Raw genomic sequence first — 44,118 nt, 5'->3', positions numbered from 1 at the left:
TGACCGGCGGGGGGCCGGGCCAAGGGGGAAATAGCCCGGGTAACCAAACTAGGGGCCGGTCGTCGGTTACCGGACGACGGGCCCCTCGTCGTTGCGGGCTAAGCGCGGGAGAGGGCGTCGGTGAGCAGGTCGCGGGTGAGCCCGACCTGCCACTCGCGGGCGCCGCCGGCGCGCAGGGCCGCGGCCACCGTCCCGGCGTCGCGCGGCTCGGGCGGGGTCCACATCAGCCGGCGCACCAGGTCGGGGGAGAGGACGTTCTCCACCGGCACGCTGAGCTCCTCGGACAGGGCCGCGAGGGCCTTGCGCGCGGTCTGCAGCCGGGTGGCCGCCGCGGGGTCGCGGTCGGCCCAGCGGTTGACCGGCGGCGGCCCGTCACCGGGGCGGCTGTGGGGCGGGAGCTCCGCCTCCGGCAGCGCCCGGCCGCGGGCCAGCGCGCCGAACCAGGTGCCCACCAGCCGCCGGTTGGCCCGGCCGCGGAAGACCGGCAGCTCCAGCAGCGCGCCCTCGGTCTGCGGATCGGCCTGGACGGCGGCGACCATCGCGGCGTCGGGCAGCACCCGGCCGGGGGCGACGTCGCGGCGGCGGGCCAGGTCGTCACGCGCCTGCCACAGCGAGCGGAGCATGCCGAGCTGGCGGCGGTTGCGCAGCCCGTGCACGCCGGACGTGCGCCGCCACGGGTCCTGGCGGGGCGCCGGCGGGCCGGCGGCGAGGATGGCGGCGAACTCCTGCCGCGCCCACTCCGTCTTGCCCTGCTCCTCGAGCAGCGCGGCGAGCGCGTCGCGGAGGTCGACGAGCACCTCGACGTCGAGGGCGGCGTAGACCAGCCACTCCTGGGGCAGCGGGCGGGTGCTCCAGTCGGCCGCCGAGTGCCCCTTGACCAGCGAGTACCCGAGCAGCGACTCGACGACGGCGGCCAGCCCCACCCGCGGCAGCCCGGCGAGGCGGGCGGCCAGCTCGGTGTCGAAGACCCGGCCCGGGACCATGCCGATCTCGGCCAGGCACGGCAGGTCCTGGTTGGCGGCGTGCAGCACCCACTCGGCGTCGGCGATCGCGTCCTGCACGACCGACAGGTCCCCGAGCGGGACGGGGTCGACCAGCCCGGTGCCCGCGCCGGCACGGCGCAGCTGCACCAGGTAGGCGCGCTGGCCGTACCGGTAGCCGGAGGCGCGCTCGGCGTCGACGGCGACCGGGCCGGTGCCCGCCCGCAGGGCGTCGGCGTAGCGCGCGAGCGCGTCGGGGGTGTCGATGACCGGCGGCAGCCCGTCGCGCGGGGCGAGCAGGGGCACCGGGGCGGGCGCCTCCGGAGCGGGCTCCGGGGCGGGCTCCAGGCCGTCGAGGGGGAGGGGCTCGGTGCTCAGTTGCCGTCCACCTACCCGCCGTCCCGTCCGTACGCGCCACCGGTCCCGCCGGCTCCCGGGGTGTGCAGGCCGAGCGGCGCGGACCCGGGGGAGTGCGTCCCGTCACCCCCGATGGTAGAGACCGCGGCGCGCCGGCCGGTCAGGGGGCGGCGGTCAGGGCGTGCCGGGGACCGGACCGGACGGGCCCAGCAGCGCGACGCCCGGCGGTGGCAGCCCGGCCGCGTTGGCGAGCACCTGCAGCCAGGCGTCGAGGTGGCGGCCGAGCGCGGTGTCCTCGGCGGTCCAGGAGGCGCGGAGCTCGACGTCGACGGTGTGCTCGGGACCGGCGAGGTCGCCGAAGCGGGTCGAGGCGGTTCGGGTGACCGTGCCGCCGAGCGCGTGCGAGGCCGCGCCGGACTCCTGCAGGGCGTCGGTGAGCCAACTCCAGGCGACCTCGGAGAACATCGCGTCGTCGACCATGTGCTCGTCGGTGCTCGCCGACAGGTACCCGACGCAGCGGGTGGTGCCGTCCCAGGCCTCGTGGCCGTCGGGGTCGTGCAGCACGATGAACCGGGCGACGGCGACCTCGACCTCGTCGTCGCCCTCTCCCTCGACGACCCGCGCGGCCAGCGCGTGCGCGTGCGGCGCCAGGCGCTGCGGCGGCGGGATCGTCTCGAGGACGACCTCGGGGCGCACCCGCACCGCGGCCAGGGACTCCAGGCCCGCGACGAAGGCGGCCGGACGGTCGTCGGAGCCCGCACGCGCACCGGACCCGTCCCGGGACCCGGCCAGGCTGTGTGGCTCCACGCTCGCAGGGTAGGGGCCGCGGGCCCGGTCTGTCTCGGACGCGCCGCCGCTGCGGGGTCTGGGAGGATCGGGCGTCGTGAGCACCGCACCCGCCGTCCCGCCGTCCCCCGCCGACTCGGACCTCGTGCGGGCCGCCCGCGGCCTCCCCGTCGGCCGGACGCCGGTGTGGTTCATGCGGCAGGCCGGCCGGTCGCTGCCGGAGTACCGGGCGCTGCGCGCGGGAACGGCGATGCTCGAGGCCTGCCAGAACCCCGACCTGGTCACCGAGATCACCCTGCAGCCGGTCCGCCGGCACGGCGTGGACGCCGCGATCCTCTTCTCCGACATCGTGCTGCCGCTGGTGGTGGCCGGGGTCGACATCGAGATCAAGCCCGGCGTCGGCCCGGTGGTGGCGAGCCCGGTGCGCACCGTCGCCGACGTCGACGCGCTGCCCGACCTCGAGCCCGACCGGCTGGAGTTCCTCGCGACGGCGGTGCGCCGGCTGGTCGCCGAGCTCGGCCCGACGCCGCTCATCGGCTTCGCCGGGGCGCCGTTCACGCTGGCGACCTACCTCATCGAGGGCGGCCCGTCCAAGGAGCACGCCCGCACCAAGGCCTTCATGTACGCCGAGCCGGAGGCGTGGACCCGGCTGCTGGACCGCCTCGCCGTCTCCGCCGCGACCTTCCTGCGCACGCAGATCGACAACGGCGCCGCGGCGGTGCAGCTGTTCGACTCCTGGGCCGGCGTGCTGTCCGCCGCCGACTACGGCACCCGCGTGCTGCCGCACTCGCGCGCGGTGTTCGACGGGCTCGGCGACCGGGACGTGCCGCGCATCCACTTCGGCGTCGGCACCGGCGAGCTGCTCGCGCTGATCGGCGACGCGGGGGCCGACGTCGTCGGCGTCGACTGGCGGGTGCCGCTGGACGAGGCCGCCCGCCGGGTGGGGCCGCAGCGCTCCCTGCAGGGCAACCTGGACCCGGCCGTGCTGCTGGCCGACCGGGAGACCGTCGACCGCGAGGTCCGCCGCGTCGTCGAGCAGGGCCGCGCCGCCCGCGGGCACGTGTTCAACCTCGGCCACGGCGTCCTGCCCGAGACCGACCCCGGCGTGCTCACCCACGTCGTCGAGCTGGTGCACGAGCTGTCCGCGCGATGACCCGGGTCGTCGTCGTCGGTGCCGGCGTCGCCGGGCTCACCGCGGCGTTCGAGTGGCGCCGGCGGCGGCCCGCCGACGAGGTCGTCGTGGTGGAGGCCGGCAGGCGGATCGGCGGCAAGCTCGACCGGGTCGAGCTCGCCGGCGTCTGGTACGACACCGGCCCCGAGGCGGTGCTGGCCCGGGTGCCGGAGGCGGTCGAGCTGGTGGAGGAGCTGGGCCTGGCCGACCGGCTGGTCGCGCCGCGCACCACACAGGCGTCGATCGTGCTCCCCGACGGCCGCCACCCCCTGCCGCCGGGCACCGTGCAGGGCGTGCCGACGTCGGCCGACGGGCTGGCCGGCGTGCTCACCCCCGACGGCGTCGCGCGGGTGCGCGCGGAGGCCGACCTGCCGCCGCTGCGCCTGGAGGGCGACGTCTCCGTCGGCGGGCTGCTGCGCGCGCGGCTGGGCGACGAGGTGGTCGACCGGCTGGTCGAGCCGCTGCTCGGCGGCGTCTACGCCGGCCGCCCCGACGACCTCTCGCTGGCCGCGACCATGCCGGCGCTGGCCGCCCAGCTCGCCCGCGCCGACTCGGTGCTCGCCGCGGCGCTCGCCGCCCGGGACGCCGGTGCCCGCAGCCGCGGCGACGCCGACGGGCCGGTGTTCGTCACCGTCGCCGACGGGATCGGCGCGCTGCCCGCCGCGCTGGTGGCGGCGTCGGGCGCGCAGGTGCGGCTGCGCACGCCGGCGCACGCGATCCGCCGCGCGGGCGGGCGGCTGGAGGTGGCGGTCGGGCCCACCGCCGCGCCGGAGGTGCTGGCGGCCGACGCGGTCGTCGTCACCGCGCCGGCCGGGAAGTCCGCGCGGCTGCTGGCGGGGGTGGCGCCGGACGCCGTCGAGCCGCTGCGCGGCATCCCGTACGCCTCGATGGCCGTCGTCGCGATGGCGTTCCCCGCCCAGCCGGTCGACGCCGGGTCGGGGCTGCTCGTCCCGCCGGTGACCGGGCGGCTGGTCAAGGGCGTGACGGTGTCGTCGTCGAAGTGGCCGCACCTGTCCGGCGACGGCCTGCTGCGGGTGCGGGCGTCGGTGGGCCGCTACGGCGACGAGGTGCAGCTGCAGCGCGACGACGACGAGCTGACCGCCGCGGTGGTCGCCGACGTCGCCGACCTGCTCGGCCTCGAGCGCCGCGAGCCGGTGGAGGCGCGCCTGGTGCGCTGGGGCGGCGGGCTGCCGCAGTACCTGGTCGGGCACCCGCAGCGGGTGGTGGCGGTGCGCGACGCCGTCGCCGCGGTGCCGGGGCTGGCGGTCGCGGGCGCGGCCTACGACGGCGTCGGCGTCCCGGCGTGCATCCGCGGCGCGCGCCGCGCCGTGGAGGCCCTGGCCTGACCGGGGCTGACAGGCTGTGCCGGTGACCTCCTCCCTCGTCCTGCGGGCCGCCCTGCTCGGGACCGCCGCCGGCGGCCGCAGCTCCCTGGGCCTGGCGGTCCCCGCGCTCGTCGCCTCCCGGCGCCGGCCGGTGCGGCTGGCCGCGCTCGCCGCCGTCGCGGGGGAGCTGGTCGCCGACAAGCTGCCGGCCACGCCGTCCCGGACGATCCCGCCGAGCGTCGCCGTCCGGCTCGCGGCGGGCGCCGCCGGTGGCGCGCTGCTGGCCCGCCGGCGGGGCGGCCGGCTGCTGCCGGCGCTCGCGGGCGCGGCCGGCGCCGCGGCGGGGACCCTCGGCGGCGCGCGGTGGCGGCGGCTCGCCGGGCGGCGGGGGCCGGACCTGGCGGCGGCGCTCGCCGAGGACGTCGTCGTCGTGACGATCGCCTCGCTGGCCGGCCGGGGGAGCGGCGCCCGGCGCTGACCGGCCGCGCGACAATGGGGGCATGAGCGAGCAGACGGAGACCAAGAGCGTCGGCAAGCGGGCCAACGAGCTCAACGCCCTCATCCGCTACACGATGTGGTCGGTGTTCCGGCTCGCCCGGCCGCTGGCCGACGACCGGCGCACCGCCGCCGCCGACGAGGTCACCGGGCTGTTCGAGGAGCTGGCCGGCAAGGGCGTCGTCGTCCGCGGCACCTACGACCTCGCGGGGCTGCGCGCCGACGCAGACCTGATGGTCTGGTGGCACGCCGAGACCCCGGAGGCGCTGCAGGAGGCCTACACCCGGCTGCGCCGCACCGAGCTCGGCCGCGCGCTGGAGCCGGTGTGGTCGCAGATGGCGCTGCACCGCCCGGCCGAGTTCAACCGCAGCCACATCCCGGCGTTCCTCGCCGACGAGGAGCCGCGGCGCTACGTCTGCGTCTACCCGTTCGTGCGGTCCTACGAGTGGTACCTGCTGCCCGACGAGGATCGGCGGGACATGCTCAAGGAGCACGGCATGCAGGCCCGGCCCTACCCGGACGTGCGGGCCAACACCGTCGCCTCGTTCGGCCTCGGCGACTACGAGTGGATGCTCGCCTTCGAGGCCGACGAGCTGCACCGCATCGTCGACCTCATGCGCGACCTGCGCGCCAGCCGCGCCCGCCGGCACGTGCGCGAGGAGGTGCCGTTCTACACCGGCATGCGCAAGCCGGTCGCCGAGCTGGTCCGCGACCTGGCCTGAGGCCGGCCCGCGGATGATCAGCTGACCTGATCATGCTGCGTCCTGGCTCACCGTGGGAGGTGAGCCAGGACGCGTCAGCGTGAGCCAGGACGGCGTCCGGAGCCGGTCAGCCCTCGGCGGGGACCAGCCGGATGGACACGGAGTTGATGCAGTAGCGGTCGCCGGTCGGCGTCTGCGGGGCGTCGTCGAAGACGTGGCCGAGGTGGCTGTGGCAGGTGCCGCAGAGGACCTCGGTGCGGACCATCCCGTGGGTGCGGTCCTCGCGGAGCACCACGTTGTCCGCCGACGACGGCTCGTAGAACGACGGCCAGCCGCAGTGCGAGTCGAACTTGGTCTGCGAGCGGAACAGCTCGGCGCCGCAGGCGCGGCAGGTGTAGACGCCGACGGTCGTCGTGTCGACGTACTCCCCGGTCCACGGCCGCTCGGTGCCGGCCTGGCGCAGCACCGCGTACTCCTGCGGGGACAGCTGGGCGCGCCACTCCTCCTCGCTCTTGGTCACCTTCGGCTGCGAAGCGGACGTCGTCATGCCCGGGAGAACGACCCGGGCCACGGCCGGATTCCCCGCCGGGTTCCCCGCCTCACCGGCCCAGGCCCGCCTCCCGCGCCCGCACGATCGCCTGCGCGCGGTCGGTGACCTGCAGCTTGGTCAGCACGTTGGAGACGACGTTGCGCACCGTCTTCGGCGACAGGTACAGCGCCGCGGCGATCTGCGCGTTCGACCGCCCCGCGGCCACCAGCTCCAGCACCTCGCGCTCGCGGGCGGTCAGCTGCGGGAACGCCGTCTCCGGCCCGGCCGGGCCGGCGGTGAAGAACTCGGCGATCCGCCGGGCCAGCGCCGCGCCGAACACCGCCCCGCCCGAGGCGACGGTGGTGATCGCGCGGACCACCTCCTCCTGGTCGGCGCCCTTGAGCAGGTAGCCGCGGGCACCGGCGCGGACGGCGGCGAACACCGTCCCGTCGTCCTCGCTCATGGTCAGCACCACCACGCCCACCGACGGCGCCTCTCCCGCGATCCGCCGGGTGGCCTCGATGCCGTCGAGCACCGGCATCTGCACGTCCATCACCACGACGTCGGGCAGCTGCTCGCGCACCACCTCGACCGCCGCGGCGCCGTCGGCCGCGGTGCCGACCACCTCCAGCCCCGGTACCGAGCCGAGCAGCAGCGCCAGCCCGTCCCGGTAGACCGGGTGGTCGTCGGCGACGACGATCCGCAACGCCTCATCGGGCTCGGTCACCCGTTGCTCCTCCCTCGACGGGCAGCACCGCCCGCACCTCCGTCCCGCCGTCGGGCGGGCAGCTCACCGTGCACCGGCCGCCGAGCTCGGCGGCCCGCTCCCGCAGCGACACCAGCCCGACGCCGGCCGCGCGGTCGGGCGCAATCCCGACGCCGTCGTCGGCCACCGCGACGACGAGGTCGCCGCCCGTGCGGGCCAGCGTGACTCGCACGCGGGAGGCGGCGGCGTGCCGCGCCGCGTTGGCCAGCGCCTCCGACGCGATCCGGTAGGCGGCCACCTCGACGGCGGCGGGCAGGTCGGCCAGGCCGTCGGCGTCCACGGTCACCGCGACCGGCGGGGGGAGCAGCCGCTCGGCCTGCTGGCGCACCGCCCCGGCCAGGCCGAGGTCGTCGAGCGCGGGCGGGCGCAGGTCGTGCACGAGCCGGCGGACGTCGGCCAGCGCGGCGGAGACGTCGTCGCGGGCCTGGCGCAGCAGCCGGTCGGCGTCCTCGGGGCGGGCGGCGGTGAGGTTGCGGGCGGTGTCGATGCGCAGCACCACGGCGCCCAGCGACGGACCGAGGCCGTCGTGCAGGTCGCGGCGCAGCCGGCGGCGCTCCTCCTCCCGCGCGGTGACCAACTGCTCGCGGCTGGCCTGCAGTTGCGCGGCCAGCGAGCTCGCGCGGGCGGCCGCGGCGGCCTGCCGGACGACGTCGGCGAGCAGCCGCTCGTCGCGGGTGACCAGCTGCGCGCGGACGCCGTCGCGGGGGAGCAGCAGCCGGCCGACCTGCTCGCCGCGGTAGGCGATCGGCAGCGACTGCACCGCGGCCGGGCGGGTGCCGTGCTCGGCGACCAGCCGACCCCCGTCGGCGGAGTCCACCTCGACGCCGACGTAGGGCGTGCGGAACGCCTCGGCGATCCCGGCGGCGACCGCCACGAGCTGCTCCTCGGCGCCGTCGGAGCGCTCCAGCCGCTCGGCCAGCCCGGACACGACGCGGTAGGGGTCCTCCCGCTCGCCGAGCACCCAGCGGCGGACCAGCCGCCACAGCGGCGCGCGCAGCGGTATGTAGACGCCGGCGACGAGCAGCAGGGTGAGCAGCGTGGCGTCGCGCTGGCCGAGGCCGTCGCCGAGCAGGGCGCCGGCGGCGGCGAGCACCAGCAGGTCGAGCAGCACCACGCCGACGGTGAGGCCGCCGTGGACCAGGGTGCCGCCGAGCAGCCGGTCGACGTCGACCGCGCGCGGCCGCAGCACGCCGACCGCCACCGCCGACCCGGTCAGCGCCACGGCGACGGCCAGCGCCAGGGTGCTCGGGTCGGCCGGCAGCAGCAGCGTGGCGAGCATGACGAGGACGTCGACGACCGCGGCCCACAGCAGCCAGCGCATCCGGGTGCGGTCCTCGCCGTCCGCCCGCCGGTACCGGGCGACCACCGACGCGGCCGGGACCGCGATGCCCAGCACCGCGAGTGGGAAGCCGATCCGCAGCAGCGGCAGTGCGACGGCGGCGGGCAGCGGCAGCGAGGTGAGGTCCAGGTCGAGGGCGCCGTAGGCGGGCGCGATCGCCGTCCCCTCGTCGGCGGTGAAGGCGACGTCCGCGGGGACGACGAGCAGCAGTGCCGGCAGCAGCGCCGTCGAGGCGAGGCTGGCCACGCTCAGCGGGCGCCACCGGCCGCCGGGCAGCCGGCCGTCGGGGTAGAGCAGGAGCAGCAGCGGCAGCCCGAGCAGCAGGGCCGAGCCGAGCCGCTCGACGGTCCAGAACGCCAGGCTGCCGCCGGCCCGCGGGGTGCCGTCCTGCAGCGACCACGACACCCACGACTCGGCGAGCCCGTCGACGGCCCAGAACGCAGCCGTGCCCGCGACCACCCACGAGACGGCGTTGCGCGGCGCGCGCAGCAGCAGGAGCGCTGCGGGGACGGCGAGCGCGAGGCCGGGCAGGGTGGCCGGCCAGCCCGGCTCCCGGCCGAGTGCCGCCCGCACCGCCGACGGCGTGGTGGCGTCGAGGACCGCGGCGGTGACCGCCGAGCCGACGACCACGGCGAGGACTCCCGCGGCCGCCGTCGTCCGCGCCCACCGCCGCCTGCCGGCACCGGGCCGGGGGAGGGGCTCCGGTGCCGGATCGGTCCGCCCGTCCACCGGGGCCTGCGCCTGCACGCGCGCATCCTCGCCTGCCGGTGTCCCGATGGGCACGAGGCGGCCGTCCCGTGTCACCCGGGACACGGGACGGGACCGGATCCGTGGCGGCGGGCCCTGGGTGCCCGGGACGCGTCCCCGCGACGGTTCTCCCCGAACGGCGCACACGGCGCCGCACGACGACGGAGGACCCCGATGTCCCTCACCACCACCCCCGCCCCCGCCCGCACCGACCTCGCCGCAGCCGCCGGCACCCGGCCCGCCGCCTCGATCCGCTCGGTGCGCACGGCCGGGATCGCGGTGACCGCCGGCTCCGCCTCCTGGGCGGCTGCCTGCGCCCTGCTGGGGACGACGCCGCCGGCGGGCACCTGGCAGGCCGCGGTGATCAACCTGACGGCGTTCGCCTTCCAGCTCGGCCTCGTGTTCCTGGTGTCGGCGCAGATGCGCACCGGGGCGATCGGCACCGGCCGGCTGGCGCGGACCCTGCTGCACGTCGAGCACGCGCTGCTCGCGGTGGCGATGGTGTCGTCCCTGATGTGGGCCCTGACGCCCTCGCTCTACGACACCGGCTTCTTCTTCGCGATCGACCTGTTCTGGCCGCTGTCGATGCTCGGCATGGCCGCCATCGGCGTCCGCATCGCGATCGCCGGGCGGTGGACGGGCGTAGCCCGCTTCTGGCCGATGGTCGCCGAGAGCTGGGCGCCGGTCACCGTGCCCACGGCGTTCCTGCTGCCCTCGGTCACCCAGTACGTCGGCGCCGCCCACCTGCTCGTCGGCTACGTGGTCCTCGGGATCGTCCTGGCCACCCGCCCGCACCTGACCGGCGCGCGCTGATCCCCGACCGCGGCGCCCCGCCCTCCCGTGACCCGGGTGGCGGGGCGCCGTCGCGTGCGGCGGAGACTTCCCGGGTGACACCTCCTGGCCAGCCGCCGCTCGACCGGCCCCTGCCCGACACCTGGTTCCGCCGCGACCTGCCCGTGCTGCGGGCCATCGCCCGGCTGGTCGACGAGCCGAAGCACGGCGGCGCGCCGTACCTGCTCGGCTCCGTCGTCCCCGGCAGCGGTCTGCCGAAGGCCGACGTCATCGCCGCGGCCAAGGCGCTCGCCGCCGCCGGCTACATCGAGCCGCTGACCAACCACGCCGGCGACATCGTCCGCATCACCGGCATCTCCGCCGAGGCCCGCCGGCTCGCGGGGCTGTGGCCGACCCCGCAGGGGGAGTGGGAGCGGCTGCTCGAGCAGGCGGCCACCCGAGCGGAGAAGGCGCCGACCGACGTCGAGCGGCAGCGCTGGCGGGCCTTCGCCGACGCGGCGCAGGCGGTGGGGCCGGACGCGGGGGCGCTGTTCATGCAGGCGCTCGTCGGCGGCTACGTGCCCCGGGCCCGCTGAACCGGTCCCCGGACGCGACAGCGCCCCCGCCCGGGGACCGGACGGGGGCGCTGGCGGAGGCTCAGGCGATCAGAGCGGGGTGACGTTCGCCGCCTGCGGGCCCTTCTGACCCTGCTCGACGTCGAACGAGATGCGCTGCCCCTCGTCGAGCGTGCGGTAACCGCTGGTCTGGATGGCCGAGTAGTGGACGAAGACGTCCGGTCCGCCACCGTCAGGGGTGGCGAAGCCGAACCCCTTCTCCGCGTTGAACCACTTGACAGTTCCTTCGGGCATTGCGCTCGCTCCTAGCTGCGATGGTGCATCGGGGTCCTGCCAGTGCGCAGGGCCTTCCCGACGGGCAGACCATAGCCGTCTCGACCCCCTCCGGTCGCCCCGGGGCCGCGCGCGTCGGCTCCCGGACCTGCCGGGACCGGTCTTGCGGGAATCGTGCGGTTCCGCGGAGAGAGGCCTGCGGGGGGCCGGTCAGGGTGGGCGGTGCCGGGACGGACCCCGGCCCGCCGACCCGAGGAGCCCGTCATGGAGACCACCGCGCGTCCCACCGAGCCGCTGGTGCTCGTCGAGCTCGCCGACCTCGACCCGGCCGACCTCGACGCCCTGCTGGCCGCGGAGCTGGAGGAGCGCCCGGTCGAGTTCGCCGAGCTGCTCGCCGACGTCCTGCGCTCCACCGGCACCGCCGCGGCCCTGGCGCACCGCCTGGGCGCGCACGCCGCCCTGCTCGCCGACTGAGCACCCCTCGATCTCGCCGGCCCGACCCGCGCCACGGGGGTGGGGGTCGGGCCGGCGGTCACGACTCGCAGCCGACGCCGTCGTGGTCGCGGTCGAACTTCTCGTCCCAGCCGGGGTCCCCGGGGTGGATGGGAGCCGCCCCGGCGGCGCGGACGGCGTCGCAGTTGGCGTAGCTGACCGAGGTGCCGGGCACGGGCACGGGCACGGGTGCGGGCACCGGCGCGGGCGCAGGGGCCGGCGCCGGCGCAGGGGCCGGTGCAGGAGCGGGCGCCGGGGCCGGCGTGCTGGGCCGGGTGGTCGTGGGCGCCGGGGTGGTCGGCGCCGCCGTCCGCGGCACGGCGGCGACCACGCCGCCGGGCAGCGGCTCGGCGGGGCAGGTGCTCAGCACGGTGGCGATGGCGTTGCGCTCGGCCTGGGTCATCCAGAGTCCGTAGCTGACCTTCACCGCCACCTGACGGGTCACGTACGCGCAGCGGTAGGAGCGGTCCGGCGGCAGCCACGTCGCGGCGTCGCCGTCGCCCTTCTGCATGTTGAGCGGCCCGTCGACGGCGAGCAGGTTGAGCGGGTCGTTGGCGAACTGGGCGCGGCGGCCGCCGTCCCACTGCTGGGCGCCCTTCTGCCACGCGTCCGAGAGCGCGACGACGTGGTCGATCTGGACGTCGTCGCTGGTCGTCTGCCCGCGCTGGAAGGCGATGGTCCGGCCGGAGTAGGGGTCGTCGAGGGTCCCGGTCAGGACGACGCAGTCCCGGGTGCCCGGCTTGAACGTCTCGCCGGTCAGGTCGCGGGCGAGGACGTCGTTGCGGGTGTCGCAGCCGTTGCGGTCGGTGTCCACCCAGCCGTTGCCGAACAGGTCGCGGTCGTAGCCGGTGCGCGGCGCCCGGCCCTGCACCGGGACGGCGGCGAGGGCGGCCAGCGCGGTGGTGGGGGCGGCGGACCCGACGGCGTCGTCGGTGGCGTCGTCGGAGAGCAGCCCGGTGGCGGAGTCGACCGCGGGGACGGCGGTCTCGGCGGTCTCCGACTGCGCCAGCGCCTCCTCGGCGGCCTCGGTCGCGGCCTCCGCGGCGGCGTTCCCCCCGGCCGCGGAGGTGGTGGGCGCGGCCGCGGAGGTGGGTGCGGGCGCCGAGGCGGCGGTCGGCTCGGCGCGCGGCGCCGTCACCCCGCCGACGACGACGGCCGCGAGGCCCGCCGCGACCACGGCGCCCCCGACCCGGCGGGAGGCGATGAACGCCCACCGCGCCCGGCCGGTGACGACCGCGCCGAGGCCGACGAGCAGCGCCACCAGGCCCACCGCGAGCAGCCCACCGGGCAGCCCCGACCCGGCGATCCCCGCGACGACGACCAGCAGGGCGACCGCGGCCGCGACGCCGAGGACCGCCCGCTGCCGCCGGTCCGCTGTGGGGATCGGCGGAAGGACCGGCGGCAGGAACGGCGCCCGCGCGCGGTCCGCCTCGGCGGAGAAGGCCACCAGGACGTCGAACGGGTCGCTGCCGGCGAAGGGGAACCGGACGTCCACCCGGGTCGCGTCGGCGCCGGGCAGCGCGGCGGCGAAGGCGCGCTCGGCGGGGGAGGGCGATGTGAGCTGCCGGCCGTCGACCAGGAGCGTGACGCTGCGCCCCGACGGCGCCCGCCGCACCAGGCGCAGCGTGGGCTCGTCCCCCCACGGCTCGGGCGCGACGTCGTAGCCGAGGGCCGCGGCCTCGGACACCACCGCGCGCATCGGCGTCCCCGGCGACCGACCGGTGTGGTGCCGCAGGACGGCCTGGACGGCAGGGTCGGACAACGACGCCATGTGTGCTCTCCCCGTGGTGTGCTCCGGTGCACCGGCCCGCCATCGTCCGACGTGCGGACCCGCCGGTACGGGAACCGCAGCGGCCCCGGGGCGCGTGGGGTCAGAGTGGCGAGCCGTGACCTGCCCGCGGCGTGCGGGCGACGTACACGGAGTCGAGCGGGTCGTCGGGGACCTCGTGCACCTCGACGTCGACGAAGCCCGCGGCGGCGAGCATCTGCCGGGCGCGCTGCTCGCCCCACACGGTGCCGAGGCCCGCGCCGCCCTGGGCCAGCGAGACGGTCAGGCAGTGCAGGGTGCTGACGCCGTACAGCCAGGGGGCGAACGGGTTGCCGAGGTTGTCCTCCAGCGCGCTCGCGGCCCGGATGTCCATCATGAGGAAGACGCCGCCGGGCTCGAGGGCGCGGCGGATCCGGGCCAGCACGCCGGCCGGGTCGGCCTGGTCGTGGATCGCGTCGAACGCGAGGACGGCGCCGAACGGCGGGTCGACCGGCACCTCGGTCGCGTCGCACACCTCGAACGCGGCGTTGGCCAGGGCCTGGTCGGCCGCCTCGGCGCGGGCGCGGGCGATCGCGTCGGCGGAGAAGTCGTAGCCCACGAACCGCGAGCGGGGGTACGCCCGCGCCAGCAGGTTGATCGCGTGCCCGGTGCCGCAGCCGACGTCGGCCACGCGGGTGCCCTCGGCCAGCCGCTGGGGGAGCCCGCCGGCGAGGGGCACGACGTCGTCCAGGAGGTGGCCGTCGAACAGGCCGCGGTTGCCCTGGTCCATGACGTCGGTGAACTCCGGCCGGAACGCGCTGTAGGGGACGCCGCCGCCGGTCCGGAAGGCCTCGGCGACCTCGCCCACGTGGCGGCCGAGCAGCCCGGTGATCCGGCTCAGCGGCGCGAGGTCCAGCGGGCCGCCGCCGGTCAGGCACGCGGCGTGCTCGGCGGGCAGCGCGTAGCGGCCGGTGGCGGGGGAGTACTCGACGATGCCCGCGGTCACCAGCCCGCCCAGGCACTCGCGGACGTAGCGCTCGGCCAGCCCGGCCCGCGCGGCGATCTCGGCGCTGGTGCCGTCGCCCGCGGCGAGGGCCTCCAGCAGGCCGGTGCGGTACCCGAGGTCGACGAGCAGGGTGACCAGGCTGTCGGTGTAGGCGGCCATCAGCCGGCCGGCGAAGGCCTCCACCCGGGCCGGGTCGAGGGCGCGCGGCGGGGTGTGCGTGTCGGCGGTCATCGGGGCTCCGCTCGGTGCGTCCCCCGTGCGACGGCCCCCGTGCGACGCCCGGACGCTAGACCCGCCGGCGGACCGGGAGAAGGGCCCGTGGTCCACCGGGCGCGGACCCATCGACCCCGGTGCCGCCCGGTCGTAGCGTTCGTGGTCCCACGGGGGCCGGACAGACGCCGTCGGCGGGAGGCTCGCCATGTTCGCTCAGGTCATCCAGGGCAGGACGACGGACACCGAGGCCGTGTTCTCGGCCGTGGAGGACTGGGTGGCGCACCTGTCGCCCGGCGCGGAGGGGTGGCTCGGCAGCACCACCGGCGTCACCGACGACGGCTGGTTCGTGACGGTCGTCCGCTTCGAGTCGGCCGACGCCGCCCGCCGCAACTCCGACCGCCCCGAGCAGGGCCGGTGGTGGGAGGGGGTCCGGCACCTGTTCGAGGGCGAGCCCACGTTCCTCGACAGCGAGGACGTCACCGCGGACGTGTACGGCGACCCGGACCGGGCCGGCTTCGTCCAGGTCGTGCAGGGCCAGGTCACCGACGTCGCGCGCGCGAGGGAGCTCCTGGGCCAGGCGTCGCGGGAGCTGATGGCGGAGTTCCGGCCCGACGTCCTGGGCTCCCTGCTGATCGCCCACGAGGACGGGCGCTGGGTCCAGGTCGGCTACTACACCTCCGAGGCCGAGGCCCGCGAGGGCGAGCGCAGGGAGCCCCCGGCGGAGTGGCGGGAGGTCATGGAGGAACTGACGCGGCTGGCCAAGGAGCCGCCCACCTACCTCGACCTCCGCGGGCCCCTCCTGCACTCGCCGGGCTGAGCCGCCGGCCCGGGTGCCGCGCCCGCACCGGGTCCTGGTGCCCTGTCCCCGCCCCCGGGAGCGGTCTACCTTCGCGGGTGCCGGCTCTCCCGTCGGGGCGGTGCGACATGACCGAGCGCCCGTACGACGTCATCGTCGTCGGAGCCCGCTGTGCGGGCTCCACCACCGCGATGCTGCTGGCCCGCCAGGGCCACCGGGTCCTGGTCGTCGACCGGGCCACCTTCCCCAGCGACACGGTCTCGACCCACCTGGTCCATCCCCCGGGGGTGGCGGCGCTGCGGCGCTGGGGTCTCCTCGACCGGGTCGTCGCCTCGGGGTGCCCGGCGATCGACACCTACGCGTTCGACTTCGGGCCCTTCACCCTCGCCGGGGCGCCGGGCACCCCGGAGAGCCCGGTCGCGTACGCCCCGCGGCGGACGGTGCTCGACGAGCTGCTGGTCGAGGCGGCGGCCGGGGCGGGCGCCGAGGTCCGGCAGGGCTTCCCGGTCGACGAGCTGCTCGTCGAGGACGGGGTGGTGGTCGGGGTCCGCGGCCACGGCCGGGACGGGCGCCGCGCGGTCGACGAGCACGCCCGGGTGGTCGTCGGCGCGGACGGCCTGCACTCGCTCGTGGCCCGGGTGGTCCGCCCGGAGCAGTACCGGGAGCACCCGCCGCTGCTGTGCGGCTACTACGCCTACTGGAGCGGCCTGCCGATGCACGGCCGGTGGGAGGCCTACGACCGGCCGGAGCGGGCCTTCGCCGCGTGGGCCACGAACGACGACCTCACGCTGGTCATCGCGGGGTGGCCGTACCGGGAGTTCCAGGCCAGGAAGCGGGACCTCGAGGGCACCTACCTGCAGACGCTCGACCTGGCTCCGCCGTTCGCCGAGCGGCTCCGTGCGGCCACCCGGGAAACCCGCCTCGTCGGTGCGGTCGTGCCGAACTACCTCCGCACGCCCCACGGGCCCGGCTGGGTCCTGGTGGGCGACGCCGGCTACAACAAGGACTTCGTCACGGCGCAGGGCATCCAGGACGCCTTCCTGGACGCGGAGCTGTGCGCCGGCGCGCTGCACGAGACCCTCACCGGCGGGCGCCCGTTCGACGTCACGCTGGGCGAGTACCACTCCCGCCGGGACGCCCGCGTCCTGCCGATGTACGAGTTCACCCTCCAGTTCGCGTCCCTGGATCCGGCGCCGCCGGAGCTGCAGCAGCTGCTCGCCGCCGCCTCCGGCAACCGGGAGGCGATGGACCGGTTCGCGCGGGTCAACGCCGGGGTCGAGTCACCGGCGGGCTTCTTCGCGCCGGACAACGTCGAACGGATCCTGGCCGCGGCGCGGCGGCCGCCGGGTCCCCGTGCGCCGGACGGCCCGGTCGCGGTCGGCTGACCCCGCACCCGCCGGGCCCCACCCGGTCCGGTCAGGGCCGGTCGAACAGCAGGGTGTCGAGGCCGCGGCGCACCCCGGGTGCCTCGGCCACCCTCCGGATGGCCAGCAGGGTGCCGGCGACGGACCCGAAGACCCTGCCCTCGCTGCGCGACGCCGTCGCCTCCGACAGCGCCCGGCCGGCGGCGGACCGGGACACCCCCGCGGTGAGCGTCAGGTCCTCCGCGGCGTCGACGGCGGCCAGGATGGGCGGCGCGGTCCAGCCGGTCACGCCGGCGAAGCAGACCCGGATCACGGACCGACCCCAGGGTCGGCACCTCGCGGAGGAGCCCGGCATGAGCACGGTCCAGTACGAGCAGCGGGACGGCGTCGCGCGGATCCGGCTGGCCGACGCGGAGCGGGGCAACCCCCTCACGCCGGCGACGGTCGCTGAGCTGGGCCGCGCCGTGCGCCGGGCCCGCGCCGACGACGTGCACGTCGTGGTGCTCTCCGCCGCCGGCCGGGCCTTCAGCGTCGGCGGGGACGTGTCCGCCTTCGCCGCCGCCGAGGACGTCGAGCAGATGGTCGACGACCTGGCCGAGGCGCTGCACCGCGTCGTCAGCGACCTGCACCGGATGGACGCGGTGGTGGTCTCGGTCGTGCAGGGCACCGCGGCCGGCGCCGGGGTGCCGCTGGCCGCCGCGGCCGACCTCGTGCTCGCCGCCGAGTCGGCGCGGTTCACCCTCGCCTACACGCGAATCGGCTTCTCCCCGGACGGCGGCAGCACGCTGCTGACGGCCTCGGTCGGACTGCACCGGGCGCTGCACCTGGCGCTGCTCAACCCCGTCCTGTCGGCGGAGGAGATGCGGGCCGCGGGGCTGGTGACCCAGGTCCACCCGGACGCGGAGCTCGACGCGGCCGTCGAGGACGTGGTCGCGGCGCTGCGGTCCGGCTCGCGGACGGCGCAGGTGGCGGCCAAGCGCCTCCTGCGGGAGACCGCCACACCCGCCGCGGAGGCGGCCCTGCGCCGCGAGACCCTGTCGATCCGGGCGCGGGCCGCGGGTCCCGACGGTCGGGAGGGCGTGGCGGCGTTCCTCGGCAAGCGCCCGCCACGCTTCCCCAGCAGCACCCCCTGATCCCGGCGCCGGGGCCTCCGACCGGCACTTCCGCCGACACCCCGATCGGGGTCGGGGACGGCTCTCGGCGGCCCCGTCACGGCCGGGTGGCGCGGCGCGGCCGGGGTGCGAGGCTGTGGTGTGCGTCACGTCCGACCCTTGTCCCTCCGGCGGAGCTCTGGTTCCCTCTTCCGAAGTGGGTCTCGAATGACGCAACAGTGATTGGGGGACGTCATGGTGGAACCACGCGAACCCATCCCGCCGTCGCGCCGGTCGGACCGGTCCGAGGCGGTGGAGGCCGGTCCGGCGGAGGCCGGCGGCGCCGCAGCCCGGGAGGACCGCCCCGTCGTCCACGCCACGGACGTCACGGTGACCGGGACCCACCCGGCGATCGCCGAGCCGCCTCCCTGCGTCGCCGACCGGTACTGGGCGGTCGACCGGGTCCTGTTCGCCGTCGCCGCGGCGATGGCACTGGGCTTCGTCGCCTGGGGGTTCGCGACCCCCACGGGCCTCGGCACCGCCAGCAGCTCGGTCCTCGGCTGGATCACCGGCAACCTCGGCTGGCTGTTCGTCCTGCTGGCCTCGGCCTTCGTCGTGTACGTGATCTGGCTGGCGGCCGGCAGGTACGGGCGCATCCCGCTCGGGCGCGACGACGAGCGGCCGCAGTTCCGCACCGTCTCGTGGATCGCCATGATGTTCAGCGCGGGCATGGGCATCGGGCTGATGTTCTTCGGGGTCGCCGAGCCGGTGTCACACTTCGTCGCCCCGCCGCCGCTGACGACCGGGGCCGAGACCTCCGAGGCGATCCAGACGGCGATGGCGACCACGCTGTTCCACTGGACGCTGCACCCGTGGGCGATGTACGCCGTCGTCGGCCTGGCGATCGCCTACGGCACCTTCCGGCGCGGCCGCCGGCAGCTGATCAGCTCGGCCTTCATCCCCCTGCTCGGTGAGCGGCGGGCCACCGGTCCGGCCGGCCGGGTCATCGACGTCCTGGCGATCTTCGCGACGCTGTTCGGGTCGGCGGCCTCCCTCGGTCTCGGCGCCCTGCAGATCGGCAGCGGGGTCGAGATCCTCGGCTGGGCCGGGGACGTCGGCAACGGCGTCCTGGTCGCGATCATCGCGATCCTGACCGCCGCCTTCGTCGCCTCGGCCGTCTCCGGCATCGAGCGCGGGATCCAGTGGCTGTCCAACACCAACATGGTGCTGGCCCTGCTGCTCGCGGTGTTCGTCTTCGTCGTCGGCCCGACGATCTTCATCCTGAACCTGCTGCCCGACGCGGTCGGCAGCTACTTCTCCGACCTCGGCGAGATGGCCGCGCGCACCGAGGCCACCGGCGGCGACCCGATGGCCACCTGGCTGCGCGGCTGGACGGTCTTCTACTGGGCCTGGTGGATCAGCTGGACGCCGTTCGTCGGGCTGTTCATCGCGCGCATCAGCCGCGGCCGGACCATCCGGCAGTTCGTCACCGGCGTGCTCCTCGTGCCCAGCCTGGTCAGCCTGGTGTGGTTCGCAGTGTTCGGCGGGGCCGGGATCGCCGCCCAGCGCAGCGGCGTCGACGTGGCCGGCCAGGCCACCACGGAGGGCCAGCTGTTCGCCGTCCTGGAGCAGTACCCGCTGGCCACCGCCGCGACCGTGCTCGTGATGGTCCTGGTGGCGATCTTCTTCGTGTCCGGTGCGGACGCCGCCTCCATCGTCATGGGGTCGCTCTCCCAGCGGGGCACGCTGGAACCGAGCCGCTGGGTCGTCGTCTTCTGGGGCGTGGTGATGGGCTCCGTCGCGGCGATCATGCTGCTCCTGGGGGAGGACGGCGCCGCCCTGACGGGGCTGCAGAACCTGACGATCATCGCGGCGCTGCCGTTCGCGCTGGTGATGGCGGCGATGGCGGTGAGCCTGGTCAAGGACCTCCGGCGCGACCCCGTCGTGCTGCGGGGCAGCTACGCCACCCTGGCGATCGAGCAGGCCGTGGTCGACGGCATCAAGCGCCACGGCGACGACTTCGTCCTGGTCGTGGAACCCGCCCCGAGCGCTCCGGGTGCGGCCGGGGTGCCGGCGCCGTCGTCCCCGGCCGACGCCGAGCCGGAGAGCCGGCGGCCGGTCACCGCGACGGGCAACTTCGTGGTGCCGCCGGGGGGCACGGCCGTCCCCGCCCGGGAGCCGGGCCAGTCCGAGGCGGAGTCGATCGGCCGGCCGCTCGGCCCGCGCGACTGACGGGCCCCGCCGCCCGCCCGCTCCCGGCCGCACCGCCGGGGGCGGTCGGGCGGCCGGTCCCGGGCCGGCCGGCTCGGCACGTGCTCCGGGCCGGAGGGACCGGCCCGGACTCAGGAGGCGGTCGGCACGGCAGCGCGCAGCTGCCGGCGCCACCGGGTGAACAGGCGCGGCTGGTCCATCCCGAGGACGGCCACGGGGTGTCCCTCGCGCTCGTAGACCACCAGGAAGCAGCGGTCGGCGCAGCTGCCCTCCAGCACGCGGGCGACGTCGCCCTCGCGGCGCGAGCCCGCGAACTGGATGCGGGTGCCGTACTGGTCGGACCAGAAGTACGGCACCGGCGCCGGCGCGGGCGTCGCGGTGCCCAGGAGCGTGGCGACCGCGGTGGCCGGCTGCTCGAGGGCGCTGGTCCAGTGCTCGGTCCGGACGTGCCGCGCCGCGGCGGGCGACCACGCCGCGGCGCAGTCGCCGACCGCGACCACGCCCGGGGTGTCCGTCGCGCCGCGGGGGTCGGTGAGGACGCCGTCGCCGAGGGCCACGCCCGACCCGGCGAGCCACTCGGTGTTCGGGACGGCCCCGATCCCCACGACCACCACGTCGGCGGGCAGCCGCGTGCCGTCGGTGAGCTCGACGGCCTCGACCCGGCCGCTGCCGACGAGCCCGGCGACGCCGGTGCCGGCCAGCAGGCGGGTCCCGTGGTCGGCGTGCAACCCGGCGCAGACCGCGCCCATCTCGGCGCCCAGCGGGCCGGCGAGCGGAACGGGCAGGGCCTCGACGACGGTGACCTCCAGCCCCAGCGTGCGGGCCGTGGAGGCGACCTCCGCCCCGATGAAGCCGGCGCCGATCACCACGAGGCGGCCGCCGGCGGCCAGGTCCTCGCGCAGGGCGATCGCGTCGTCCAGGGAGCGCAGCACGTGCACGCCGGCGAGCCGCTCGCTGCCGCGCAGGCGCCGGGCGCGGGCGCCGGTGGCGAGGACGACGCCGTCCGCGCGGACCTCGCCGCCGTCGTCCAGCAGCACCGAGCGGCCGGCCCGGTCCAGGCCGACCGCCCGGGTGCCCAGCCGCCACTCGAGGTCGAGGCCCTCGTCGTCGGGCGTGCCCAGGGCGACGTCCTCCAGCGACGCCGCGCCGGCCAGGAACTCCTTGGACAGCGGCGGGCGGTCGTAGGGGGCGTGCGGCTCGTCGCCGACGACCACGACCCGGCCCTCGTAGCCCTGGTCCCGCAGGGCGCGGGCCGCGGAGAGGCCGGCCAGTGAGGCCCCCACGACGGCGACCGTGGAGGTCACGCAGCCCCCTCCTCCCCGACGTCTGCGGGCTCGACGTACAGGAGGCCGTCCTCGACCACGACCCGGTGCGTGCGGACCGGCGTCCTGGCCGGCGGGCCGGACACCTTCCCGGTGCGCAGGTCGAAGCAGGAGGCGTGCAGGGGGCACTCCACGGCGCAGCCCTCCAGCCACCCGTCGGCCAGCGAGGCGTCCTGGTGGGTGCACGTGTCGTCGATCGCGTAGAACTCGCCGTCGACGTTGAAGACCGCGATGGGCTCGTCGGCCTCGACGCGGATCGCCTCGCCGGGCGGCAACGCGGTCGTGGGGCAGACCGGGATCATGGGCGCTCCAGGCTCACTGTTGCGGATGTTGCAACGATGCGCTGATAGCGCAACAGCATGGAGGTGTGGCGTCGCCCCGTCAAGGGACAGGCCGGCCCCCGCCGCCCGCCACCTACGCTGAGGTCATGAGCGGGCCGCAGGAGGAGAACGGGGAGCGGGGCTCGGTCGCCGTCGTCCAGTCCGTGGACCGGGCCCTGAGCGTCCTGGAGATCCTCGCAGCCCAGGGGGAGGCCGGGGTCACCGAGATCGCCGCCGAGCTCGGGGTGCACAAGTCCACCGCCTTCCGACTCGTGGCCGCGCTCGAGAACCGGGGCTTCGTCGAGCAGCTGGCCGACCGCGGCAAGTACCGGCTGGGCTTCGGCGTCGTGCGCCTGGCCGGCGCGGCCGCCGCGCAGCTGGACATCGCCCGGGAGGGGCGGCCGATCTGCCAGGCGCTGGCCGCCGACCTCGAGGAGACCGTCAACATCGCCATCCTGGACGGCGACCGCGCCGTGAACGTCAGCCAGGCCCGCGGGCCGGCGGCGCTCAGCACGCACAACTGGGTGGGACAGGGCACCCCGCTGCACGCGACGTCGAGCGGCAAGGTGCTCCTGGCCCACGCTCCCGACACCGTCCGCAAGGGTGTGCTCTCCCGCGAGCTGCAGCGCTTCACCGCCGCCACGGTCACCGATCCCGAGGTGCTGCGGCAGGAGCTGGACCGGGTCGTCGAGCGGGGCTGGGGTTCCACGGTCGAGGAGTACGAGGTCGGGCTCAACGCCGTCGCCGCGCCGGTCCGGGGTGCGGACGGGGACGTGGTCGCCGCCCTCAGCGTCTCCGGGCCGTCCTTCCGGATGGGCCCCGAGGACTACCCGGCGATCGCCCGGCGGGTGGTCTCCGGCGCCGACGAGCTGAGCCGGAGGCTGGGCTTCTTCCGCCAGCCCCGCTGACCCGGCGGGGTGCGCCCCGGGGACCGGCGGGCCGCCGGACTGTTGCGTCTGGCGCGATGCACTGATTAATGTGCAACACGCCGGTCGTCTGGACCCGCTGCGGACGGCGACCGCGGTTCGTCGCAGGCGATGCGTCGTGCGACGTCGAGCGTGTCCTCCACACCGCACCGCCCGACGGAACCCCGAGGTGCCGTATGACCACCACCGACCGGCCCGCGAGCCTCATCCCCACGCTGCCGGGTCACTACTACACCGACCCCGCCGTCTTCGCGCTGGAGCAGTCCCGCGTCTTCGAGGACATGTGGTTCGGCGCCGTGCGCTCGAGCGACCTCCCGACGCCAGGGTCCTTCAAGAAGGTCCAGGTGGGGCGGGAGAGCGTGCTCGTGGTCCGCAGCCGGGACGGGCGCCTGCGGGCGTTCCTCAACGTCTGCCGGCACCGGGGCGCGCAGATCTGCACGGAGGAGTCGGGAACGGTCAGGCGGGCCTTCCAGTGCCCCTACCACGCCTGGACGTACGACCTCGAGGGCAAGCTGGTCGCGGCCCCCAACCTGACGAAGATGCCCGACGTCGACCGCGTGGCGTACGGCCTCGTGCCGGTGGCCCTGCGCGAGTGGCTGGGCTACGCGTGGGTGTGCCTGGCGGCGGAGCCCCCGTCCTTCGAGGACGAGGTGGTGGGTGCCGTCGCCGAGCGGCTCGGGGACGCGCGGGTGATCGAGCGCTACGAGCTCGACTCGCTGTTGGTCGGTCGCCGCATCACCTACGACGTCCGGGCCAACTGGAAGCTCGTCATCGAGAACTTCATGGAGTGCTACCACTGCGCGACGATCCACCCGGAGCTCACCGAGGTGCTCCCCGAGTTCGCCGACGGGTACGCCGCGCAGTTCTTCGTCGGCCACGGCGCCGAGTTCGGGGACGACGTCCAGGGCTTCACCGTCGACGGCGGCGAGGGCTTCGACCGGCTCCCGGGCGTCGAGGAGGACCAGGACCGGCGCTACTACGCCATCACGGTCAAGCCGACCGTCTTCGTCAACCTGGTGCCCGACCACGTCGTCTTCCACCGGATGTTCCCGGTGGCGGTCGACCGCACGATCGTCGAGTGCGACTGGCTGTACTCGCGCGAGGTGGTCGAGTCGGGCCGGGACGTGAGCCGGTCGGTGGAGCTGTTCCACCGGGTGAACGAACAGGACTTCGCCGCCTGCGAGCGGACCCAGCCGGCCATGTCCTCCCGCGCCTACGCCGACGGCGGGGTGCTGGTGCCCTCCGAGCACCACATCGGACTGTTCCACGAGTGGCTGACGCAGCGACTGTCGGGCTGATCCGGCACGTTGCGCCGGGGGCCGGGAGGGCGACGTCCTCCCGGCCCCACCGTCGTCCCGCCGGCGCGGGGCCCGTCGAACGTCCGCGGGCCTGAGGGCGAGCTCGACCGGCCCGGGCCGCGTGCTCGTCCCCTTGACCCTGGCAGACTGCTGGCCTACGGTGTTGCACGACTGATATACCAGTCATCGAACGACCCCCTGACAGGGAGGACCCGTCATGGCCGTCCAGGTCGACACCGCTCCGTCCGTGGCGGCCGGCGTGCTCGACCGGCCGCTGGCGGACACCGACCCGGAGGTCGCCGCCGCGATCTCCGCCGAGCTGGCCCGGCAGCAGACCACGCTGGAGATGATCGCCAGCGAGAACTGCGCCCCGGTGGCGGTCATGCAGGCCCAGGGCTCGGTGCTGACCAACAAGTACGCCGAGGGCTACCCGGGCCGGCGCTACTACGGCGGCTGCGAGCACGTCGACGTCGTCGAGCAGCTGGCGATCGACCGGCTGACGTCCCTGTTCGGGGCCGAGTACGCCAACGTGCAGCCGCACTCCGGTGCCCAGGCCAACGCCGCGGCGATGTCCGCCCTGCTGGAGCCCGGCGACACCGTCCTGGGGCTGGACCTCGCCCACGGCGGCCACCTGACCCACGGCATGCGGCTCAACTTCTCCGGGAAGCTCTACGACGTCGCCGCCTACCACGTGCGCCGCGAGGACCACCGGGTCGACATGGCCGAGGTGGCCGAGCTGGCGCGGGAGCGGCGGCCCAGGCTGATCATCGCCGGCTGGTCGGCGTACCCCCGCCACCTGGACTTCGCCGCGTTCCGCCGGATCGCCGACGAGGTCGGCGCCTACCTGATGGTGGACATGGCGCACTTCGCCGGGCTCGTCGCCGCCGGGCTGCACCCCTCCCCGGTGCCGCACGCGCACGTGGTCACCTCGACCACCCACAAGACCCTCGGCGGCCCGCGCGGCGGGTTCGTCCTCGCCACGGCCGACCTGGCGAAGAGGTTCAACTCCGCGGTCTTCCCCGGCCAGCAGGGCGGCCCGCTGGAGCACGTGATCGCCGCCAAGGCCGTCGCCTTCAGGCTGGCCGCGCAGCCGGCGTTCCGGGAGCGCCAGGAGCGCACCCTCGCCGGCGCCCGGATCCTGGCCGAGCGGCTGCTGGCCCCCGACTCCCGCGCGGCGGGCATCGGCGTGGTCAGCGGCGGCACCGACGTCCACCTCGTGCTCGTGGACCTGCGGGAGTCGGAGCTCGACGGCCGGCAGGCCGAGGACCGGCTGCACTCCGTCGGCATCACCGTCAACCGCAACGCCGTGCCCTTCGACCCCCGCCCGCCGATGGTCAGCTCGGGCGTGCGCATCGGCACCCCGGCGCTGGCCGCCCGCGGCTTCGACGTCGACGACTTCGCGGAGGTGGCCGACGTGGTCGCCACCGCGCTGCGGCCCTCGGTGGACGGGGAGGTGCTCGCCGGCCTCCGCGCGCGGGTGACCCGGCTGGCCGGCCGCCACCCGCTCTACCCCGACCTGACGGAGGTCCCGTGAGCCCCCGCACCCCCGGCGCCGACCTGCCCGAGCACCCGGACTCCCTCTGGCGCGACGCGGAGCCGAAGCGCTCCTACGACGTCGTCGTCGTCGGCGGCGGCGGGCACGGCCTGGCCACCGCCCACTACCTGGCGCAGAACCACGGCATCACCGACGTCGCGGTGCTGGAGAAGGGCTGGCTGGCCGGCGGCAACATGGCCCGCAACACCACGATCATCCGGTCCAACTACCTGTGGGACGAGAGCTCGGCGATCTACGAGCACTCGCTGAAGCTGTGGGAGGGGCTCGAGGAGGACCTCGGCTACCCGATCCTGTTCAGCCAGCGCGGCGTGCTCAACCTCGCCCACACCCTGCAGGACGTCCGCGACAGCGTGCGTCGGGTCGAGGCCAACAAGCTCAACGGCATCGACGCGGAGTGGGTCGAGCCGGACGAGGTCCGCAAGCTCTGCCCGGTCGTCAACACGTCGGCCGACATCCGCTACCCGGTCCTGGGCGCGACGTACCAGCCGCGCGCCGGCATCGCCAAGCACGACTACGTGGCCTGGGGCTTCGCCCGCCGGGCACACCAGGCCGGCGTCGACCTCGTCCAGGACTGCGAGGTCACCGGCTTCGCCACCGACGGCGACCGGGTCACCGGGGTGCACACCACCCGCGGCACCATCGCCGCCGGCAGGGTCGTCCTCTGCGCGGCCGGTCACACCTCCGTGCTCACCGACATGCTCGGCATCCGCGTGCCGCTGCAGAGCCACCCGCTGCAGGCGCTGGTCTCCGAGCTGCTCGAGCCGGTGCACCCCACGGTCGTCATGTCGAACGCGGTGCACGTGTACGTCTCCCAGGCGCACAAGGGCGAGCTGGTCATGGGCGCCGGGATCGACTCCTACAACGGCTACGGCCAGCGCGGCGCCTTCCACGTCATCGAGCGGCAGATGGCCGCCGCCGTCGAGCTGTTCCCGGTGTTCGCGCGGGCGCACCTGCTGCGCAGCTGGGCCGGCATCGTCGACGTCAGCCCCGACGCCTCACCCGTCGTCGGCCGCGCCGGCTACGACAACCTCTACCTCAACTGCGGCTGGGGCACCGGCGGGTTCAAGGCCACCCCCGGCATCGGCTGGGCCCTGGCGCACACCGTCGCCCACGACGAGCCCCACCCCTTCGTCGCGCCGTTCGGTCTCGACCGCTTCGTCACCGGCGCGCTCGTCGACGAGCACGGCGCGGCCGCCGTCGCCCACTGAGCCGTCGCCCACTGAGCCGTCGCCCACTGATCGAGGAGTCCTCCGTGCAACTCATCGCGTGCCCGTGGTGCGGCCCCCGCGAGGAGGTCGAGTTCGCCTACGGCGGGCAGGCCCACGTCCCGTACCCGGACGACCCCGCCGCGCTCTCGGACGAGCAGTGGGCGCACTACGTCTTCTTCCGCGACAACACCAAGGGCCGCTTCGCCGAGCGCTGGCACCACAGCGCCGGCTGCCGCCGCTGGTTCACCGCGATCCGCGACACCGCCACCTACCGCTTCGAGCGCGTCTCCCGCCCCGACGACCCGAGGCCGGTGACCCCGTGACCAGCCCGTTCCGCACCGCCGAGGGCGGCCGCATCGACCGCGGCACCACCGTCGAGTTCACCTTCGACGGGCAGACCCTCCCCGGCCACCCCGGCGACACCCTGGCCTCCGCACTGCTCGCGAACGGCCGGCACCGGGTCGCCACCAGCGTCAAGCTCGGCCGGCCCCGGGGCATCGCCGCGGCCTGGGCCGAGGACCCGGGCGGGCTGGTGCAGATCGAGGAGCCCTTCCCCGAGCCGATGCTGCTGGCCACCACCGTCGAGCTCTCCGACGGGCTGGCCGCCTCCGGCCTGCCGGGGCGGGGCCGCCTGGCCGACGTCCCCGACTCCGCCCGCTACGACGCGGTCCACCACCACGTCGACGTGCTGGTCGTCGGCGCCGGACCCGCGGGGCTGGCCGCCGCGCTCACCGCCGCCCGGGCCGGGGCCCGCGTCGCGCTGGTGGACGAGCAGTCCGAGGCCGGCGGGTCGCTGCTGTCGGGCACCGACCGGCTCGACGACGCCCCGGCGCCGGACTGGGTGGCGGAGGCGGTCGCGGAGCTGGCCGCGCGCCCGGAGGTGCGGCACCTGCAGCGCACCACCGCGTTCGGCAGCTACGACGACGGCTTCGTCCTGGCGCTCGAGCGGCGGACCGACCACCTCGGGACGGCCGCGCCCCGCCACCTGTCCCGGCAGCGGGTGTGGCGGTTGCGGGCCCGCACGGTGGTCGTCGCGACCGGGGCGCACGAGCGCCCGGTCGTCTTCGCCGACAACGACCGCCCCGGGACCATGCTCGCCGGCGCCGCCCGCACGTTCCTGCACCGCTACGGCGTGCTGCCCGGCCGCGAGGCCGTCGTCTTCACGACCAACGACAGCGCCTACGACGCGGCCCTCGACCTCTCCCGCGCCGGGGTGCGGGTGCAGGCGGTGGTCGACGCCCGGCCGGCGGGCTCGCCGCGCCGGTCCGAGGAGTGCGAGCAGGCCGGGATCCGGGTCCTGCCCGGCGCCGTCGTGACCGGCACGCGGGGCGTCGAGCGGGTGACGCACGCCCTCGTCGCCCCGTACGCCGACGGCGAGGTCGGCGTGAGCAGCGCGATCCCCTGCGACCTGCTGCTGGTCAGCGGGGGCTGGAACCCCGCGGTGCACCTGTTCAGCCAGGCCCGCGGCCGGCTCCGCTACGACGAGACCCTCGGCGCCTTCCTCCCCGGGGAGGAGCTCGACGGGCTGGCAGTCGCCGGCTCGGCCGCCGGCGTGACCGACCTGGCCGGTTGCCTGGCCGACGGGCAGCGGGTGGCCCGCGCGGCCCTGACCTCGCTGGGGATCGCGCCGGCGGGGGAGGACCGGCTGCCCACCGCCCCGGAGCCCGTCCCGCCGGCCGCGCCGCTGGTGCTGTGGCGGGTGCCGGACACCTCCGGCGCCGACGGCAGCACGCAGTTCGTCGACCTGCAGCGCGACGCGACGGTCGCCGACGTCGTCCGCGCGGTCGGCGCCGGCCTGCGCTCCATCGAGCACGTCAAGCGCTACACGACCATCGGCACCGCGCACGACCAGGGTAAGACCTCCGGCGTCCTCACCTCCGGGATCGTCGCCGAGCTGCTCGGGGTCCCGGTGCAGGACACCGGCACGACCACGTTCCGGCCGCCGTACACCCCCGTGGCCTTCGCCGCGCTGGCCGGCCGCGACCGCGGCCGGTTGTTCGACCCCGAGCGGGTCACCGCCCTGCACGGGTGGCACGTGGCGGCCGGGGCGGTCTTCGAGGACGTCGGGCAGTGGAAGCGGCCCCGCTACTACCCGCGTCCCGGGGAGGACATGGCGGCCGCCGTCCTCCGCGAGTGCGCCGCCGCCCGCACCGGCGTCGGCATCCTGGACGGCTCCACCCTCGGCAAGATCGACGTCCAGGGCCCCGACGCCACCGTCCTGCTGGACCGGCTCTACACGAACCTGATGAGCAGCCTCAAGGTCGGCTCGGTCCGGTACGGCGTCATGTGCGGCGTCGACGGCATGGTCGTCGACGACGGCACGGTGCTGCGCCTGGCGGAGGACCGCTTCCTCGTCCTCACCACCACCGGCGGCGCGGCGAAGGTCCTCGACTGGATGGAGGAGTGGCTGCAGACCGAGTGGCCGGACCTGCGGGTCCACTGCACCTCGGTCACCGAGCAGTGGGCCACCCTCCCCGTCGTCGGCCCCCGCTCCCGCGACGTCGTCGGCGCCGTCTTCCCCGAGGTGGACGTCTCCGCCGAGGCCTTCCCGTTCATGACCTGGCGGGACACCGGCCTCGAGGGCGTGCCGGTCCGGCTGGCCCGGATCAGCTTCTCCGGCGAACTCGCGTTCGAGGTCTACGTCAACCCCTGGTACGCGGTCGCGGTGTGGGAGCGGCTGCTCGAGGCCGGCCGCCCGCACGGCATCACCCCCTACGGCACCGAGACGATGCACGTCCTCCGCGCGGAGAAGGGCTACCCGATCATCGGGCAGGACACCGACGGCACCGTCACCCCGCACGACCTCGGCATGGCCTGGGCGGTGTCGAAGAAGAAGCCCGACTTCGTCGGCAAGCGCTCGTTCGCCCGGCCGGCCAACCAGGACCCGTCGCGCAAGCAGCTGGTCGGGCTGCTGCCGGTGGACCGGGAGACCGTGCTGCCGGAGGGCTCGCAGATCGTCGAGTTCGCCGCCGACGGCGAGCTGCCGCCCCCGCCGGTCCCGATGCTGGGCCACGTCACCTCCAGCTACCGCAGCGCCGAGCTCGCCCGCCCCTTCGCGCTGGCCCTGCTGAAGGGCGGCCGGGACCGCATCGGCGACACCGTCCACGTCCCCGTCGACGGCACCCTCGTCCCGGTCGAGGTCACCGGCTCGGTGCTGGTCGACCCGGAAGGAGCTCGCCGCGATGGCTGAGCTGACCCGCACCCACCCCCTCGAGGCGTGGACCGGCGCCTTCCAGCGACTGCCCGAGACGATCGGCATCACCGCCGAGCCGTTCGTCGCGACGGTCGACGTCCGGCTCGGCGCGGTGGACGCCGCGGCGACGGCGGCACTCGGCGTCGCGCTGCCGACGACCCCGAACACCTGGGTGCCGGCCGGCGCCGGGCGGGCCGTCTGGCTCGGCCCCGACGAGTGGCTGCTCACCAGCACCACCGAGGCCCCCGAGGAGCTGGAGGCCCGGGTCCGCGCCGCCGTCCTGCCGCTGGGCGGCACCGCGACCGACGTCTCCGCCCAGCGGATCGGCCTGCGGCTCACCGGCGCGCGGGTGCGCGACGTCCTGGCCCGGGGCTGCTCGATCGACCTGCACCCGCGGGTGTTCGGCCGGGGGAGCAGCGCCCAGAGCACGCTGGGCCGGGCGGGCGTCGTCCTGCTCGGCCTGTCCGACACCGGCGACGACGTCGTCGTCCTCGTCCGGTCGTCCTTCGCCGGCTACCTGGCCGACTGGCTGCTCGACGCGGCCCTCGAGTTCACCCCCACCACCGCTGGTCAGGAGTAGAGCCATGTCCACCACGCCTCGTGTGGTCGTCATCGGAGCGGGCATCGTCGGGGCCAACCTGGCCGACGAGCTGACCGCCCGCGGCTGGGACCGGGTCACCGTGGTCGACCAGGGCCCCCTCCCGCTGACCGGCGGGTCCACCTCGCACGCCCCCGGGCTGGTCTTCCAGACCAACGCCTCGAAGACGATGACCGCCTTCGCGAGCTACACGGTCGAGAAGCTCCTGGGCCTCGACGTCGACGGCGCCTGGTGCTTCAACCAGGTCGGCGGCCTCGAGGTGGCCACCACCCCGGAGCGGCTGGCCGACCTGCACCGCAAGCAGGGCTGGGCCACCTCCTGGGGTGTCGAGGCGCGGGTGGTCGACGTCGACGAGTGCGTGCGGCTGCACCCGCTGGTCGACGCCGGCCGCATCCTCGGCGGCCTGCACGTCCCCACCGACGGCCTGGCCAAGGCGTCCCGGGCGGTCGTCGCCCTGGCCCGCCGCGCCGAGGCGCGGGGCGCCCGCTTCCGGGGCGCGACGCGGGTGACCGGCATCGAGCAGGCCGGCGGCCGGGTGACCGGGGTCCGGACCCCGGACGGCGTCATCCCCGCCGACGTGGTCGTCTCCTGTGCCGGCTTCTGGGGCCAGGAGCTCGGCGCGATGGTCGGGATGGCCGTGCCGCTGCTGCCGCTGGCCCACCAGTTCGTCTGGACCGGTCAGGTGCCCGACCTCGTCGGCCGCAACGACGAGCTCACCGAGGCGAGCCTGCCGATCCTGCGCCACCAGGACCAGGACCTCTACTTCCGGGAGCGCGCCGACCGTCTCGGGATCGGGTCCTACGCCCACCGGCCCATGCCCGTCGACCTGCGCGAGCTGCCCCAGGACGACGGCGTCCGCGAGTCCGCGATGCCCTCGATGCTGCCCTTCACCGAGGAGGACTTCGCCCCGGCCTGGGAGCAGAGCCGGCTGCTGCTGCCCTCGCTGCGCTCGGCGAAGGTCGACACCGGCTTCAACGGCGTCTTCTCGTTCACCCCCGACGGCGCCCCGCTGGTCGGGGAGTCGCGGGATGTCGCCGGCTTCTGGATCGCCGAGGCGGTCTGGGTGACGCACTCGGCCGGGGTGGCCCGCTCGGTGGCCCAGCTGCTCGTCGACGGCCGCAGCGAGGTCGACCTGCACGGCTGCGACGTGCACCGCTTCGAGGACGTGCAGCTGGCGCCGGAGTACGTCAGCGAGACCTCGCAGCAGAACTTCGTCGAGGTCTACGACGTGGTCCACCCGCTGCAGCCCCGGCTCTCGCCGCGCGACCTGCGGGTCAGCCCCTTCCACGCCCGGCAGCAGGAGCTCGGCGCGGTCTTCCTCGAGGCCGCCGGCTGGGAGCGGCCGCACTGGTACGAGGCCAACGCCGGCCTGGTGGACGAGCTGCCCGCGGAGTGGGTGCCGCCGGAGCGCGACGCGTGGGCGGGGCGGTTCTGGTCCCCGATCGCGGCGGCCGAGGCGTGGCGGACCCGCACCGCCGTCGCGATGTACGACATGACGCCGCTCAAGCGGCTCGAGGTCAGCGGCCCCGGCGCCCTCGCCCTGCTGCAGCGGCTGACGACCGGCGAGATGGACAAGTCCGTCGGGTCGGTGACCTACGCGCTCGCCCTCGACGAGGCCGGCGGCATCCGCAGCGACCTCACCGTGGCCCGGCTCGGGGAGCAGCTGTTCCAGGTCGGCGCCAACGGCCCCCTCGACCTCGACCACCTCCTGCGCGAGGCGCCGGACGACGGCAGCGTGCAGGTCCGCGACGTCACGGGCGGCACCTGCTGCATCGGCCTGTGGGGGCCGCGGGCCCGCGACCTGGTCCAGCGGGTCAGCACCGATGACTTCTCCCGGGACGGGCTGAAGTACTTCCGCACGAAGCGGGCCCGCATCGGGGGAGTGCCGGTGACGGCGATGCGCCTGTCCTACGTCGGCGAGCTCGGCTGGGAGCTCTACGCGAGCGCCGACACCGGCCGGCGGCTGTGGGACGTGCTGTGGCACGCCGGCCAGGACCTCGGGGTGGTCGCGGCGGGTCGCGCGGCCTTCAACAGCCTGCGGCTGGAGAAGGGCTACCGCGCCTGGGGCCACGACATGACCACCGAGCACGACCCGTACGAGGCCGGTCTCGGGTTCGCCGTCCGCCGGCAGAAGCAGGCCGACTTCGTCGGGCGGGCGGCGCTCGCCGGCAGGAGCGAGGACACCGTGACCCGCCGGCTGTCCTGCCTGACCGTCGACGACGGCCGCAGCGTCGTCCTCGGTCACGAGCCGGTCCTCGTCGACGGCGCTCCGGCCGGCTACGTGACCAGCGCGGCGTTCGGGCACACCGTCGGCAGGCCGATCGCCTACGCCTGGCTGCCGGCCTCGGCGACCGTCGGCACGAGGGTCGAGATCGAGTACTTCGGCCGCCGCGTCCCGGCGACCGTCGCCGCCGAGCCGCTCGTCGACCCGGAGATGACCCGCATCCGCGGCTGAGGGGAGACCCCGTCCCCGCCCCCCACGACCGGCGGGGGCGGGGCGTCGGCTCAGATGACGGCGCGGATCGTCCGCTCGAAGCCGAGGACGTGCTCGCGGGCGAGGTCGTCGGCCCGGTCGGCGTCCCCGGCGGCGATCGCCCGGAGCAGCTCCACGTGTTCCCGGACGTGCACGTCCACCGTGGGGAGCCGGTCGAGGAACAGGCAGAAGATCCGTGTCGCCAGGTTGTCGTAGCGGATCAGGACGTCCTCGAGGTGGGGGTTGCCCGCGGCCCGGTAGATGGTCCGGTGCACGGCGAGGTCCCACCGCATGAGCTCGGCCCGGTCGACCTCGGCGACGTCCAGCTGCTCGATGTGCGCGGCCAGCTCCTCGAGGCCGGCCGCCCCGGTCCGGGGGGCGCGCTCGGCGGCCCGGCGGGCGGCCAGCGGCTCGAGCTGCGCCCGGATCTCGGAGATGTGCGCCAGGTCGGAGATGTCCATGCCGGTCGCGAACGTGCCCCGCCGCGGGTAGGACACCACGAGCCGGTCGCCCTCCAGCCGCTTGAGCGCCTCGCGGACGGGGGTCCGGCCCACGCCCAGCGCCCCGGCCAGCTCGTCGTCGTCGATCGGGTCGCCCGGCCGGATGTCCAGCATGATCAGCCGGTCCCGGATCGCCACGTAGGCCCGGTCCGCCAGGGAGGTGGCGGCCGAGGGGTCCGACTCCAGCGGTGCGGCGGTCACGCGCAGATCGTAGAGGCGGACGGCCATCGGGTCTTGCCTCGCCAGAGGGATCGACATACCGTGATTCTACTACTGATATACCAATCCCCTGCCTACTCCTGTGGCAGCTCACGTCGCGGTGGGGGAGAGGGAGGCACGGGTGACCATCAGCGCCTTCGACCTCTTCAGGGTGGGGATCGGCCCGTCCAGCTCGCACACCGTCGGGCCCATGCGGGCCGCCTGCGCCTTCGCCGCCCGCCTGGCCGGGGAGGGGCTGCTCGGGCGGGTGGCCGGCGTCCGGTGCGAGCTGTTCGGCTCGCTCGGCGCCACCGGGCACGGCCACGGCACCGTCCCGGCCGTCGTCCTCGGCCTGGAGGGCGAGCAACCCGACCTCGTCGACCCGCGCGCGGCCGGGCCCCGGGTCGAGACCGTCCGCCGCGAGGGCCGGCTGCTGCTGGCCGGCACGCGGCCCGTCGACTTCTCGGTGGACGACGACGTGGTGCTGCACCGGCGCCGGCGGCTGGACTTCCACAGCAACGGCATGCGCTTCGTGGCCGTCGACGCCGCAGGCGCCCCGCTCTGCCGCCGCGAGTACTACTCGGTGGGCGGCGGCTTCGTCCTCGACGAGGACGAGGCGCGCGCCCCGGTGGCCGTCGAGGACGGACCGCCGGTGCCCTTCCCCTTCCGCACCGGCGAGGAGCTGTTGGCGCACACCCGGGTGACCGGGCTGCGGATCAGCGACGTGGTGCTGGCCAACGAGCTGACCCGGCGGAGCGAGGCGGAGGTCCGCGCGGGGCTCCTGCACGTCTGGGCGGTGATGCAGGAGTGCGTGGAGCGCGGCGCGCGGACCACCGGCGTCCTGCCCGGGGGCCTCGCGGTCCGCCGGCGCGCGGCCGCGCTGCGCGCCCGGTTGGAGACGGGCGCGGACGAGACCGACCCGCTGCGCGCGATGGAGTGGGTGACCCTCTACGCCCTGGCGGTCAACGAGGAGAACGCCGCCGGCGGGCGGGTGGTCACCGCGCCGACCAACGGCGCCGCCGGCATCGTCCCGGCCGTCCTGCACTACTACCGCGACTTCGTCGGCTCCTGCTCCGAGGACGGGGTGGTGCGCTTCCTGCTCACCGCCGCGGCGATCGGGCTGCTGTTCAAGGAGAACGCCTCGATCTCCGGCGCGGAGGTGGGCTGCCAGGGCGAGGTCGGCTCGGCCTGCTCGATGGCCGCCGCGGGCCTGGCCGAGGTCCTCGGCGGGACGCCGGAGCAGGTGGAGAACGCCGCCGAGATCGGCATCGAGCACAACCTCGGCCTCACCTGCGACCCGGTGGGCGGGCTGGTGCAGATCCCGTGCATCGAGCGCAACGCCGTCGGCTCGATCAAGGCGATCACCGCGGCCCGCATGGCCGTGCGCGGGGACGGCCGGCACCACGTCCCGCTCGACACGGCCATCAAGACGATGCGCGAGACCGGCGCCGACATGAAGGACGCCTACAAGGAGACCGCCCGTGGCGGGCTGGCCCTCAACCTGGTCGAGTGCTGAGGAGGCACCCGTGTCCTACCCCTTCACCCTCACGCTCAGCTGCCAGGAGCGCCCCGGCATCGTGCACGCGGTCAGCTCGTTCCTGTTCGAGCACGGCTGCGACATCGTCGAGCACCAGCAGTTCGACGACGCGGTCCGCGGCCAGCTGTTCCTGCGGACGGCGTTCGTCTGCGCGCAGGACACCGACGCCGACCGCCTGTCGGAGGGGTTCCGGGCGGTGGCCGACGAGTTCGGCATGGCCTACCAGGTCACCGGTGGCCAACCGCAGCGCGTGCTGGTCATGGTGTCCAGGCTCGGCCACTGCCTCAACGACCTGGTCTTCCGGTGGCGGGCCGGCAGCCTCGGCGCCGACCTGGTCGCCGTGGTCTCCAACCACGAGGACCTGCGCCCGATGGCCGAGGCGGCCGGGCTGCCGTTCTCCCACGTGCCGGTGACGCCGGCGACCAGGCGCGAGGCCGAGGCGCGGCTGCTCGAGCTGGTTGACGAGCACCGGGCCGACCTGGTCGTGCTCGCCCGGTACATGCAGGTGCTCTCCGACGAGACGTGCGCCGCCCTGCACGGCCGGATGATCAACATCCACCACTCGTTCCTGCCGGGATTCAAGGGCGCCAAGCCCTACCACCAGGCCTTCGACCGCGGTGTGAAGCTCGTCGGCGCGACGGCCCACTACGTCACGCCCGACCTGGACGAGGGGCCGATCATCGAGCAGGAGGTCATCCGCATCGACCACACCTTCGACCCGCGCGCCCTCGCCACGGTCGGCCAGGATGCCGAGGCCCTGGCCCTGTCCCGGGCGGTGCGCTGGCACAGCGAGCGGCGGGTGCTGCTCAACGGCAACAGCACGGTCGTCTTCCGCTGATCCCGGCCGACCGCCGGCGCGGCGTCCTGCCGGGCCCCGGCTCCGAACGGGCCGCTCGACGCGCTGACCTGCGCTCTCGTGGCCACGGGCGGCCCGGCGCGGGACGCCGGGTCAGGCGTTCTCGTCGGCCGGCTTCCGGGCCCGGGACGGCTGGACCCGCATCGGCTCGCCCGGCATCTTCGGGGAGCGGAACCCGAAGGCGCTGTTCAGAGCGGCAAGAGCCCAGGTCGCCCGTGAGCGGAAGGGGGGAGGTTGTCGGGCGGGTTCCCGCGCCCGGAGATCGCCCAGGTGCCCGTCCCGTGCCCCCCGGTCCTCATCCTCGCCCCGCCGTCGACGACGTGTGGCGAGTCGCCTCGAGCAAAGCCCACCCCGGCCGTGCGACGGCGCGGGCACAGCAGCGCAGCAGGCCGCCGAGGTCGGAACCGGTCGGCGACGGGAGGAGCGCCGCCCCTACGGCTTCCGTCGCCACGGCGCCGGCCTCGTCGTCGGCGGCGTCGTGGTGTCCTCCTACGACGAGAACGCCTGCACGAGGACGAACGCCGGCACGAGCGTGACGAGGATGCGTACCGGGACCAACAGGTCGGTCAGCGGGATGCCCTCGGCTCAGGCCCCTGCCACCGGTGGTGCGGTGGGGTCGGCCGCCTCGGTCGTGACTTCCCGGAGCACGTAGTCCTCGATGCTCTCCAGGTCGTGGGTGGAGCGTTTCACGATCGTGAGCAGGTCGCTCATCTTGCTGACCTCCTCGATCTGCTCCTTGATGAACCACTGCATGAACTGGTCGGAGGCGAAGTCGTTCTCCCGCCGCGCGATCCCGATCAGCGCGCCGATCTGCTCGGTGACCCGCTTCTCCTGCTCCAGCGCCAGGGCGACCGGCGCGACGACGTCGGGGAACTCGTTGACCGGGGCCGCGACGGCGGGGATGCGCACCGGCGCGTCGGAGTCGAGCAGGTAGCGGACCATCATCATGGCGTGCTGCCGCTCCTCGAGCGCCTGGTCGAAGAAGAGCTGCGCCGTCCGGGGCATGGTCAGCTGGTCGAAGTACACCGCGCAGGAGACGTACTGCTGGTGCGCGGCGAACTCGTTGCCGATCTGCGTGTTCAGCAGCTCGACGAAGGCGGGGGCGGCCATCGGGACTCCCGGACGTGTGCGGTGGCGGTCACCGGACGTTAACCGGTGACCCGCCGGTGCCCGTGGATCACCCGCGAAGGGAAGGCTAGCCTCACCGGGTGGCCAAGTCGGCGGGCATGCCCAAGAAGAAGTGTTGCCAGGACAGGCCGCGATGCAAGCGGTGTCCCCTCCGTGCCCTCGCCGAAGGGACGCTCCCGCCGGGCTACACGGTCAAGAAGCGCCGCCTGGTCAAGCTGGACAAGGCCGACAAGGTGCTCGCCAAGAGCAGTCGGAAGGCTGCCTGATCCGTCCCTCCCCACCGCGCCGCCGGGCGGCGGTCAGCCCGCCTTGCGTGGTCACGGGCCCGTGTCAGCGCTGATGCGGGCCGCGGCCGCCGGGATCCAGTCGTGACTGGCATCGAGTCCCTCGGCGGTAGCTGCGGCGCGCAGGGTCGCTGCCGCCGTCTCGGGTGGCTGGCCCATCGCTCGATCTCTTGCCAGTTCGTACACGGCGAGCGCCTTCAGGCGCTGCTCGAGCGGTAGGCCCGCCAGCAGGCTTCTCCAGTCGTCCTCCACCCGTGAGGTCGTGCCCTCTGACACGCGGACCATGCCGGTCGTCCAGTCAGGATCACTCGCGAGGAGGGGAGCCGATGGTCCCGTCCTCTGGAGCGCTGACGGCCTTCACCATCGACCGGGTCAGCAGGCCGGCCGCGACGGCGGCGGCAGCCGCGATCGCGGACCGGAGCAGACGGTCTCTGAGATCCATGGCGACCTCCGGAGGGAGAGGTGTGCGACGGAGCGACGGGGGAGTACGCGAGCAGCACCGGAGGACGGGGGTTGCCTGTCGAGTGGGCGCTGCGCTTCGCTTGCGTCGAGCGCCGGATCACTCGTTGGCACTGGCAGGCCGCCTGGCGCGGCTGGGCTGCACCCGCATCGGCTCGCCCGGCATCTTCGGGTAGTCCGGCGGATAGGGCAGGTCGCCCAGGCCCTGGTCCGCGGCCTGGCGCTCGGCGAGCTCGAGCAGCGGCTCGATGGAGTAGGCGTGCCCGGCCAGCCCGGCGTGCTTGTCACCGACCGCCCGGAAGCGCTCCGGCATGGTCAGCACGGTGAAGTCGAACGGCGAGACGTCGGGCAGCTCGTCCCAGTCCAGCGGGGCGCTCACCGGCGCGTGCGGCTTGGGCCGGATGGAGTACGCCGAGGCGATCGTGCGGTCCCGGGCCATCTGGTTGTAGTCGATGAAGATCTTCTCGCCGCGCTCCTCCTTCCACCACGACATCGTCACGCGGTCGGGCAGCCGGCGCTCCAGCTCGCGGCCGAACGCGATCACCGCGCGGCGCACGTCGGTGAACGTCCACCGCGGCTGGATCGGCACGTACACGTGCACCCCGCGGCCGCCGGAGGTCTTCGGCCAGCCCTCCATGCCGAGCTCGTGCAGCAGCTCCCGCACGTGCGGCGCGACCCACACGGCGTCGGCGAAGTCGGTGCCCGGCTGCGGGTCCAGGTCGATGCGGATCTGGTTGGGCGACTCGACGTCGGTCCGGTCCACCGGCCACGGGTGGAAGGTGAGCGTGCCGAGGTTGGCGCACCACGCGACGACGGCGACCGAGTCCGGCGCGATCTCGTCGGCGGTCCGCCCGCTGGGGAAGGTGATGTGCGCCGTCGGCACCCAGTCGGGCGCGTTCTTGGGCACCCGCTTCTGGTAGAAGGCGTCGCCGGTGTTGTCCATCCGGGTCGACAGCCGCGCGCCCTCGAAGACGCCCCCGGGCCAGCGCTCCAGCGTCGTCGGCCGGTCCCGCAGGGCGAACAGGATGCCCTCGCCGACGCTGACGAAGTACTCGACGACGTCGATCTTCCGGATGCCGCGCTCGGCGAAGTACGGCTTCTCCGGGTTGGAGACCCGCACCTCGTGCCCGTCGACGGTCAGCGTGACCGCGTCCTTGCTGCTCGCCATCTGCTCAGCTCCCCGGTCCGGGGCGGCTCAGGCGGGGCACGTCAGCCCGTCCTGCGGCGCCGTGAGGTCGATCAGGTAGGCGTTGACCGCCGCCGTGACGCAGTCGGTCTTCGGGTACGCGGTGTGCCCCTGGCCCTGCCAGACCAGCAGCGTGCCGGCGGCGAGGTCCTCGGCCATGTCCTCGGCGCCGGGCAGCGGGGTCACCGGGTCCCCGGAGTTGCCGACGACGAGGATCGGCGCGCTGCCCTCGGCGTCCCGCTCGGGCAGTGGCGTGCGCGCGGCGTCCCACACGCCGCAGGTGTAGAGGCTGGAGGCGGCGCCGGCACCGAACAGCGGGTACCGCTGCGACCAGTCCTGCGCCAGCTGCAGCACCTCCTCCTCCGAGTACGCCTCGTCGTCGGGGGTGTCGGCGCAGTTGATCGCGATGTTGGCGTCGAGCTGGTTGGTGTACGTGCCGTCCTGGAGCCGGCCGTTGTAGGCGTCGGCGAGGGAGAACAGGCCGGCGGCGTCGCCGTTGCGCGCGGCGGCCAGCGCCTGCGACAGCTGCGGCCACGAGCCGGTGTCGTAGAGCGCGGCGGCGACGGCGGTGACGACCACCCCCGGCGTCGCGGTGCGGGTCTCCCCGGGCGTGCTGCTCGGGATCGGCGTGGTCGCGGCGGCGGTCAGCAGGTCCTGCACGAACGTCCGCGGGTCGGCGCCGACCGGGCATCCGGACACCAGGGCCACGCAGTTGGCGGCGAACGCGTCGAACCCGGCCTCCAGCCCGGCCGCCTGCGCCTCGGCGTCGGCCTGCGGGTCGGCGTCGGGGTCGACGGCGGCGTCGAGGACCATCGCGCGCACGTTCTCCGGGAACAGCTCGGCGTAGGTGGAGCCGAGCGTGGTGCCGTAGGAGTAGCCGAGGTAACTCAGCTGCTCGTCGCCCAGCGACTCGCGCAGCAGGTCCATGTCACGCGCGGTGTCGACGGTGTTGAACGTGCCGAGCGCGTCGCCGTACTCCTCGGCGCAGGCGTCGGCGGCCTCGTCGGTGAGCGCGAGGACCTCGTCCATCTGCTGCTGGGTGGTCGGCCGCGGCTCGGCGGCGACGATGCGGTCCTTGAGCTCGGTGGGGATGCACTCGACCGGCGTGGACAGGCCGACGCCGCGCGGGTCGAAGCCGACCAGGTCGAAGCGGCGCAGCACGTCCTCGGGCAGCGACAGCGCCAGGCTCAGCGCGGCGTCGGCGCCCGAGCCGCCGGGCCCGCCCGGGTTCACCAGCAGCGAGCCGATCCGGTCGGCCTGCCCGGCCAGCTTGGCGCGGACGAGGAACAGCGGCAGCGTCGCGCCCTCGGGGTCGTCGTGGTCGATGGGCACCTCGGTGCGGCCGCACTCGAAGGCGAGGTCGCGCTCGCTGCCCGGCGTCCCGGCGATGAGCTCGGTGATCTGCGCGTCGCAGTCGGTCCAGGTGATCGGCGCGGCCTCCGGCTCGGCCGGCGTCGAGGAGGCGCCCGACGACGAGGCGTCCGCCGAGTCCGAGCCCGAGTCCGAGAAGGAGCTACAGCCGGTGACCGCCAGGAGCAGCCCTGTCGAGGCGGCGAGGATGCCGCGGCGCAGACGCATGCTCACGACGGTAGGAGGCGCGCCGCGCCGGCCGCCCCGCAGGTGCCGGTCACCCGTTGAACACCTCGGCCAGGTCGTAGCGGACCGGGACCTCGAGCTGGTCGTAGGTGCAGCTCTCCGGCGTCCGGTCGGGCCGCCAGCGGAGGAACTGCCCGGTGTGCCGCAGCCGCCGTCCCTCGAGCTGGTCGTACTTGATCTCGACGACGAGCTCCGGGCGCAGCGGCACCCAGGACAGGTCCTTCTTCGCGTTCCACCGGCTCTGCGCGCCGGGCATCCGGTGCTCGCCGTTCTCCTGCACCTCGGCGTTCGCCCAGTCCTGCCACGGGTGCCCGTCGAGCGCCTGGGCCCGGTAGGGCGCCAGCTCCTCGACCAGCTCGGCCCGCCGCGCCATGGGGAACGACGCCGCGACGCCGACGTGCTGCAGGCCGCCGTCGTCGTAGAGGCCGAGCAGCAGCGACCCCACGACCGGCCCGCTCTTGTGCCAGCGGAACCCGGCGACCACGCAGTCGGCGGTGCGCACGTGCTTGACCTTGGTCATCAGCCGCTGGTCGGGGCCGTAGGGCAGGCCGGCGTCCTTGGCGACGACGCCGTCGAGGCCGGCGCCCTCGAACTCGTCGAACCAGCGCTGCGCGATCGCCGCGTCGCGGGTGACCGCGGTGACGTGCACCCGCTCGTGCCGGCGGTCCAGCACCTCGCGCAGCCGCTGCCGGCGCTGCGCGAACGGCGTCTCCATCAGCGACTCGTCCCCGAGGGCCAGCAGGTCGAAGGCGACGAAGTGCGCCGGCGTCTGCTCGGCCAGCAGGTCCACCCGCGACTTCGCCGGGTGGATGCGCTGCAGCAGCGACTCGAAGTGCAGCCGGTCGCCCTGCGGCACGACGATCTCGCCGTCGACGACGCAGCGCTCGGGCAGGGCCTCCTCGACCGCGGCCACGACCTCGGGGAAGTAGCGGGTCAGCGGGCGCTCGTTGCGGCTGCCGAGCTCCACCTCGTCGCCGTCGCGGAAGACGATGCAGCGGAAGCCGTCCCACTTGGGCTCGTAGAACAGCCCGTCCCCCGTCGGGAGCTTCGTCGTGGCCTTGGCCAGCATCGGCTTGACCGGCGGGAGCACGGGCAGGTCCATGCAGGTCAGTCAACCAGCGGACCCCTGCACCGGCAGACCACCGTCGACCGGACGGGTGGCGTGGCGGGACTCAGTCCACCGCGTAGCGGGTGAACAGGACGCCGTCCTCCTCGAGCACCTGCACCAGCCGCGGGCGGACGACGTCGCGCAGCGCCCGGTCCAGCAGCCGCGCCTGCCCGCCCACCAGCGCGGGGGAGACGGTGAGGTCGAGTTCGTCGACGACGCCCGCGTCCAGCGCCGCCGACAGCAGCGACGGCCCGCCCTCGCACAGCACCTGCTCGAAGCCGCGGTCGGCGAGCCGGTCCAGCGCGAGCGGCAGGTCCACGTCGGCGTCCCCGCACACCAGCACGTCCACCCCCGCGTCGGCCAGCGCGGCCCGGCGGCCGGCGTCCGCCGCGGCGCACGTCACCAGCAGCGTGGGCGGCCGCGCCAGCCGCCCCCCGGGCGCGAGCGAGGCGCGGCGTGACACCACCGCGACCGGCAGCTCCGGCGCCCGGCCGAGCGCCGCGCGCCGGCGCCCGACCGGCGAGTCCGCCGTCACCGGGCCGTAGCCCTCGCCGGCCGCCGTCCCGTGCCCGACCAGGACGACGTCGGCCAGCGCGCGCAGCGTCGAGAACACCCGGCGGTCGCCGGGCGAGCCGAGCCCCGCGCTGACGCCGTCCACGGTGACCGCGCCGTCGAGCGAGGCGACGAAGTCCACGCGGAGCGAGCGCCCGGGCGGCAGCGCGTAGGCCTCGGCCAGGTCGTCGTCGGTCAGGTCCGCCCCGTCGGGGGAGGGGAGCAGCCGGCGCATCAGCTGGTGAGGACGGCCGCGCTCTCGGCCGGGACGGTCACCGTCGCGCCGTCCACGGACGGCTCGTCGGCGGTCGCGAACAGCACCCCGGTGGCCGGGCGGTCCAGCTCCACCTGCTGCGGCTCCCCGGACAGGTTGGCCACCACCCGCAGCGCGCCGCGGTGCACCACGAGCACGCGGTCGTCGTCGTCCCAGCCGACCTCGACCGCCGACAGGTCCGGGTCGACCAGGTCCGGGTGCCGCCGGCGCAGCGCCAGCAGGGTCCGGTGCACCTCGAGCAGCCGCGCGTGCGGTTCCCGGCCGGGCTCGGACCAGTCCAGCTTCGAGCGGCGGAAGGTCTCGGGGTCCTGCGGGTCGGGCACCTCGTCGGCGTCCCAGCCGTGCTCGGCGAACTCGTTCTTGCGGCCCTCGGCCGTCGCGCGGCCGATGTCCGGGTCGGTGTGGCTGGTGAAGAACTGCCACGGCGTCGAGGCGCCCCACTCCTCGCCCATGAACAGCATCGGCGTGAACGGGCCGGTGAGCACCAGGGTCGCCCCGACGGCGAGCAGGCCGGGGGACAGCGTCGCCGAGACGCGGTCCCCGATGGCGCGGTTGCCGACCTGGTCGTGGTCCTGCAGGTAGCCGAGGAACTTCCACCCGGGCAGCCGCGCGGTGTCCACCGGCCGGCCGTGGGAACGGCGGCGGAAGCTCGACCACGTGCCGTCGTGGAAGAAGGCGCCGGTGAGGGTCTTGGCAAGCCCCGCGAGGCCGGCCTCGGCGAAGTCGCCGTAGTAGCCCTGCCCCTCGCCGGTGAGCGTCGCGTGCAGCGCGTGGTGGAAGTCGTCGCTCCACTGGGCGTGGATGCCGGCGCCGCCGGCCACGCGCGGGGTGACCATCCGGGGGTCGTTCAGGTCGCTCTCGGCGATGAGCGTGAGCGGCCGGCCGACCGCGACCGAGAGCCGGTCGACCTCCTGCGCCATCTCCTCGAGCACGTGGGTGGCACGCTCGTCGACCAGCGCGTGGACGGCGTCCAGCCGCAGCCCGTCGACGTGCATGTCGCGCAGCCACATCAGGGCGTTGTCCAGGATGTACCGGCGGACCTCGTCGGAGTCCGGCCCGGACAGGTTGACCGACTCGCCCCAGGTGTTCGCGCCGCCCTCGCTGAAGACCGGCATGAACAGCGGCAGGTAGTTCCCCGAGGGGCCGAGGTGGTTGTAGACGACGTCCTGGATGACGCCGATCCCGCGCTGGTGGCAGGCGTCGACGAACCGCTGGTAGGCCGCGGGCCCGCCGTAGCTCTCCTGCACCGTGTACCAGAGGACGCCGTCGTAGCCCCAGTTGTGGGTGCCGTCGAAGCCGTTGACCGGCAGCAGCTCGACGAAGTCGACGCCGAGGTCGGCGAGGTGGCCCAGCCGGTCGATGGCCGAGTCGAGGGTGCCCTCGGGGGTGAACGTGCCGACGTGCAGCTCGTAGACGACGCCGCCGGCCAGCGGGCGCCCGGTCCAGGCGCTGTCGCCCCACGCGTACGCCGACGGGTCGAACCGGCGGGACAGCCCGTGCACGCCGTCGGGCTGGCGGCGCGAGCGCGGGTCGGGGCGGGGCGTGTCGTCGTCGCCGAGCAGGTAGCCGTAGTCGGACTCCGGGCCGGCCTCGGCCTCGGCCCGCCACCAGCCGTCGTCGTCGCGGCGCATGTCGTGCACCGCGCCGTCGACCTGCAGGCGCACGCGCTCGGGCACGGGCGCCCAGACGGCGAACTCGACGGGTGCGGACATGCGGGGGCCTCCCAGCGGTAGTGCGGCTGACCGGTCCCTCTTGCCCGCTGCGGGCGCGGTCAACCGCGAGCGGCGGCCGGGGGAGCGGGTCCCCCGGCCG

41 protein-coding genes are annotated in these 44,118 nt (G+C 75.3%); 22 read left to right on the top strand and 19 right to left on the bottom strand.

The annotated features are described in order from the left end of the window. Nucleotides 1-98: 98 nt before the first annotated feature. Nucleotides 99-1,286: a ribonuclease D gene (locus ACI8AR_RS21785; protein WP_457052858.1), complete on the bottom strand. Its 1,188-nt coding sequence runs from the start codon at nt 1,284-1,286 to the stop codon at nt 99-101. Between the two features lie 225 nt (nt 1,287-1,511). Then, nucleotides 1,512-2,144, bottom strand: coding sequence for a DUF3000 domain-containing protein (locus tag ACI8AR_RS21780; protein ID WP_457052857.1), 633 nt, complete (start codon nt 2,142-2,144; stop codon nt 1,512-1,514). A 76-nt stretch (nt 2,145-2,220) separates the two neighbouring features. On the opposite strand from ACI8AR_RS21780, the gene hemE reads away from it, so the two are divergent. Genes hemE through hemQ form a run of 4 tightly spaced genes read left to right on the top strand, consistent with a single transcriptional unit; the run spans nt 2,221 to nt 5,836 of the window. Beyond that, the gene (gene hemE / locus ACI8AR_RS21775) at nt 2,221-3,276 is read left to right on the top strand and encodes a uroporphyrinogen decarboxylase (RefSeq protein WP_457052856.1); all 1,056 of its coding nucleotides are present in this window, start codon (nt 2,221-2,223) and stop codon (nt 3,274-3,276) included. Further along, nucleotides 3,273-4,640 carry a protoporphyrinogen oxidase gene (gene hemG, locus ACI8AR_RS21770; protein ID WP_457052855.1) on the top strand — a complete coding sequence of 456 codons (1,368 nt, stop codon included), beginning with the start codon at nt 3,273-3,275 and terminating at the stop codon, nt 4,638-4,640. Before hemE ends, hemG begins: the two co-directional genes overlap by 4 nt. Nucleotides 4,641-4,662: 22 nt before the next feature. Next, nucleotides 4,663-5,097 (top strand): hypothetical protein, encoded by a 435-nt coding sequence (locus tag ACI8AR_RS21765; RefSeq protein ID WP_457052854.1) that lies wholly within the window; start codon nt 4,663-4,665, stop codon nt 5,095-5,097. A 22-nt stretch (nt 5,098-5,119) separates the two neighbouring features. Then, complete coding sequence (hemQ, locus tag ACI8AR_RS21760; protein ID WP_457052853.1) at nt 5,120-5,836, top strand: hydrogen peroxide-dependent heme synthase; 717 nt, start codon at nt 5,120-5,122, stop codon at nt 5,834-5,836. Nucleotides 5,837-5,942: 106 nt separating this feature from the next. Here hemQ and msrB read toward each other — a convergent pair whose 3' ends face one another. The 3 genes from msrB to ACI8AR_RS21745 are packed head-to-tail and all read right to left on the bottom strand — an operon-like array spanning nt 5,943 to nt 9,196. Further along, nucleotides 5,943-6,362: a peptide-methionine (R)-S-oxide reductase MsrB gene (gene msrB / locus ACI8AR_RS21755; RefSeq protein WP_457052852.1), complete on the bottom strand. Its 420-nt coding sequence runs from the start codon at nt 6,360-6,362 to the stop codon at nt 5,943-5,945. Between the two features lie 52 nt (nt 6,363-6,414). Further along, nucleotides 6,415-7,071, bottom strand: a complete 657-nt coding sequence (locus ACI8AR_RS21750; protein WP_457052851.1) for a response regulator — start codon at nt 7,069-7,071, stop codon at nt 6,415-6,417. Further along, nucleotides 7,055-9,196, bottom strand: a complete 2,142-nt coding sequence (locus tag ACI8AR_RS21745) for a sensor histidine kinase (protein WP_457052850.1) — start codon at nt 9,194-9,196, stop codon at nt 7,055-7,057. The genes ACI8AR_RS21750 and ACI8AR_RS21745 overlap by 17 nt, the downstream gene beginning before the upstream one ends. A gap of 174 nt (nt 9,197-9,370) precedes the next feature. Here ACI8AR_RS21745 and ACI8AR_RS21740 point away from each other — a divergent pair, with 174 nt between their 5' ends. Both ACI8AR_RS21740 and ACI8AR_RS21735 read left to right on the top strand, forming a co-directional pair. Next, the gene (locus ACI8AR_RS21740; RefSeq protein ID WP_457052849.1) at nt 9,371-10,009 is read left to right on the top strand and encodes a hypothetical protein; all 639 of its coding nucleotides are present in this window, start codon (nt 9,371-9,373) and stop codon (nt 10,007-10,009) included. Nucleotides 10,010-10,083: 74 nt separating this feature from the next. After that, nucleotides 10,084-10,563 carry a hypothetical protein gene (locus ACI8AR_RS21735; RefSeq protein WP_456928635.1) on the top strand — a complete coding sequence of 160 codons (480 nt, stop codon included), beginning with the start codon at nt 10,084-10,086 and terminating at the stop codon, nt 10,561-10,563. A gap of 69 nt (nt 10,564-10,632) precedes the next feature. Here the strand turns inward: ACI8AR_RS21735 and ACI8AR_RS21730 are convergent, their stop codons facing one another. Further along, nucleotides 10,633-10,836, bottom strand: coding sequence for a cold-shock protein (locus ACI8AR_RS21730; RefSeq protein ID WP_387990932.1), 204 nt, complete (start codon nt 10,834-10,836; stop codon nt 10,633-10,635). Nucleotides 10,837-11,079: 243 nt separating this feature from the next. On the opposite strand from ACI8AR_RS21730, the gene ACI8AR_RS21725 reads away from it, so the two are divergent. Then, the gene (locus ACI8AR_RS21725; protein ID WP_457052848.1) at nt 11,080-11,289 is read left to right on the top strand and encodes a hypothetical protein; all 210 of its coding nucleotides are present in this window, start codon (nt 11,080-11,082) and stop codon (nt 11,287-11,289) included. A gap of 58 nt (nt 11,290-11,347) precedes the next feature. Here ACI8AR_RS21725 and ACI8AR_RS21720 read toward each other — a convergent pair whose 3' ends face one another. Then, nucleotides 11,348-13,078, bottom strand: coding sequence for a GmrSD restriction endonuclease domain-containing protein (locus ACI8AR_RS21720; RefSeq protein WP_457052847.1), 1,731 nt, complete (start codon nt 13,076-13,078; stop codon nt 11,348-11,350). A 100-nt stretch (nt 13,079-13,178) separates the two neighbouring features. Beyond that, the gene (locus ACI8AR_RS21715; RefSeq protein WP_457052846.1) at nt 13,179-14,291 is read right to left on the bottom strand and encodes a methyltransferase domain-containing protein; all 1,113 of its coding nucleotides are present in this window, start codon (nt 14,289-14,291) and stop codon (nt 13,179-13,181) included. A 187-nt stretch (nt 14,292-14,478) separates the two neighbouring features. On the opposite strand from ACI8AR_RS21715, the gene ACI8AR_RS21710 reads away from it, so the two are divergent. Both ACI8AR_RS21710 and ACI8AR_RS21705 read left to right on the top strand, forming a co-directional pair. Then, on the top strand, nt 14,479-15,090 hold the full coding sequence (locus ACI8AR_RS21710) for a hypothetical protein (protein WP_457052845.1): 612 nt from the start codon (nt 14,479-14,481) through the stop codon (nt 15,088-15,090). A 107-nt stretch (nt 15,091-15,197) separates the two neighbouring features. Continuing rightward, nucleotides 15,198-16,454 carry an NAD(P)/FAD-dependent oxidoreductase gene (locus tag ACI8AR_RS21705; protein WP_457052844.1) on the top strand — a complete coding sequence of 419 codons (1,257 nt, stop codon included), beginning with the start codon at nt 15,198-15,200 and terminating at the stop codon, nt 16,452-16,454. Nucleotides 16,455-16,485: 31 nt separating this feature from the next. Here the strand turns inward: ACI8AR_RS21705 and ACI8AR_RS21700 are convergent, their stop codons facing one another. Then, nucleotides 16,486-16,746 (bottom strand): hypothetical protein, encoded by a 261-nt coding sequence (locus ACI8AR_RS21700; RefSeq protein ID WP_457052843.1) that lies wholly within the window; start codon nt 16,744-16,746, stop codon nt 16,486-16,488. 40 nt (nt 16,747-16,786) lie between these two features. Here ACI8AR_RS21700 and ACI8AR_RS21695 point away from each other — a divergent pair, with 40 nt between their 5' ends. Next, nucleotides 16,787-17,566: an enoyl-CoA hydratase/isomerase family protein gene (locus ACI8AR_RS21695; protein WP_457052842.1), complete on the top strand. Its 780-nt coding sequence runs from the start codon at nt 16,787-16,789 to the stop codon at nt 17,564-17,566. A 348-nt stretch (nt 17,567-17,914) separates the two neighbouring features. Then, entirely contained in the window at nt 17,915-19,756 is a 1,842-nt protein-coding gene (locus ACI8AR_RS21690) for a BCCT family transporter (protein ID WP_456937057.1), read from the top strand. A gap of 110 nt (nt 19,757-19,866) precedes the next feature. Here ACI8AR_RS21690 and ACI8AR_RS21685 read toward each other — a convergent pair whose 3' ends face one another. Both ACI8AR_RS21685 and ACI8AR_RS21680 read right to left on the bottom strand, forming a co-directional pair. Beyond that, nucleotides 19,867-21,039, bottom strand: a complete 1,173-nt coding sequence (locus tag ACI8AR_RS21685) for an NAD(P)/FAD-dependent oxidoreductase (RefSeq protein ID WP_457052841.1) — start codon at nt 21,037-21,039, stop codon at nt 19,867-19,869. Continuing rightward, a complete protein-coding gene (locus ACI8AR_RS21680; protein WP_457052840.1) occupies nt 21,036-21,359 on the bottom strand; it encodes a bifunctional 3-phenylpropionate/cinnamic acid dioxygenase ferredoxin subunit in 324 nt (107 codons plus the stop codon). Before ACI8AR_RS21680 ends, ACI8AR_RS21685 begins: the two co-directional genes overlap by 4 nt. Before the next feature lie 125 nt (nt 21,360-21,484). On the opposite strand from ACI8AR_RS21680, the gene ACI8AR_RS21675 reads away from it, so the two are divergent. The 8 genes from ACI8AR_RS21675 to ACI8AR_RS21640 all read left to right on the top strand — a co-directional run bounded on the left by ACI8AR_RS21675 (nt 21,485) and on the right by ACI8AR_RS21640 (nt 32,610). Next, nucleotides 21,485-22,285: an IclR family transcriptional regulator gene (locus ACI8AR_RS21675; protein WP_457052839.1), complete on the top strand. Its 801-nt coding sequence runs from the start codon at nt 21,485-21,487 to the stop codon at nt 22,283-22,285. A 194-nt stretch (nt 22,286-22,479) separates the two neighbouring features. Beyond that, complete coding sequence (locus ACI8AR_RS21670) at nt 22,480-23,601, top strand: aromatic ring-hydroxylating oxygenase subunit alpha (RefSeq protein ID WP_457052838.1); 1,122 nt, start codon at nt 22,480-22,482, stop codon at nt 23,599-23,601. A 217-nt stretch (nt 23,602-23,818) separates the two neighbouring features. Next, nucleotides 23,819-25,135 carry a serine hydroxymethyltransferase gene (locus ACI8AR_RS21665; protein ID WP_457052837.1) on the top strand — a complete coding sequence of 439 codons (1,317 nt, stop codon included), beginning with the start codon at nt 23,819-23,821 and terminating at the stop codon, nt 25,133-25,135. Next, complete coding sequence (locus ACI8AR_RS21660) at nt 25,132-26,364, top strand: sarcosine oxidase subunit beta family protein (RefSeq protein WP_457052836.1); 1,233 nt, start codon at nt 25,132-25,134, stop codon at nt 26,362-26,364. Before ACI8AR_RS21665 ends, ACI8AR_RS21660 begins: the two co-directional genes overlap by 4 nt. Before the next feature lie 44 nt (nt 26,365-26,408). Beyond that, nucleotides 26,409-26,687 carry a sarcosine oxidase subunit delta gene (locus tag ACI8AR_RS21655; protein WP_457052835.1) on the top strand — a complete coding sequence of 93 codons (279 nt, stop codon included), beginning with the start codon at nt 26,409-26,411 and terminating at the stop codon, nt 26,685-26,687. After that, a complete protein-coding gene (locus ACI8AR_RS21650) occupies nt 26,684-29,554 on the top strand; it encodes a 2Fe-2S iron-sulfur cluster-binding protein (protein ID WP_457052834.1) in 2,871 nt (956 codons plus the stop codon). Before ACI8AR_RS21655 ends, ACI8AR_RS21650 begins: the two co-directional genes overlap by 4 nt. Next, nucleotides 29,547-30,137 (top strand): sarcosine oxidase subunit gamma, encoded by a 591-nt coding sequence (locus ACI8AR_RS21645; protein WP_457052833.1) that lies wholly within the window; start codon nt 29,547-29,549, stop codon nt 30,135-30,137. The genes ACI8AR_RS21650 and ACI8AR_RS21645 overlap by 8 nt, the downstream gene beginning before the upstream one ends. 4 nt (nt 30,138-30,141) lie before the next feature. Next, on the top strand, nt 30,142-32,610 hold the full coding sequence (locus ACI8AR_RS21640; protein WP_457052832.1) for a GcvT family protein: 2,469 nt from the start codon (nt 30,142-30,144) through the stop codon (nt 32,608-32,610). A 50-nt stretch (nt 32,611-32,660) separates the two neighbouring features. Here ACI8AR_RS21640 and ACI8AR_RS21635 read toward each other — a convergent pair whose 3' ends face one another. Next, a complete protein-coding gene (locus tag ACI8AR_RS21635; RefSeq protein WP_456928597.1) occupies nt 32,661-33,329 on the bottom strand; it encodes a GntR family transcriptional regulator in 669 nt (222 codons plus the stop codon). A gap of 139 nt (nt 33,330-33,468) precedes the next feature. Between ACI8AR_RS21635 and ACI8AR_RS21630 the strand changes: the two genes are divergently transcribed. Beyond that, entirely contained in the window at nt 33,469-34,842 is a 1,374-nt protein-coding gene (locus ACI8AR_RS21630) for an L-serine ammonia-lyase (RefSeq protein WP_457052831.1), read from the top strand. A 10-nt stretch (nt 34,843-34,852) separates the two neighbouring features. Further along, entirely contained in the window at nt 34,853-35,701 is an 849-nt protein-coding gene (gene purU / locus ACI8AR_RS21625) for a formyltetrahydrofolate deformylase (protein ID WP_457052830.1), read from the top strand. Between the two features lie 603 nt (nt 35,702-36,304). Here purU and ACI8AR_RS21620 read toward each other — a convergent pair. Next, nucleotides 36,305-36,829, bottom strand: a complete 525-nt coding sequence (locus tag ACI8AR_RS21620) for a ferritin (RefSeq protein ID WP_457052829.1) — start codon at nt 36,827-36,829, stop codon at nt 36,305-36,307. A 98-nt stretch (nt 36,830-36,927) separates the two neighbouring features. Between ACI8AR_RS21620 and ACI8AR_RS21615 the strand changes: the two genes are divergently transcribed. After that, nucleotides 36,928-37,113: a hypothetical protein gene (locus tag ACI8AR_RS21615; RefSeq protein WP_110910195.1), complete on the top strand. Its 186-nt coding sequence runs from the start codon at nt 36,928-36,930 to the stop codon at nt 37,111-37,113. 51 nt (nt 37,114-37,164) lie between these two features. Here the strand turns inward: ACI8AR_RS21615 and ACI8AR_RS21610 are convergent, their stop codons facing one another. From ACI8AR_RS21610 to treZ, 6 genes are all read right to left on the bottom strand, one after another. Next, the gene (locus tag ACI8AR_RS21610) at nt 37,165-37,383 is read right to left on the bottom strand and encodes a hypothetical protein (RefSeq protein ID WP_387993576.1); all 219 of its coding nucleotides are present in this window, start codon (nt 37,381-37,383) and stop codon (nt 37,165-37,167) included. Between the two features lie 307 nt (nt 37,384-37,690). Next, nucleotides 37,691-38,758 carry a DNA polymerase domain-containing protein gene (locus ACI8AR_RS21605; protein ID WP_457052828.1) on the bottom strand — a complete coding sequence of 356 codons (1,068 nt, stop codon included), beginning with the start codon at nt 38,756-38,758 and terminating at the stop codon, nt 37,691-37,693. Nucleotides 38,759-38,785: 27 nt separating this feature from the next. Then, the gene (locus tag ACI8AR_RS21600) at nt 38,786-40,354 is read right to left on the bottom strand and encodes an alpha/beta hydrolase (RefSeq protein WP_457052827.1); all 1,569 of its coding nucleotides are present in this window, start codon (nt 40,352-40,354) and stop codon (nt 38,786-38,788) included. 49 nt (nt 40,355-40,403) lie between these two features. Next, complete coding sequence (locus tag ACI8AR_RS21595; RefSeq protein ID WP_457052826.1) at nt 40,404-41,474, bottom strand: ATP-dependent DNA ligase; 1,071 nt, start codon at nt 41,472-41,474, stop codon at nt 40,404-40,406. 70 nt (nt 41,475-41,544) lie between these two features. Then, nucleotides 41,545-42,267 (bottom strand): dihydrofolate reductase family protein, encoded by a 723-nt coding sequence (locus ACI8AR_RS21590; protein ID WP_457052825.1) that lies wholly within the window; start codon nt 42,265-42,267, stop codon nt 41,545-41,547. After that, entirely contained in the window at nt 42,267-44,018 is a 1,752-nt protein-coding gene (gene treZ / locus ACI8AR_RS21585) for a malto-oligosyltrehalose trehalohydrolase (protein ID WP_457052824.1), read from the bottom strand. The genes ACI8AR_RS21590 and treZ overlap by 1 nt, the downstream gene beginning before the upstream one ends. Nucleotides 44,019-44,118 lie beyond the last annotated feature (100 nt).

It is taken from the genome of Geodermatophilus sp. SYSU D01036, from assembly GCF_054050435.1.
Note: the sequence above shows the minus strand (reverse complement) of the source record. Positions and strands in the feature narration are given on the sequence as shown.

Bases quoted from the DNA above. Each gene is read 5' to 3' on its own strand.
- hemG (WP_457052855.1), top strand. From the start codon at position 3,273: ATGACCCGGGTCGTCGTCGTCGGTGCCGGCGTCGCCGGGCTCACCGCG.
- hemQ (WP_457052853.1), top strand. From the start codon at position 5,120: ATGAGCGAGCAGACGGAGACCAAGAGCGTCGGCAAGCGGGCCAACGAG.
- msrB (WP_457052852.1), bottom strand. From the start codon at position 6,362: ATGACGACGTCCGCTTCGCAGCCGAAGGTGACCAAGAGCGAGGAGGAG.
- ACI8AR_RS21740 (WP_457052849.1), top strand. From the start codon at position 9,371: ATGTCCCTCACCACCACCCCCGCCCCCGCCCGCACCGACCTCGCCGCA.
- ACI8AR_RS21730 (WP_387990932.1), bottom strand. From the start codon at position 10,836: ATGCCCGAAGGAACTGTCAAGTGGTTCAACGCGGAGAAGGGGTTCGGC.
- ACI8AR_RS21725 (WP_457052848.1), top strand. From the start codon at position 11,080: ATGGAGACCACCGCGCGTCCCACCGAGCCGCTGGTGCTCGTCGAGCTC.
- ACI8AR_RS21720 (WP_457052847.1), bottom strand. From the start codon at position 13,078: ATGGCGTCGTTGTCCGACCCTGCCGTCCAGGCCGTCCTGCGGCACCAC.
- ACI8AR_RS21715 (WP_457052846.1), bottom strand. From the start codon at position 14,291: ATGACCGCCGACACGCACACCCCGCCGCGCGCCCTCGACCCGGCCCGG.
- ACI8AR_RS21710 (WP_457052845.1), top strand. From the start codon at position 14,479: ATGTTCGCTCAGGTCATCCAGGGCAGGACGACGGACACCGAGGCCGTG.
- ACI8AR_RS21705 (WP_457052844.1), top strand. From the start codon at position 15,198: ATGACCGAGCGCCCGTACGACGTCATCGTCGTCGGAGCCCGCTGTGCG.
- ACI8AR_RS21695 (WP_457052842.1), top strand. From the start codon at position 16,787: ATGAGCACGGTCCAGTACGAGCAGCGGGACGGCGTCGCGCGGATCCGG.
- ACI8AR_RS21680 (WP_457052840.1), bottom strand. From the start codon at position 21,359: ATGATCCCGGTCTGCCCCACGACCGCGTTGCCGCCCGGCGAGGCGATC.
- ACI8AR_RS21675 (WP_457052839.1), top strand. From the start codon at position 21,485: ATGAGCGGGCCGCAGGAGGAGAACGGGGAGCGGGGCTCGGTCGCCGTC.
- ACI8AR_RS21670 (WP_457052838.1), top strand. From the start codon at position 22,480: ATGACCACCACCGACCGGCCCGCGAGCCTCATCCCCACGCTGCCGGGT.
- ACI8AR_RS21665 (WP_457052837.1), top strand. From the start codon at position 23,819: ATGGCCGTCCAGGTCGACACCGCTCCGTCCGTGGCGGCCGGCGTGCTC.
- ACI8AR_RS21645 (WP_457052833.1), top strand. From the start codon at position 29,547: ATGGCTGAGCTGACCCGCACCCACCCCCTCGAGGCGTGGACCGGCGCC.
- ACI8AR_RS21640 (WP_457052832.1), top strand. From the start codon at position 30,142: ATGTCCACCACGCCTCGTGTGGTCGTCATCGGAGCGGGCATCGTCGGG.
- ACI8AR_RS21620 (WP_457052829.1), bottom strand. From the start codon at position 36,829: ATGGCCGCCCCCGCCTTCGTCGAGCTGCTGAACACGCAGATCGGCAAC.
- ACI8AR_RS21605 (WP_457052828.1), bottom strand. From the start codon at position 38,758: ATGGCGAGCAGCAAGGACGCGGTCACGCTGACCGTCGACGGGCACGAG.
- ACI8AR_RS21600 (WP_457052827.1), bottom strand. From the start codon at position 40,354: ATGCGTCTGCGCCGCGGCATCCTCGCCGCCTCGACAGGGCTGCTCCTG.
- ACI8AR_RS21595 (WP_457052826.1), bottom strand. From the start codon at position 41,474: ATGGACCTGCCCGTGCTCCCGCCGGTCAAGCCGATGCTGGCCAAGGCC.
- ACI8AR_RS21590 (WP_457052825.1), bottom strand. From the start codon at position 42,267: ATGCGCCGGCTGCTCCCCTCCCCCGACGGGGCGGACCTGACCGACGAC.
- treZ (WP_457052824.1), bottom strand. From the start codon at position 44,018: ATGTCCGCACCCGTCGAGTTCGCCGTCTGGGCGCCCGTGCCCGAGCGC.